The following is a 55891-nucleotide window of genomic DNA, read 5'->3' on the forward strand; positions in this document are numbered from 1 at the left end:
AATACAACCACACCCGACCCCATCAGGCCCTCAACATGCGCCCACCAGTCCCCGAAACTCTAGTCCGAAATGGCCCAGAACATGGGGGCTAGACACTCCCACACGCTTTGATTGAACACAATACGCAAGAATCTGCTTTAGAGTAGCCGCGCAACAGTGCCATTCATTTGAGAAGACCACTGTCGGCTTATTCATTGAACTTTGCAAAGCCTGCTTTTGTTGCGTATGGCCGAAACTTGGGTTGGCTGTGGTATGACGGACCTGGTCCTCCAGTTCGTGAATGAGCACCTTCGATAGCCCGGTTTCTGCGGTTTATGCCAGGAACGACTGCCTCCAACCCAACTACCTATTTTGGACCAAATAAATCAGTTCCAGAAAAGACCGTAGGCTTCCGAGTTCAATTGACCGACTCCGCGAAAACTGCATGACCCATAGTCAGACTACCTTTTGACGGCTGTTCTTAAAACTGGGTTCGACTTATGGTTGGGTTTTGCGCAAAACTATGGGCAAGTAATGCAAAGTTATGCGCAAAATTCAATATTATGGGCGCACCTACAAAAATTCAGAAGTCCAGATTTTCGACGCTCAGAGCATTTTTCTGTATAAATTCACGGCGCGGTTCCACGACATCGCCCATCAATTTAGTAAACAGGTCATCAGCTTCGAGCATATCATTCACCCGTACCTGCAACAGCGTTCGTGCATCCGGGTCCAACGTGGTTTCCCACAGCTGATCTGGGTTCATCTCGCCCAGTCCCTTATAGCGCTGCAGGGACAGGCCCTTTTCACCCTCTTCCAGAATGGCACGCAACAGATCCAGCGGACCGTGGATGGCCTGCGACCGGTCGCGGCGGATCAGGGTTGCGGATGTGTTATAGATCTCCTGCAGGCTTTGGGTAAAGCTGCCGGTCTTGCGCGCCTCGCCCGAGCGCAGCATCGGGCCGTCCAGCGTACGCACCTCTTCAACGCCGCGCAGAATACGAGCCAGGCGGATGCCGTGATCCTGCGTGATCCGACCCTGCCAGCCACGTTCGTATTCCAATGCGATCAGGTCAAGACGGGCTGCGACCTTGTCGGCCACGCCTTGCAGATCGGCATCAACCGCACCGGGGACAAAGGCACCGGCCACGGCGGCCTGTTCCAGAATGTGGCGCGGATAGTGCGTCGGGAATGCATCCAGAACGCGTTTCAGCTGGCGCGCTTCGTCAACCACGCGCGCCAAGTCCTGGCCGGACAATTCCTCGCCCGAACCCAGTTTCAGCACCGCACCCTCGACGCCCTGATTGATCAGGTAGTCATCCAATGCCGCCTGATCTTTCAGATACACCTCGGACTTACCGCGCGCGACCTTATAAAGCGGCGGCTGCGCGATATACAGGTATCCGCCCTCGATCAGCTCTGGCATCTGCCGGAAGAAGAAGGTCAACAACAGCGTCCGGATATGTGCACCATCCACATCCGCATCCGTCATGATAACGATCTTGTGGTAGCGCAGCTTTTCGATATTGAACTCATCGCGGCCAATGCCCGTGCCCAGCGCCATTACCAGATTACCGATTTCCTGGCTCGACAGCATCCGGTCGAACCGTGCACGCTCCACGTTCAGGATTTTCCCACGCAGCGGCAACACGGCCTGTGTCAAACGATCCCGCCCCGTCTGAGCCGAGCCGCCAGCCGAGTCCCCCTCGACCAGGAAAACTTCGGTCTTTGACGGGTCCTTCTCGGAACAATCCTTCAGCTTGCCGGCCAGATAGTTCACATCCATCGCCGTTTTGCGGCGGGTCAGTTCACGGGCTTTTCGTGCGGCTTCACGGGCCAGAGCAGCCTCGATGATTTTGCCCACGATGATTTTGGCTTCATTTGGGTTTTCCTCAAACCATTCAGCCAGCTTCTCGTTCACCATCCCTTCGACCGCCGGGCGGACCTCGGAACTGACCAGCTTGTCTTTGGTCTGTGAGGAAAACTTTGGATCCGGTACTTTGACCGACAACACGCAGGTCAGGCCCTCGCGCGCGTCATCGCCCGTAAAGCTGACCTTTTCCCTTTTCGCAATGCCGCTAGATTGGGCATAGTTGTTGATCGTGCGGGTCAGCGCACCCCGGAAACCCGCAATATGAGTACCGCCATCGCGCTGAGGGATGTTGTTAGTAAAGGGAAGAACCGACTCGTGATAGCTGTCATTCCACCACATCGCGATTTCGACACCGATATCGTCCCGCTCACCCTTGATATAGATCGGCTCGGGCATGGCAGACGACTTTGATCGATCGAGGTATTTGACGAATTCCTTCACGCCGCCCTCATAAAACAGCTCAGTTTCCAGCCGTTCTGCGGGGCGTTCGTCGACCAGGATGATCCGCACACCCGAATTCAGGAAGGCAAGCTCGCGCAGGCGCTTTTCCAGCGTCTCGAACGAGTATTCGAGGTTCGAGAACGTATCGGTCGAGGCCAGAAAGCGCACCTCGGTCCCCGTACGGTCGCCACATTCGCCGACCACTTTCAGATGCTCGACGGTTTCGCCCCCTTCGAACCGGGCGACATGTTCTTTTCCGTTGCGCCAGACGCGCAGTTCCAACCAGTTGGACAACGCATTCACAACCGAAACGCCCACGCCGTGCAGACCACCAGACACTTTGTACGAGTTGCTGTCGAACTTACCGCCCGCATGCAGCTGGGTCATGATGACCTCGGCGGCGGACACGCCTTCTTCGTGATGGATATCCACCGGAATTCCGCGACCGTTGTCGCTGACTGAGACGCTGGAATCGGCGTGAATTTTCACTGTCACATGGTCGGCATGACCGGCCAGAGCTTCGTCAATTCCGTTATCGACAACCTCATACACCATATGGTGCAGACCCGAGCCGTCATCGGTGTCGCCGATATACATGCCTGGGCGCTTTCGAACTGCCTCTAAGCCTTTGAGAACCTTGATTGAATCCGCGCCGTATTCTTGCGGTGCCTGTGCGTCTTCGGACATGCCGTTAGTACCTATATTATTTTGGTAACTTATACGTTCTCTGGTGGGGAATGTCACGCGATCCCCCAATATTTTGTGCCAGAGTTTGGATTTTCAGCCGATCAAAGCTGATCGAGGTCTGCGGCGATATCTGCGGCGATTTCCTTGGCGTTGACGTCGCTGCGTTCAGCGGACAATCGCAGGCCCAATAGGTCGGATTGATAGCGCGCCGCAAGCCGCTCTGGATCGTGGTCAGGACCGATCTCTCGGGCCTGTTGCGCCTGTCTAAACAGCGTTGCAAAACATTGCTTCATCTCAGCCATATGCCGGCTGGCTTTCTGCGCTAGCTGGTGATCCCTTGCCTGCAATTCGGCAAAGGTCTTGGCGAGCATACAGGCCTGCACCGGCGTTTGGCTGGAATCGATCACAATCTGCGGCTGCGTCTTTAACGCGGCCAGCGGCCCGATGTCTTCTGCCAGCGCTGTCAGCCGCGCTACACCGTCCTGCGTGTAACGTTCCAGCGCCATCGCATAAAGCGCGTCTTTTGACCCAAAGGCCGCATAGAAACTGCCTGGCTTCAACTTCAGCTCGCGCTCCAGATCCTTCAACGACGTCCCGGCCCAGCCATGGCGCCAGAATATGTCGCGGGCCTGCGCGATCAGCGCGTCTCGGTCATAGGCAGGTTTGCGGGGCATCGACATCACCAATTCTTGAACGGTCACTCAAATATATACTTGAGTGATCGCTCAAGAAATACTATTTCCGACTCAGACATCAAAAAATGGAGCATCCACATGGCCGATTTCCCATCCCACGACCTGACCACCGCCCCCGAAGGGTCCAAACCTCTGTTGGAAAAATCTCAGGCCGCGTTTGGCCGCTTGCCCGGCCTGCATAAGGTGATGGCCGAAAGCCCACAGCATCTGGAAGGCTACCAGGTTCTACATGGCCTCTTCATGCAGACCGATTTCGACAATGACGAAAAAACCGTCGTCTGGCAGACCATCAATGTCGAGAACGAGTGCCACTATTGCGTGCCCGCCCATACCGGCATCGCCAAGATGATGAAGGTGTCGGATGACATCACCGAAGCGCTGCGCAACGAAACCGCGCTGCCCAATGCCAAGCTCGAGGCGCTGCGGACATTTACGCTGCAGATGATGCAGACCCGTGGCAATCCCACCGAGGCGCAGCTGCAAGCCTTCTTTGACGCTGGTTATTCGCACCGCGCCGTGTTGGATGTGGTGCTGGGCCTGGCGCAGAAAACCATGTCGAATTACGTCAACCACATGGCACAAACCCCAGTTGACGAAGTAATGCGCGGCTTCTTGTGGGAACGTAAGGTCAGCGAACCGGCCTAATCGACGACCGAGCCCTCATCGCCTTCGGTGACAACCAGGGTCTGGGCCCGGTCCCCTAATTCCGAAAACAGCTCAGGCCCTGTGCCCGTCATCCAGGCCTGAGCGCCCAGCGCGCAAATCTCATCATAGAGCGCGGCGCGGCGCCCGGCATCCAGGTGGGCCGCGACCTCATCCAGCAACACAATCGGCGGTGCCCCGATCATCCCGGCCAAAGCGCGCGCGTTGGACAGGATCAGCGAGACCAGCAGCGCCTTTTGCTCACCGGTCGAGCAATCCTTGGCCGGAACGCCCTTGGCGGCAAAGACGCCGTACAGGTCAGACCGGTGTGGCCCGACCAGTGTGCGCCCCGCCGCCAGATCTCGAAAGCGGCTTTCATTCAGCGCCTCACGCAGATCATCCGCCGTTTCCGGCATCGCACCTTCGGTTTGAACCAGCTCAAGATCAGCCGATGGAAAACCCGTTTCGGCCTGATCCTGTGCTGTGCGCAGATGATCCAGAGCGGCCATGCGCGCCACATGGATGCGATGCCCGGTTTCGGCCATCTGCCCCTCGAGCGCGGCGTACCAATGGGCATCGCGCACCTGTTCTTTCAGCAGCCGGTTGCGTTCGCGCATGGATTTTTCATAAATCAGTGAGGCTTCGGCGTGGGCAGGATCAAAGCTGAGCGCGATGCGATCCAGAAACCGCCGCCGCCCCTCGGCGCCTTCAATCCACAGCCGGTCCATCGACGGGATCAGCCAGACGACCCGCGCCAGCTTGCCCAGATCGATCTGACTGGCGGATTTGCCATCTATCCGAACCTGCCGCGCTGCGCCAGCTTCGGACCAAGTCTCGATCTCATAGCTCTGGCCCTGCGCTTGCAGCAGACCGGACAGCTTCCAGCCCAGCGCCTCGGGCCGACGCGTCATCTCGGCTGCACTGGCCCGCCGCATGCCGCGGCCGGGTGAAAACATCGAAACAGCTTCAAGGATATTGGTCTTACCCGCGCCGTTAGGTCCGTGAATGGCAACCGGACGGCCATCCAGCGACAAACGCGCCAGTTTGTGAGAGCGAAAATGCGAGACCGTCAGTTCGGTCAGGGCCAAGGTCATGACCCCTCTCTTTCCTCAGCGATCAGCCCCCAAAGCCGATCAGACACGCATCGGCATGACCACATAGACCGCGCTCAGGTCATTGCCTTCGCGCATCAGGGTCGGATCACCAGCGGAGTTGAACAGGAACACCGCGTTTTCGCGATCTACCTGAGAAGCAATTTCCAGCAGGTATTTTGCGTTGAAACCGATCTCGAGCCGTTCATCTGAATATGCGACGGCCAATTCTTCCTCGGCTGCACCGCTGTCCGGTGCATTGACCGAAAGAACCAACTTATCCGTGTCCAGCTGTAGCTTGACCGCGCGCGAACGTTCCGACGAGACCGTCGCAACCCGGTCGACGGCCTGCGCAAACTCAGCCGCATCCACTTCCAGTTGCCGCGTGTTGCCCTGCGGGATGACCCGTGTGTAGTCGGGGAATGTGCCGTCGATCACCTTCGAGGTCAGCGTGATATCCGGCGTTGCAAAGCGCACCTTGGTTTCGCTGACGGAAACGGCGATATCCATCTCGTCATCGTCCAACAGCTTGCGCAACTCACCCACTGTTTTGCGCGGCACGATCACGCCGGGCATGTCCGCAGCCCCATCCGGAAGGTCTGCGTCAATGCGCGCCAGACGGTGACCATCGGTGGCCACACAGCGCAGCACCTTGCCGCCTTCGGAGCCATCTGAAACATGCATATAGACGCCATTCAGATAGTACCGCGTCTCTTCGGTTGAGATGGCGAATTTCGATTTGTCGAACAAACGGCGCAGCAATGCTGCCGAAGCCGTAAAGTTCGACTGGTATTCTGATGAGGCCATAACCGGGAAATCTTCTTTCGGCAGAGTCGCCAGAGAGAAGTTCGATCGCCCGGCTTCAACCGTCAGGCGACCCGCCGCACTGTCGGCGGTCAGGGTGACCAACGCGCCATCGGGCAGTTTGCGCACAATTTCGTGCAGGGTTGTGGCGGCAACCGTGGTGGCGCCGGCCTTTTCCACCTGCGCAGGGGCCTTGTCGACCACTTCGATATCCAGATCGGTGGCGCGGAACATGGCCTGATCGCCTTCGGCCTCGATTAGAACATTAGCAAGTATAGGGATCGTGTTGCGTCGTTCGACGACTGATTGGGCCTGGGAAACGGCCTTGAGAAGGGTGCCGCGTTCGATGCTGATCTTCATACCCTTAATTCCTCTGACTTGCGTGCCGAAAATGGGCGGGACTGGCACGTTAGCGCCTCCGCCCTGAGGCACAAGGATTTTTTATGGATTTCTGAGTCGGTTTGCCCGCAGGGTCAAGAGGCGCGTGACCCTGCGGTCACAGTTCATAGCCAACCGTGGACTATTGCGCACAAAAAAACGCCCCGGCCATCAGGATCCGGGGCGCCTGTTTAATGCCTAGAAGATACTCAGGCTTCCAGCGCGCGACGCAGCATTTCCACGTCTTCGGCGATTTGGCCATCGGTTGTCTTCAGTTCTTCGATGCGTTTGACGCCATGCATGACCGTGGTGTGATCGCGTCCGCCAAACCGACGGCCAATCTCGGGCAAAGAGCGGCTGGTCAGCTGTTTGCACAGATACATCGCCACCTGACGCGGGCGCGCATAGGAGCGCAACCGCTTGGGGCCTATAATGTCGCTAAGGCGGATATTGTAATATTCTGACACTTTGCGCTGAATCTCTTCGACGGTAATCTTGCGTTCTGACGCGCGCAGCACGTCCGCCAGGCAATCCTGCGTCAGCTCCATGTCGATCTCGCGCCCGACAAGCGAGGCAAAGGCAAACAGCCGGGTCAAGGCCCCTTCCAAAACACGCACATTGGTCGAGATGCGATGGGCCAGGAATTCCAGCACCCCATCTACGATAGTCACGTCAGGATAGGTGCGGCTGTATTGCTGAACCTTGGTTTGCAAGATGCCCAGACGCAGTTCGTAATCAGTGGGATGCAGATCGACGACCAGACCACATTGCAGGCGTGATTTCACACGGTCCTCCAGGTCCTTGATCTCGCCCGGGGCGCGGTCGGCTGAGATGATGATCTGTTTGTTCTGGTCTACCAGCGCGTTGAACGTGTGAAAGAACTCTTCCTGAGTCGAATCCTTTCCAGCGATAAACTGGACGTCATCAACCATCAGCACATCGACCGAACGGAACAGGTGTTTGAAGTCCATCATCCGGCGTTCCCGCAGCGCCTGCACAAAGCGGTACATGAACTGTTCCGCCGACAGGTACAGAACATTCAATTCGGGATGTTTAGTCTTTAGTTCCCAGGCGATGGCATGCATCAGGTGGGTTTTACCCAAGCCGACACCGCCATACAGAACCAGCGGGTTAAAAGTCACGGGGCCACCTTCGGACACACGACGCGCGGCGGCATGGGCCAGCTCGTTGGGCTTGCCGACCACAAAGCTGTCAAACGTGAAACGAGAATCCAACGGCGCCGCCTGCAGGGATTCCAACGCATCATTCGCGGTCGCGGATAAAGTCTGCGTTTGCGCTTCCTGAACGCGGGCAGGCGCAGTTGCCACGTCGTTCGAAGGACGTACCGGAGAGTTCGCTGCCACTCGGAACGCAAGGCGCTGTACAGATTCTCCGGCGGTGTTCATCTCATACAGGATAAGATCCGCAAAATTCTGGCTCACATAATTGCCCATAAAGTTCGTCGGAACCGAGAACACCGCTACACCGTCCTGCAGCTCTTGGAATTCAAGAGGCTCGATCCAGGTGGTATAGTTGTTCTTTCCGATCGCCTTGAGCAGTTTGTTACGCAGTAGTCCCCATTTCTCTTGTGTCATTAAGCGCCTCACGCATCCCATTCTTTATTGGCCTGTCGGCCTTATTACTAAGCCCCGGTCGCCCGGATCACGATGTCACTCGCAAAAGGATACCCTGTGCCAAACCGCAGAAGTTTGGCGGGTTTGTCCCTGAAAGCCAGCACAATCCAAACTCGTGACATCCAGCACCTGAATATCCCGAAAAGCGGCCTGCGCTTCGCAATCTTATCTTTAGACAGGGCTCGGATCCTCGGTTACCCCAAGACCCTCAGCAGATCAGCAAACCGGTTTATCCGGATGCCAACATTCGTTCCTCGACCGCTCTGATGCCCGTCAGTACAATCGCAGGAACAGCCTGTCCCCCCAAGCGAGTGAATCGCTGTATCAGTGGTAACAAGAGGCCGACGTCTGCGGCAACGAAACTCTGATATTGACTCGGGTCTTTGTGCGAAAGAATCTCTCGGCAACGTGAAGACGCGGTATTCTGGCAACAGCAAAAGGGCGCCGCGATATGCGACGCCCTTCGGAATAGTTCAGCCATGCTTACGTGACCCTAGGTCACATAAAGACTCAGCCCAGCGCTTTGACGCGGGCCGACAGACGGGACATTTTGCGGGAGGCTGTGTTCTTGTGGAAGACGCCTTTGGTGACGCCGCGCATCAGTTCGGGCTGAGCTGCGCGCAGAGCGGCAGTTGCTGCGTCCTTGTCACCGGATGCGATTGCTTCTTCTACTTTGCGCAGATAGGTGCGGATACGCGAACGACGCGCTTTGTTAACGGCGAAACGCTTTTCGTTCTGACGAGCGCGTTTTTTTGCCTGGGGCGAATTTGCCATGTGTCTCTGACCTTTGTTCGGTACGGTTATGTAGAATGCGCGCCGCGGATATCCGCACCGGATCAGAAATCACGAGTGTGAGTCGGGCCAAGCGGGCCGCACGCGCATGTATAGCGGCGGTGCATAGCCAAGTTTTCAGGCTTTGCCAAGCCGATTCTTCACTGCTGAACCGCGGGCAAGAAAAAGGCGGGCTCAGCCCGCCTGTTCGATACATATTTCGTGGCCGGTTTACTTGTCCCGGAACTGAGCCGAGCGTTTTTCCAGAAAGGCTGCCATGCCTTCTTTCTGGTCCTCGGTGGCGAACATCGAATGGAACACCCGGCGCTCGAACAACATACCTTCGCTCAACGGCACTTCATAGCTGCGGTTGACCGCCTCTTTTGCCGCCATGGTCGACAGTTGCGATTTCTCGGCAATTTTCTGGGCCACGCCAATGGCTTCTTCGATCAACTTCTTGGCCGGTACAATCCGGCTGACAAGACCAGAACGTTCAGCCTCTTCCGCGTCCATGAAGCGACCGGTCAGATTCATGTCCATCGATTTTGACTTGCCGACGAACCGGGTCAGACGTTGGCTGCCGCCCAGCCCAGCAATAACGCCCAGATTGATTTCAGGCTGGCCAAATTTGGCAGTATCGGCGGCAATGATGAAATCGCACAGCATCGCCAATTCACAGCCACCGCCCAGCGCATAACCCGCAACTGCTGCAATGATAGGTTTGCGGATGGCCGAGATACGATCGTTGGCCTCGGCAAACAGGTTGACAGTGAAGACGTCAACAAAGCTCATCTCGGACATTTCCTTGATGTCCGCACCTGCGGCAAAGGCCTTGTCCGAGCCTGTGATGACGACGCAGCGTACCTTGTCGTTTCCATCCGCCTCTTCCAACGCGGTGCACAATTCACCCAGCAACTGAGTGTTCAGCGCATTCATCGCATCGGGGCGGTTGAGTTTGATGAGGGCGACGTGGTCTTCGATTTCGACGATGATCGTCTCAAAAGCCATGAGTTAGAGCTTCCGGTTGTTCCGTTCAGGTACGATTCCTTACCACGCGAAAAACTTGGATCAAGCTATCTTTGGCATTGCACACAATAGAAGGATGAGCGACCGGACTGGGTGATTCTCTTGATTTCTGCCCCGCAACCCCCTGTCCGGCAGGGCGCACCCTCGCGCCCGTAGACATCAAAGCTGTGCTGAAAATATCCAAGTTCTCCATCGGCTTGCCGGAAATCCCGCAGCGACGATCCACCTGCCTCGATCGCCTCCTGCAGCACTTGACGGATGATCGGAACCAACGCGGCAATGCGGGTAGAAGAAATCTGTCCCGCTTTGCGACGTGGCGACACTCGACCCCGATACAGCGCTTCGCAGACGTAGATATTGCCCAGTCCTGCAACGATTCCCTGATCCAACAGCGCTGATTTGACCGGTGTGTTCTTGCCTTTGAACGCTTCGATCAGATGCTGTTCATGAAAATCATTGCCCAAAGGCTCCGGTCCCAGGACCGATAACAGCTTATGATGCTCGGCGGTTGCCGTAGGTAGCAGGTCCATCGCACCAAACCGACGTGGGTCATTGAAGGTGATCCGAGCACCATTGGCCATGTGGAACACTACATGGTCATGTTTCTCGGGCATGGGATGGGTATGCGCAAATTGGCCCAGCGGATCACCCGAGACCGTTATCCGCCCGGACATGCCCAGATGAATCAGTAACGTTTCGCCACTGCTAAGATCAGCTAGAATGTACTTGGACCGCCGCCGCAACCGATCGACCCGCTGGCCGGTCAGCCGTTCGGCCATCCGGTCAGGAAACGGCCAGCGCAAATCGGGGCGATTTACATCCGCCTGTTCGATCACGATACCTTCCATCGCCGGGGACAGGCCGCGTCTTACTGTCTCGACCTCGGGCAATTCGGGCATTTCCTGGCTCCTATTCCAAAGGGCCGCATTGTGCCCGGTTCTTATCGCCCTATAACAGAGGCGAAATTCGACAAACGGCAAGGCAAATGTCCGACAACAGCGACAAGACCACTCATTTCGGGTTCGAAACCGTGCGCGAGGCCGACAAGGCCGGGCGCGTGCAGGGCGTGTTCAACTCGGTCGCCTCAAAATACGATGTGATGAACGATGTCATGTCGATGGGCATTCACCGGATCTGGAAAGACGCAATGATGGACTGGTTGGCCCCGCGCCCAGGTCAGCGCCTGCTGGATGTGGCGGGCGGTACCGGCGATATCTCGTTCCGGTTCCTGAAACGCGCAGGCCGTGGCCATGCCACCGTTTTGGACCTGACCGAGCCGATGCTGATCGAAGGCCGACAGCGGGCCGAGGCGGATCAGATGTCGGACAGTCTGAATTGGGTGGTGGGCGATGCGATGGCCCTGCCGTTCGAGGATAACACCTTTGACGTCTACACGATCTCCTTCGGCATCCGAAACGTGACCCGTCCGCAAGAGGCATTGAACGAGGCCTACCGCGTTTTGAAACCCGGTGGCCGCTTGATGGTTTTGGAGTTCAGTCAGTTGCCCAATGACGGGCTGCAGAAACTCTATGACCTCTACAGTTTCAATGTCATCCCGCGCATGGGGAAGCTGATCGCCAATGATTATGACAGCTATCAGTATCTGGTCGAATCGATCCGTAATTTCCCGGATCAGGATACTTTCCTGAACATGGTCCGCACCGCCGGGTTCGACAACGCGAAATACCGTAACCTGACCATGGGCATTGCCGCGCTGCATTCCGGCTGGAAAATCTGATGCGCGGCCCTCACAATATCATCCGCTTGATCCGGACCGGCGCGACGCTGGAACGGACAGGTGCCATGAATGTCGTCCTGGACGCGTTCGAAGCACCACGTGCCTTGCGCGTTCTGGCCCACACCCTGGGCAAACCCTTTCAATGGCTGGGTTACAAAGGCGATCCGTCGATGCCCCCAGCCACCCGTGCCCTCACCGCCCTGGGACCTGCCTATATAAAATTCGGTCAGGTTCTGTCCACGCGGCCCGACGTGGTTGGAGACGAACTGGCAGAACAGCTACGCGTGCTGCAGGACAAACTGCCCCCGTTCTCCAAGGCCGAGGCCATGGCCGAGGTCGAGAAAGAGCTTGGTCAACCCGTCGTCGAGATATTCGATGAGTTCAGCGAGCCGATTGCGGCCGCCTCAATCGCTCAGGTCCACAAGGCCAAGCTGCGCAGCACTGGCGAGGATGTGGCCGTCAAAGTTCTGCGCCCCGGCATCGAACGCGCCTTCCGCAAAGATGTCGACGCATTCTATTTCGCCGCCCGCATCGTGCAACTCTTCGCCCCCAGCGCGCGCCGCCTGCGCCCGATGGAAGTGATCGAACATTTCGACGGCGTTGTCCGGGGTGAGCTGGACCTGCGTCTGGAAAGCTCAGCCGCCTCGGAATATGCCGCTAACACCAAGGACGATGCCGGATTCTGGTTGCCCCCCGTGGTCTGGTCCCTGTCGGCGCGTCGGGTAATGACTCTCAGCTGGGCAGATGGCATCCCGCTGGGCGACAATGGCGCACTGGATGCAGCCGGTCATGACCGCCGCGATCTGGCCGAACGCGTGCTGCGCCTGTTCCTGCTGCATGCTCTGCGCGACGGCTATTTCCACGCTGACATGCACCAGGGTAACCTGAAGGTCGCGGCAAATAGCGATATCATTGCCTATGACTATGGCATCATGGGCCATATCGACGAATACACGCGCCGGGTCTATGCCGAGATTCTCTTTGGCTTTATCCGCCGCGACTACAAACGCGTGGCCGAGGTTCATTTCGAGGCCGGATATGTCCCCGCCAACCAGGATGTCGACGAATTTGCCCGTGCCCTGCGCGCGGTTGGAGAGCCGATCTTTGGTATGAACGCCACCCATATCTCAATGGGACGGTTGCTCAGCTATCTGTTCGAAGTCACTGAACGCTTCGGCATGGAAACCCGTACCGAGCTGATCCTGCTTCAGCGTACAATGGTCGTGGTCGAAGGCGTCGCGCGCTCACTCGACCCGCAAATGAACATCTGGGCAGTCGCCCGGCCCGTGGTCGAAGACTACATCAAACAATCCATCGGCCCCCGCGCCGCACTTCGCGATCTTGGCAAAACAGCAATGGTTCTGGCCCGGTTTGGTCCGCGGCTTCCAGCACTGGTCGAAAACGCATTGATTTCCCAAACCCAAAAGGATGAGCCGACCCGTTCGCGCCTATGGTCCGTTGCCTTGCCCGCCACCATTGGTGCCGCTACCGGCGCGGCCCTCGTCTTATTGCTGACAAGCTTCAGCTAAACCCAATCCCGCCCGCTTCATCTGGCCAAAAATACCTTCGGGGGGAATTGCGCCACAGGTGCTATGGGGGGCAGACAGCCCCCCTGCTTGGTTCGGTTTCAGAGCAGCTCAAAGGCAATGGCAATGCCCTGACCGCCACCGATGCACATGGTGACCAAACCCTTGGACCCGCCCGTGCGCTCCAGCTCATACAGGGCTTTCAGCGTTATAATCGCACCGGTTGCACCCACCGGATGGCCCAGCGCAATCGCCCCGCCATTCGGGTTTACCTTGGCGGCATCCAAGCCCAGCTCTTTGTTCACGGCCAACGCTTGCGCGGCAAAGGCTTCGTTGCTTTCGATCACATCGAAATCACCCAGCGTCAGGCCCGTCCGCGCCATCAGGTTCTGCACCGCAGGAACCGGACCAATGCCCATCACCTCGGGGCGTACCCCTGCGTGGCCATAGCCCAGAATGCGTGCCTTGGGTTTCAAGCCGGCCTTTTCGGCCGCCTCCGCCGTGGCCAGTACCACCGCCGCCGCACCATCGTTGATGCCCGACGCGTTGCCTGCCGTCACCCGGCCATCCTTGCGGAAGGCAGGACGCAGCCCGGCCAGCGCCTCGGCGGATGTCTGTTTGGGATGTTCGTCGACCATGAAATCGACCATGTCGCGCTTGACCTTGACCTGAACCGGCGTGATCTGGCTTTGGAAATACCCCGCCTCCAGCGCCGCCGCCGCACGGGTTTGGCTGGCCATCGCGAATTCATCCATCTGCTCACGGGTGATCTGGTGCTCATCAGCAACGTTTTCGGCCGTAATGCCCATATGGCCAGTGCCAAACGGGCAGTTCAACGCGCCCAGCATCATATCCATCGAGGTGACATCGCCCATCTTCGCTCCCCAGCGCGCCTGTGGCACGATATACGGACTCCGCGACATGCTTTCGGCGCCACCAGCTACAGCGAATTCGGCGTCGCCCAGCATCAGGGACTGTACCGCCGACACAATCGCCTGCGCACCGGACCCGCACAGACGGTTTACGTTCATCGCGGGCGTTTCAACGGGGATACCGGCCTGCTTGGCCGCGGCGCGCGACAGGTACATGTCGCGTGGTTCGGTATTAATGACATGACCAAACACCACATTGCCGATTTGCTCGGGCGCAACTCCAGATCGCTCCATCGCCGCTTCAGTCACAACGGTCGCCAGATCAATCGGCGCAGTTGAAGCCAAGGCGCCACCAAATGTGCCAATCGCGGTGCGCGCACCATCAAGAATGACGATATCTTTCATGTCTCTTCTCCTCGTGGATTTGCGGGCACTATGCATCCAGCCATTGGAACTGTCCCATAGGACGTACCGTCACAAGCGGAATTGACATGAGGCCACCAAACGCGCATGAGATTCCGTCATGACGGAAAATTCAGACGATATCCTGACGCGCCTGCCCGCCCGCCTGAAAGAGGCCCGCCGCGCCAAAGGCCTGTCGCTGGAAGCTGTGGCCAATCTCAGCGGCGTGTCCCGATCCATGGTCAGCCAGATCGAACGCGGTGAAAGCAGCCCGACGATCTCGACCCTGTGGAACCTGACCCGCGCCCTGCAGGTGGACTTCGCTGGCCTGCTGGAAGAGGCCAATAACGCCAATCAGATCGAAACCCTGCGCAGCGACGAAGTGCCCAGCATCGACAATATGGGCCAGAATTGCCGCATCCGCATCCTCTCCCCGCCCGAAGAGGCCGGTGGCCACGAGGTCTACGATATCCGCTTTGACAGTGATGGCGCGCTGAACAGCCAACCACACGCCCGCGGCGCGCATGAACAGTTGACGGTACTTGAAGGTGCGGTGCGCGTCACCTCGGGCAGTGCCGTCAGCGAACTGAACCAGGGCGACACCGCGCGATACGCGGCCGACGTTCTGCACTCAATTACTGCCAAGAAGCCAGCAAGGGTGTTCCTGATCGTCAAAAACGCCTGACACCGGCGCATTTCCGCCTTTACGGAAATTTTTCCTTCATACTGTAATTCCCCTATTTGGGAATTTCATCCGTTATGTTAGACATGCGACTCAGTTGAACGGAGATCGCCATGTCAGATGCATTCCTGTCCCATGTCACCGACACCCTCGTGCAGATCGAAGCGGAGGGTCTGTACAAGCGTGAACGAATGATCACCTCGCCCCAGGGCGGCGAGATTACTGTGGGCGACAGGCAGGTCATCAATCTGTGCGCCAACAATTATCTGGGTCTGGCCGATCATCCGGCACTGATCGCCGCCGCCAAAGACGCGATGGAACCCAAAGGGTTCGGCATGGCCTCGGTCCGGTTTATTTGTGGCACACAGGACATTCACCGTGAGCTGGAACAGAAGCTGGCACAATTCCTGAATAAGGACGATGCGATCCTGTTTGCAGCCTGTTTTGATGCCAATGGAGGGCTGTTTGAGCCTTTGTTAGGGCCTGAAGATGCCATAATCTCGGACGGTCTGAACCATGCCTCAATCATCGACGGGGTACGGTTGTGCAAGGCCAAACGTTATCGTTATCTGAACAACGACATGAACGATCTGGAGGCCTGGCTGAAGCAGGCACGCGAGGACGGCGCGCGTCACATCATGATCGCGACAGACGGTGTGTTTTCGATGGATGGCTATCTGGCTAACTTGCCGAAAATCCGCGAACTGGCGGACAAATATGACGCCATTGTCATGGTCGATGACTGCCATGCCACCGGATTCATGGGTCCGAACGGGGCCGGTACACCGGATCATTTCGGTGTCGCTGTGGATATTCTGACGGGAACCTTGGGCAAGGCACTTGGGGGGGCAATCGGCGGTTATATCGCCGGGCCGCAGCCGGTGATCGACCTGCTGCGGCAGCGGGCGCGGCCCTATCTGTTCTCAAATTCGCTGCCGCCTTCAATCGTTGCTGCCGGGATCGAAGCCATCCGTCTGGTCGAAGAGGGCGACATGCTGCGCGCGCAACTGTTCGGCAACGCCAAGTATTGGCGCGCGGGATTGGAAAAGTTGGGTTTTGACCTTCTACCCGGCGAACACCCGATCATCCCGGTAATGCTGGGCGAAGCACAACTGGCGCAGGACATGGCCGCAAAGCTGTTTGACGAAGGCGTTTATGTTTCGGGTTTTTTCTTCCCCGTCGTCCCGCGCGGTAAGGCACGGATCAGAACGCAGATGAATGCGACGCTGACAAAGGATGAGCTGGACCGTGCGCTGGCCGCCTTTGGCAAGGTCGGCAAAGAGCTGGGGATTATCTGATGCGACCCAATACGATGAAAGCGCTGGAAAAATCCAAGCCCGAGGAGGGGCTGTGGATGGTGCAGGCCCCGGTGCCCGAGATCGGCCCTGATGAAGTGCTGATCCGCATCAACAAGACCGGCATCTGCGGCACCGATATCCACATCTGGAACTGGGACGACTGGGCCGCCGCCACGGTGCCCACCCCGATGATCACCGGCCATGAATTTGCCGGTGAAATCGTTGAGATCGGGCGCAACGTGACCGGGCTTGAGATCGGCCAGCGCTGCTCCGGCGAGGGGCACCTGATCACAACCGACAGCCGCCAAAGCCGCGCTGGCAAGTTCCATCTGGATCCCGGCACGCGCGGAATCGGCGTCAATGAACAGGGTGCCTTTGCGCAATACCTGAAACTACCTGCCTTCAACGTGGTACCCCTGCCCGATGACGTTCCCGACGAAATCGGAGCCATTCTCGACCCGTTGGGGAATGCTGTGCACACTGCACTCAGCTTTGATCTGCTGGGTGAGGATGTGCTGATCACCGGTGCAGGCCCCATCGGCATCATGGCCGCCGCCGTGGCCCGCCATGCAGGCGCGCGGCATGTGGTGATCACCGATATCAATCCGGACCGCTTGACGCTGGCTGCGCATGTTGTGCCAACATTGCGCCCTGTCGATGTGACCAAGGAAGATTTGCAGGACGTGATCGCCGAACTGGGCATGCAGCAAGGTTTTGACGTCGGGCTTGAGATGTCAGGTTCACAAATTGCACTGGACCAGATGGTCGAGGCACTGGTGATGGGCGGCAAGATCGCTCTGCTGGGCATCCCACCTGGAAAATCCCCCGTGGACTGGTCCCGCATCGTATTCAAGGCCATCACAATCAAAGGTGTCTATGGGCGCGAGATGTTCGAGACCTGGTATAAGATGATTGCCATGTTACAGAACGGCTTGGATGTCAGCCGAGTGATCACGCACCGTTTCAAGGTTGATGAATTCGCCAAGGGCTTTGGCGAGATGAAATCAGGTCGATCCGGCAAGGTTGTTCTGGATTGGACCTAACCCTCTGGCGTTAAACGGCTTCACCCCCTAAACAGGAGGGAACTCAGGTGTTTGGAGGCGCAGATGAGCGACAAGGACAACCGGTATCTTGAACGCGGGATCGAGGACACTCTGGTCACGGATTTCGCCGAAACCCACCGCAAGAGCTATGGCGACTTCCTGCAGCTCAAAACCCTACTGAATCTGCAAAAGACGTTTCAGGATCCCGCGCAACCAGATGAGATGCTGTTCATCATCATCCATCAGGTCAGCGAGCTGTGGCTGAAGCTGATGCATCACCAGCTGGTCGAAGTGCGCCGCTTTCTGCAAGAGGACGAATTTGGCCCGGCAATGAAGAATCTCGACCGGGTCAAAGCAATCCAGCGGCAGTTGATTTCCGCGTGGGAAACGCTTCTGACCATGACCCCCGCCGATTACATGACCTTTCGGCAAGCACTTGGCAGCTCCTCGGGATTTCAAAGCTATGGCTATCGTCAGATTGAATTCATTCTGGGCAACAAAGATGCCTCGACCCTGAAGGTTCACCAGCATGATCCCGAAGTCATGGAATTATTGGATGCCGCACTGACCAAGCCTTCGCTTTACGACGAAGTGCTGCACATGCTGGCCCGGCAAGGGTTTGACGTGCCTGATGACCTGCTGAACCGTGACTTTGCACAACCATATTCCGGCGACCCGCGCGTGGTGAAAATCTGGGCTCAGGTGTTTCACAATACCGATCAGTATTGGGACCTCTATGCGCTGGCCGAAAAGCTGATGGACGTTGAATCTCTGTTCCAGCGCTGGCGGTTTGACCATGTCACAGCGGTCGAGAGAGTTATTGGCAACCAGCCAGGTACAGGCGGGTCCAGCGGTGTGTCGTTCCTGCGCAAAGCGCTGGACTTGCGGTTCTTTCACGATCTCTACGATGTGCGCACCGAATTGATGTATAGCGGGCAGGAGTAGGCGATGCTGTATCGTGGTTTCACTCAGACTGAGCTGGAGCAGGAGTATTCTCCCAGTTCGATGGTTGGCGGCGATCTGACACCCTATCTTGAAAGCTACGCCGCGCTGAGTGCGCAGAACCGCGCCCGGATGGAATGCCGGGAAAACCTGCCCTTCGGCGAAACATCTGAACAGGTACTGGACTTCTTTCCTGCGTCGACGGCCAACGCTCCGCTGCATGTCTTTATTCACGGAGGTTACTGGCAGGCGCTCAGTCAGCGTGAGTCGGCGATGATGGCCCCTACACTGGTGGAAAACGGGCAAGCCTTTGCAACGCTGAACTATACGCTCGCACCTGAGGCCCGACTGGATCAGATGATCAAAGAGTGCCGCGATGCCCTGCTTTGGCTGGGATCACAGGCGACGGCCCTTGGGTTCGATCCGGCGCAGATCACCTTGTCGGGGCACAGCGCCGGGGCACATCTGGCGGCCATGATGATGGCGACTTCAGCCGATGCGCTAGCCCGCGCCGGCTTGCGGGTACGAGAGGTGATTCTGATTAGCGGCGTCTATGATCTTGAACCGATCAGCCTGACGCCGGTGAATGACCCGCTGCAACTGACCCCGGTCGAAATACACGATCTCTCACCCATTCTGCACCTGCCCGCCCCCGGTCCGCGTTACCATGTAACCGTCGCCGAGCGCGACACACCCGAATTCATTCGTCAAAGCCGGGACTATGCGGAATTGCTGCGTAAAGGCGGGCATTCTGTCAGTTTTGATCTGCAGAAAGGGATGCAGCATTTCGACATCATCATGCACGCAAGCACGTTCCTGCCGGCTCCTCGGTAGTCATAGGTGTTGGGCGAAAGAATATTCTGACCTTTGCGTCATGCACTGAGCCAGTCGCCATATCCCTGCATTTGTGGCGGTACCGCAAGTGTCCGGTTTGAGCCCAGAGTGACAGATGCTGCGCTAGCTAGGAATGGCAGCGGTGCGCTAATGTCGACTCTGCAAAGTTGAACGAACGGAGTACACGGAACTTTTATCGCGCTCTCATCCGTTCTGGTGCAGAATTCTCCAAACCGGTCGATGATCGAATTCGCAGATGGTGAAAAAAATCACGCTTTGACTGTCATCTGAAGCATTAGTCACTGGCTCAAAAGAGCCGAAAGCTGCTTCGCTCCCTTCTGAAGTATGCCCAGAAACGACATCAGACTGTTGACGTCATGACGTTGTGTCGGCGCGTGAACCGAAAGCGTGCCTACCAATCGGCCTTGTCCATCCTGAACGGGTACTGCTAGGGCAGTCATTCCGGTCATGAATTCCTCGTCATCGGTGGAATAACTATTCTCAGAGATACGTCGGATCTCAGATCGCAATGCCTTGGGATCGGTCAGCGAGCGTTCGGTTTGTGGTTGTAGATGTCCTGCCGAAAGAAACCCATCCAGCTTTCTTTGCCGTAGTGTGGACAGGTACATCTTGCCGCTGGCCGTGCAATGGAAGGGCACCTGTGTCCCGACCGGCAGTTGAATTCGCAGGGGCCACTTCGTTTCCACCCGGTCGAGATAGATCATGCCCTCGCGGTCTGGAATGGCGAGATTACATGTCTCGCCAACAGTTTCAGCCACACTGCGCAAGATCGCCAGTCGCGCAGTGCGCAAATGCTCGGACGACATGGTGTTGACCGATAGCAGTCGCAGCCGGTGTCCCGGGCCATATGATCTGCCATCGAGATCCCGCTGCAGAAACCCTTCGGCTTCTGCGGTTTGCAGCAGACGGTGAATTGTTGGCTTGGCCAGACCTAATGCCTCAATCAGATCCGATGGTTTTACGGAAACGCCACGCCGCGCCACCTCCTCGAGGATCAGCAAGAGGCGGAGGTTGGTTGGTATTTGAGTTTCTTTTTCTTGTGTTTCCGTCTCGGCCATCCTGCAACAGTCTAGCTATTTGGCAGCAGTATCAAGGCCAGATCGGGCACAAGCGACACTAAAATCCAAACAGAAAGAAGCGCCACCAGATAGGGTACCGTATACCGAAGCAACCGGAAATAAGGTACTCCTGTTACTCCTGAAGCCACATAGAGGTTCAGCCCATAAGGTGGTGTGATGAATCCAATGGACGCCCCCACAAGGAAGATCACCGAGAAATGGATTGGATCAATCCCAACCGAGGCCGCGATTGGCGCAAGAATTGGGGCGAGAATTATGGTTACAGGTAGGCTTTCCAGAACCATACCCGAGAAGAAAACAATCACCATCGACGTGAACAGAACCGCATAGTATCCACCCATTGAAGTCACGAAATCCCCGATTGTCTGCTGCGCGCCGAGCAATGACAAGATCTGTTGCATCACCACTGATATCGCGATCAGAGGCGCGAGGATGCCGGTGATCTGGGCCGAGCGGATGACGATCGAGGGGATCTCGGGGATCGTAAAGCCTTCGACCACGAACATTTCGGCGTAACTCTTCTCGGTTGGCGATATGTCGTTTCTGGCCCCCATAATCCGGTTGATCGGATAGCTGACCAAACCAGCGATCACACAGAAGCCAACCGTCACGCCCGCGGCTTCTGTCGGGGAAAACTTGCCTGTGTAGATGCCCCACAGCACCAGCCCAATGGCGAAAAATCCAAGCCAGGCGCCAAATGCCGTTTTCAGTATCCGGTTGAGCTGCAAAGGGATCAGATGGCCCCACCCGTTCATGCGGCAAATGATCCAGCACGCGAATTGCATACCAAAGACCATGAGCGCGCCCGGAAGAATGCCCGCCACGAACAACTCGGAAATAGGAAGGTTCATCAAGAAGCCATAGACGATGAAGATAATGGAAGGCGGGATAATGATCCCTACAGTACCCCCTGCCGCAGCGGTCGCCGCGCTGAACCGTTCGTCATAGCCACCTTTGACCATCTCGGGGTGCAGCATCGAACCAATTGTGGCTGTCGTCGCCGAGTTTGATCCCGAAATCGCCGCGAATAACCCGCAGGCACCAAGCGATGCCATCGCCAACCCACCACGTATCCAGCCCAGACAGGCATAGGCGAAATCGCTGAGCCTTCGGGCAATACCAGACTTGTTGATCAGGTCTCCGGTCAGGATAAAGAGCGGCATCGCGAGCAGGGCAAAGCCTTTGTTGAACACGTTCAACAGTTCGGCCCCCATATTGTCCAGCGTCAAGCCAAGGACGAATGAGCAGCCGATCACCCAATAGCCGATGACCAAAAACACCGGCACGCCCAGCATGAACAGAAAGGTAACCCCAAGTGAGATCAGTGTAACCAAAGTTCCGTCTGTCATCAGTCTGCTCCGATCACGGCCTGCTTGATCAGCGGCTCACCTGTTTTCCAGTTTTGCAGATCGTCGGCGAGGTTCTGAAACACACGCCCGATCATCAAAAAGAACGAAAGAGGCGCGGCCAGCAAAAACCACCACTGCATGATATTGTCCGTGCCGAGAACGATCTGAAAATTTGACGCCGATAACGCAACCAGTCGCGTGGTCGTCACGATGACGATCACGGCAAAGATGAACCACAACACCGCATCAAGGATCAAACAGGCCAACTGCCCGCCTCGGGGCATTGCGGTGCGGAACTCATTGAAACTCAGATGCGTCCGCAGGCGAACATTGTACGTGGCCCCGAACCACGCCATCACCATAAACAACAAGGGAGGGATAGTGGTGGACCACGGTTCTTGATCGTTGAACACGAATCGGTCGATCACGCCCCAGAAAATGATCAACGCAATGGCGAGGTAAGAATATACCATCACCGACCGCTCCAGATGGCGCTCGATAAACGGCACTGTCCGATAGATCAGCATGATCACGAATCCGCCCATGGCTGAAACAACCGCGCCCAACACCCATGCGGCGTCCGATTCCAGCGCTGATTGAATCTCGAACGAATCCTGGCTGAGAAAGGCACTGAAGATCGCGCCTGTGTCTGCCCAAAACGACATGTACCCCGTCCTCCCAGTCGGTGTGTATTAGAACCGGCCCGCTTGGGGCCGGTTCGTCTTTTGTATCAGGCTTCGCCTTTCCACCAACGGCGCGGTTCTACGTTTTCCGGCAGGGTGTCTGCCGGAATCTCACGCGCGATGTCGTAGATTTCCTGATAGGTATCGATGCCACCGGCCCATTTGTTCAAACGCTCACGCCACTGCGCCCAAGGTTCGGGGTTGTAGTTCGGGGCGCACATCTCTTCGGCCAGTTTGATCTGATCATCTGGCAGGAATGCCGGACGTACTCCATTTTCGGCGAAGATAGTATCAGGCAGCTGCGGTTCCGAGAAACCGACAGTGTTCAGCAAAGCCGCTTCATTGGCACCTTGAATCAAAGCCTGCGTAAAGTAGGAAGACTCCATCACAGCATCCTGCAGCTCCCCGCCCAGACTGTCGAACACTTTGGCCGACATTGAGGTATGTTCAGTGCCGCAGAAGAATTTCAGGTTGACTGACTGCGACACCACTGGAGCCATGTTGGCATATGCGACGGCCGATGCCCACGTTTCAGCCCCGTCGATTAGACCAGTCTTCAACGCATCCAGAGTTTCTTCCCATGCAACCGGTACCGGATTCAGGTTCAACAGCTGCATCGCAATGCGTCCCAGCTGCGTACCCGTCACACGGTTCTTTGTACCGAACAGCTCTTCCAGTTTGGTGACGGTCGGCTTGTCGGCAAAGGTCGAACCCATTTGCAGGCCGCGCAATTCACAGTGGGTAAACAGGAACTTCAGGCCGTGCCGTTTCTCAAGCGGATCACGCAGAATGCGCTGGCTCGCCGGGCTGTAGAAGAAGTGATACTGCGCTGCCCGGCTGGGGAACATGTAAGCATAGTCCAGCACGTTGAGATACGGCGCGCCTCCAGCCGAGTTCTGGGTCGAGGCCGCGTAAATATCAACAATGCCCTGCTGGGTTTTTTCAACACAGCTCAGCTGGCCGCAGATCTGGTTATCGCCAATGAACTCGATCCGAATTTCACCGTCCGTGCGCTCTTCCAGATCGCGTGCAAACTCGATCGCGCCGGCGCGTTCGATCAGCAGATTGCGGGTGTTAAAGCCCGATGCGCCAAATTTAAGCGTGTGCTTTGGCTCTTTCGAGAAGCGCTTTTCATAGGTTGATTCGGCTGCCTGCGCCAGATTCGCCAGGCTCATCGCGCCACCGAACCCACCTGCCGCCAGCAGTGTCGAACTCATGCCATACCGCCCGGCCACACGAAAAAAATCTCGCCGGGAAATGCCACTTAGTTTCTTACCGATCTCCATTGCCTACCTCCCTGATCGCAATTAATGAGACGTTTTGTATCAAAAAAGGCTAGTATATTTCTCGCATCTTGCATAGAGTTTTTTTCAGTCGCGTCGGGAGGAGACAGTTATGGAAGTCGATTATGCGGTAGTCGGAGCAGGATCTTCGGGCTGTGTCATTGCCAACCGTTTGAGTGCTGATCCCAATACGACCGTCGCATTGCTGGAGGCTGGCGGTCGCGACACCAACCCGTGGATTCACATTCCGGTCGGTTATTTTAAAACAATGCACAACCCGTCGGTTGACTGGTGCTATCGCACTGAACCCGATCCGGGGCTTAATGGACGATCCATAGACTGGCCACGAGGCAAGGTGCTGGGCGGCTCATCCTCGCTGAACGGGCTGCTTTATGTCCGCGGCCAGAAAGAAGACTACGATCGCTGGCGGCAAATGGGCAATGAGGGATGGGGGTGGGACGATGTCTTGCCCCTGTTTAAACGCTGCGAAGATCAAGAACGCGGTGAAGATGAGTTTCACGGCATTGGCGGGCCTTTGTCTGTTTCGAACATGCGCATTCAACGCCCCATTTGCGACGCCTGGGTTGCCGCGGCACAGGCCGCAGGCTACCCGTTCAACCCCGACTACAACGGTGCTGAACAAGAGGGCGTGGGGTATTTCCAACTGACCACCCGCAACGGCCGTCGCTGCAGCGCGGCTGTGGCTTATCTCAAACCCATTCGAAGTCGTCAGAATCTGAACATCATCACCAACGCATTTGTGACGCGCGTGGTTTTGGACGGGAAAAAGGCGACCGGGCTGGTTTACCGGGACAGGTCAGGGGTCGAGCAAACTCTGAAGGTTCGACGCGAGATTATCCTGTCTGGCGGCGCGATCAATTCGCCCCAGATCCTGATGTTGTCGGGGATTGGAGACCCGGACCACCTCAAAGAAAACGGAATCGAACCGCTTCACACCCTGTCTGGCGTCGGTAAGGGCTTGCAGGATCATTTACAGGCGCGCCTGGTGTTCAAGTGCAATGAACCAACACTGAATGATGAAGTCCGCAGCCTGTTCAATCAGGCGCGCATCGCTCTGAAATATGCACTGTTCCGTGCAGGGCCTATGACAATGGCGGCCAGCCTCGCCACCGGCTTTATGAAAACGCGCCCGGATGTAGAGACACCCGATATACAGTTTCATGTCCAACCCTGGTCCGCTGACAGCCCGGGCGAGGGCGTACACCCGTTCTCGGCCTTTACAATGTCGGTCTGCCAGCTGCGCCCAGAAAGCAGGGGGGAGTTGCGCCTGAACGGCCCCGATCCGTCCAAACATGTCAAGATCATACCGAACTACTTGTCCACAGAAACAGATTGCAGGACCATCGTCGATGGCGTGAATATCGCGCGGCGAATTGCCAAGAAAAACCCTTTGGCCTCGAAGATTTCGGAAGAGTTTCGACCAACAGCAGATCTGAATTGCAACGACTATGACGCTACGCTGGATTGGGCTAGGTCGAATTCGACCTCAATCTACCACCCAACCGGCACCTGTGCGATGGGAAGCTCTGAGGCATCTGTTGTCGATCCTAAACTAAGGGTTCACGGACTAGAAAATCTGCGCGTGGCCGATTGTTCGATCATGCCCGAGATCGTCAGTGGCAACACCAACGCACCGGCAATCATGATCGGGGAAAAGGCGAGCGATTTGATAATCGCGGATGCCTGACAGGCCCTCCATCTTGCCTGTGTGCGATGCAGAATGCCCAAAACACTCGCAACCGATGGATCGGTGTGCCAGTCGCGCAAGCTCAAGCTGTTCTGTTGATTATGTCTGATCGCAACTCGCACTTTGCCAACTCTTGTCTCATGACTGACCGTGATCTGGGAGGGCGACTCTTGGTCAACGATCTGTGCTGCATCCAGCTCAGATTTTGACGTCAAACCAATCTCACGAAACATGCATAAGCGGTCGCGGACACTACTTGCTTTTCCAATAGTTCAAATCGGAACGTCCACTTTCCTATTTTTGGCGTACAAGTACTTCACTTGCAGAGAGATATACACAGCACGTGGTCGCGAGCCTGAGCCTGGCTACGGGCACTGCGTCGGTGAACCCTATTGGCCGCTAAGTCCGCATAGCCGACAGCAACCTAGATTTACTTTGCCTCTTGAACCAAGGCTACCCGGTGCGACTTGATGATTAACCTCAGAAAAACTCGCGCGAAAAGTCAAAGGCTCACGTCAGCTCTCCAAAAGAAAAACAGCGGCCCGTTGGAGCCGCTGTTTTCCGAATTTCAGTTCTGTCCGGATCAATCCAGTGTCCGGGTGACCTCTTCGCGCTCGAAGATTTCGATGACGTCGCCGGCGCGGATATCGTCGTAGTTCTCGAATGCCATACCGCATTCCTGACCCGACTGAACCTCGGCCACTTCGTCCTTGAAGCGCTTCAGCGTTTTCAGCGTGCCTTCGTGGATCACGACGTTGTCGCGCAGCAGGCGGACACCTGCGGAACGACGCGCCACGCCTTCTGTAACCAGACAGCCAGCAACCTTGCCAACGCCCGTAACCTTGAAGACTTCGCGGATCTCGGCATAACCGATGAACTTTTCGCGGATCTCGGCGCTCAGCAGACCGGAAGCGGCGGCTTTCACGTCGTCGACCAGATCGTAGATCACCGAGTAGTAGCGGATTTCCACGCCCTTTTGGTTCGCGGTATTCCGGGCTGAAGCATTGGCACGCACGTTGAAGCCCAGGATCGGGGCTCCGGACGCTTCCGCCAAGCCGACATCCGTTTCGGTGATCGCGCCGACGCCTGAATGCAGCACCCGCACGCGTACTTCGTCGTTGCCGATCTTCTCCATCGCCTGAACGATGGCTTCGGCAGAACCCTGCACGTCCGCTTTCATCAGAATTGGCAGTTCGGTGACGTTTTCGTCTTCCTTGGCCTTTTGCATCAGCTGTTCAAGGGTGGTTGCGGCACCGGCGGCGGCGCGTTTGTCCTTGGCGGCCTGTTCACGGTAGGCGGCGATTTCACGCGCCTGCGCTTCAGTCTCGGTCACGTTCAGAACGTCCCCGGCCTCGGGCGTGCCATTCAGACCCAGTACCTCAACCGGAACCGAGGGTCCTGCCTCTTTGACGCGTTCGCCCTTGTCGTTGATCAGCGCACGGACTTTACCGTATTGCTCACCCACAACAAAGATATCGCCCTGACGCAATGTACCGGTCTGAACCAGAACGGTGGCAACAGGTCCGCGACCCACATCCAGCTGAGCCTCGATCACAGCGCCTTGGGCGGCGCGGTTCGGGTTGGCTTTCAGCTCAAGAATTTCGGATTGCAGCGCGATGGCTTCCAGAAGCTCGTCCAGACCCTGACCGGTGATGGCAGACACTTCGACGTCCTGAACCTCACCCGACATTTTCTCAACGATGACTTCGTGCTGCAGCAGATCGGTGCGAACCTTGTCCGGGTTCGCATCCGGCTTGTCGACCTTGTTGATCGCAACGATCATCGGGACACCCGCCGCTTTGGCGTGGTTGATCGCCTCGATCGTCTGCGGCATCACCGCGTCATCCGCAGCAACAACCAGAACCACGATATCCGTGACCTGTGCCCCGCGCGAACGCATCGAGGTAAAGGCCGCGTGGCCCGGTGTATCCAGGAAAGACAGCGTTGTGCCGCCATCGGTTTTCACCTGATAAGCGCCAATATGCTGGGTAATACCCCCGGCCTCACCCGCCACAACGCGAGCGTCGCGGATCGCGTCCAGCAACGAGGTCTTACCGTGGTCAACGTGACCCATGATGGTAATAACCGGCGGACGCGACTGCAGATCGCCTTCGCTGTCTTCGATCTCTTTGATGACATCCTCGACGTCAGAGGCCGAGACGCGCGTGACCTTGTGGCCAAATTCTTCGATGATCAGTTCCGCAGTATCAGCGTCAATGGTCTGGTTCTGCGTGACCATCATGCCCATGTTCATCAGCGATTTGACAACGTCCGCGACACGCTCGGCCATACGGTTGGCCAGCTCGGACACGACAATCGCCTCGGGCAGCTGTACGTCGCGGATAACCTTTTCCCGCTCGACCGCGCCGCCCATGGCTTTCTGACGCGCGCGCTCTTGCTTACGCTTCATGGCTGCCATCGAACGCTGACGATTACCTTCACCACCGGTCGCCTGACCCAGAGTCAGCTTGCCTGAACGGCGGTTATCGTCACGGCCCTTGGTGCGCGTGCCGCGTTGTTCACGCTCGCGATCCTGCTTGCGTGGCGTTGCTGCGGGCGCAGGCTTGCTGGCCGGGCTGCGGGCGGCTTTTGGCTCTTCTGGAGTCGGGGTCGCCGCGACACGCTTAGCGGCATCTTCAGCCTCTTTGCGCTTGCGTTCTTCCTCTTCGGCCTTGGCGCGCGCGCGTTCTTCGGCCTCGCGCTGTTCGCGCTCTTTGGCCTCTAGTTCCGCACGGCGACGGGCACGCTCTTCCTCGCGCGCTATTTCAGCGGCCTGACGCTCGGCGGCCTCTTCGACCTCACGCGCCTTGGCAGCCTGCAGCGCCTTCATCCGGCGCGCCATTTCCACGTCGGAAATCCCGGCTGGACGACGCGACGGATCACCTGATGGCGTAGCTCCACCACCGGTTTTGGCCGCACCCGGCTTGGGGACCACCACGCGCTTGCGTTTGGTTTCCACCACGACATTCTTGGTACGTCCGTGGCTGAAACTTTGTTTCACATTTCCGGGGCGCGCCCCGCCACGAAGACCCAATGTCTTTTTGCCGTCACTATCGCTCATAAAGCTTCTTACCCTTCCGCGCGGCCCTTGCCGCCGTCATCCGTTTCGCGCAAGCCATGCAGGCGCTGCGCTTCCTCTACAACACGTTTGGCGAGTCCGCCAGAGGCCAAGGCCGCATGAATCACGGTTTGGCGCCCAAATGCCGCCCCAAGTTCGTCTGCGGTCAACCAGCCGATGTACTTCCCAAAGTGCGGCGTGCTGAGTTTCGACTTGCCGCGCCCCGATCCATCGGACGCCTGAAGCAATATCTGGGCCTCTTCCCGGTCCAGCATTGCCTTGACCTTTTCATAGCCAGCAACCGCATCACCGGACTTGCGCGCGAGGCTCAAAAGCTCGATCACGCGCCGCGCAATCTGCTTTTCAACCTCATCGGCCAGATCCTTTGACACAGTGACCTGCGCCTTGAACCCCCGCGCGAACAATTTCTTGCCGATGGCTTTATCCAACGCGCTACGGTCGGCCGAGACATAAACACCGCGCCCCGGCAGTTTTGCCGCGACATCAGGAAAGACCTGACCGTCTGGCCCGACCACAAAGCGGATCAGCCCATATCTAGGCTGAACCTCGCCAGTGGCAATGCACTTGCGTTCGGGTCCGTCAGACCGATCCTTATGGACGCCACCGCGACCCATGTGCGCCACCCGAAGCCTGCGATCAGGCCTCGGCTTCCTCGTCGGCCGCTACGCCGTCTTCTTCAGCCTGCTCCAACTCAGCAGGATCGACCCAGCCCAGCATGATCCGAGCTGTCATGACCAGATCCTGCGCCTCTTCCAGCGTTATGCCAAAAGGCTCCAGAACGCCGTCATCCTTGATACGCTCACCATCAACTGTGGTCCAACCACCAGCCAGTTCCCAGTCAGCGCAGGTGGCAAAATCTTCCAACGTTTTCACGTCGTCCTTGGCCAGCGCTTCTACCATCTGGGGTGTCAGACCTTCGAATTCAATAAGGCTGTCCTCGACACCCAGCTCACGCGCTGCATCCAGCGCCGCTTTGGCCTGTGCTTCCAGGTGCTCACGCGCACGAGTCTGCAGTTCCTGCGCGGTGCCTTCGTCGACGCCGTCAATGACCAACAGCTCGTCAAGCTCGACATAGGCGACTTCTTCCAGGTTGGTGAAGCCTTCCGATACCAGCAACTGAGCAAAGAATTCGTCTAGATCCAGGCTTTCCATAAACAGGCCGGTGCGGGCTTCGAACTCTTTCTGACGACGCGCCGATTCTTCGGCCTCGGTCATGATGTCGATGTCCAGGTTGGTCAGCTGGCTGGCCAGACGTACGTTCTGACCACGGCGACCGATGGCGAGGCTCAGCTGTTCCTCGGGAACCACAACTTCGATCTTGCCGGCTTCTTCGTCCAGAACCACCTTGGACACCTCGGCGGGCTGCAGCGCGTTCACCAGGAAGGTGGGCTGATCTTCATTCCATGGAATGATGTCGATCTTTTCGCCCTGCAGCTCATTCACGACGGCCTGCACACGGCTGCCGCGCATACCAACGCAGGCACCGACAGGGTCGATCGAGCCGTCATAGGAAATGACAGCGATCTTGGCGCGCGATCCGGGATCACGAGCAACAGCTTTGACCTCGATGATGCCGTCATAGATTTCCGGCACTTCCATCTTGAACAGTTCAGCCATGAATTCAGGCGCGGTGCGCGACAGGAAGATCTGGTGGCCACGAACCTCGCGGCGAACTTCCTTGATATAGGCGCGCACACGGTCATTGGGGCGATAGCTTTCGCGGCCAATCTTGTCGTTGCGGCGCAGAACAGCCTCGGCACCGCCCAGATCGACGATGACATTGCCAAACTCTTCGCGCTTGACCGCACCGTTGATGATGGTACCTGCGCGATCCTTGAAGTCTTCGTACTGGCGATCGCGCTCGGCTTCGCGAACCTTTTGCAGAATCACTTGCTTGGCGGATTGCGCCGCGATCCGGCCCATTTCGACCGGAGGCACTTCTTCGACATAGACGCTACCGACTTCCGGCGCTTCCATGTATTGCTTGGCCTGCTCGACGGTCATCTCGGCCTGATAGTTCTCAAGCTCCTCATCTTCAACCACAGTGCGGACGCGGGTAAAAGTCGCCTTGCCGGTCTTGCGGTCGATGCTGACGCGGATATCCATCTCGGCGCCGTAGCGGCTTTTGGCGGCACGGGCGAGCGATTCTTCCATCGCTTCGACAACCAGACCGGGGTCGATCATCTTTTCGCGGGCCACGGCCTCGGCGGTCTGCAGCAGCTCCAGCTGGTTGGCTGAGGTGATTGCCATCAGTTCGTCTCCTCTTCGGACCCTTCGGTCTCAATCTCGTCGAAAGCGTTTTCGTTCAGGGCACCGGCGTCCTTGCGCTGGCGCAGCATCTCTTTGATCAGATCATCGGTCAGGACCAGCTTGGCATCGCTTAGCCAGTCAAACTGCAAGCCGATGGTGATTGTCTCATCTCCCTCGGAGATATTGATCAAAACCTCATCGCCTTCGATCCCGGCCAGCTCACCTTTGAAGCGGCGACGGCCGTCGATCAGTTCGGCGGTTTCAATCTTTGCCTCATAGCCCTCGAACATCTCAAAATCCTTGAGACGTGTCAGAGGCCGGTCGATGCCGGGGCTGGACACTTCCAGCGCATAGGCGTCAAGGATCGGATCTTCGACATCCAGTGTGGCACTGACTGCGTTCGATATCTCGGCGCAATCATCCACTTCGATGCCACCATCGGGCTTGTCGGCCATGATCTGCAAGGTGGTCTGCTTGCCGCTCATCAGGCGGATACGGACCAGCTCATACCCCAGATCTTCGATCACTGGGGTGATGATCTCGGCCAGTCTCCGATCAATGGCAGCTTTGGCTATCAGTTCGTTTGTCATCAGCTACTCTACCCTGTCAGTCGGGCACAAAAAAACGGGCGCGCGGCCCGTCGAAATTCCCGGTGGAGCCCCAGACCAGAAGTCTGACACGCCGCTGTTGCAACTGCATATACGCAGGGTTTCCCGAGTCTGCAACCCCCGGCAGGAACCCTGACCGGAATTTACGCCAACCACCACCGTTCAGCGATGCGTCCGTCGTCCAGCGCGCGCGCGCCGCCGATCTGCTGGGGCATACCAACATGAGCAGCAGCAGCCAGCGCAATATCCGATTCGCTGGGGTGAAGGCGCAGACCGCGCAGTCCATTCAAGCCTTCGGATGATGGCAGGGCAGCAATATCCACATAGCCATCCCGCAATGCTTCGGCCCGGACGCAGGCATCAGGAATGACGATAATCTCAAAAGCATCCGCCCAGCCGGCCTGAGTGCTCTTATAATGGTCAACAACTTTGCGGCCCAGAAAGTGGCGATCATCCTCAGCCCGTTCGACACGGTAGCATCCGGTGCCATTGGCGATCTGCAGCGGTTTGACGCTCTGACCAGCCCGCGGGATGACAAATTGACTTTCGGCCAGCAGGAAAGGCAGACCGGGATTAGGTTTGGCCAGTTCAAGATGCAGCCGGTTAGGGGCCAGCGCTTCGGCGCGCCCGACTTCGGCCAAAACCGCCATCACATCAGCGATATCCAATGCTACGCCGTCGTGGAACACCGCATCATCGCGCAGATCAAACGTCCAGATCCGGGCATCCGTATCGGTCTGCCATGCTGTTGCCAGCTCACCTCGCAAGGTACCGTCCGGTGCGATTTCGGTCAGCGTGTCAAACACCGCCCCCCGTGCAACCTGTTCAAGACTGTCGTCACGCGGCACCGCAAGCCGCAGGGTTCCGCCCGGCTTGGGCATATTCGCCAGTGAGGCGCCTGTTGCCGCCAACAGCGCCGCAGCGGCACCTGATGCAAACAACGCGCGGCGGTCAATGCGGGTCATGCTACCCCCTCGGCCACGCGGTTCATAATGCGGACCAGTTCGGCACTGATGCCGGGTTCAGACAGGGCATGGCCTGCCTGACGGACCATCTTCAATTCGACATTCGGCCAGCGCTCGGCCAGGTTCCAGGCAGAATGCGGTGGGCAGATCATGTCATAGCGGCCCTGAACGATATGGCCGGGAATATGAGCGATCCGATCCATCTGCTCCAGAATCTGCCCGTCCTGATCAAGGAAAGCCCGATTGATGAAATAGTGATTCTCAAGCCGGGCAAAGGCGCGCGCATACTCACCCGGGCTTTCTCCGGTGGATCCGTTCGAATGGATTGACGCCAGCGCATTTTCCCAGGCGGACCAGGCCCGTCCGTACAGAACCTCAGTCGCCCGATCCCCTGAGAACAGACGTTTGTTATAGGCCCCAATCGTGTCGGAAAGCTCAGTCTCGGAGAGCAGAGCGGTGAACTTGGACCATTGCTCGGGCCAGAACTTGCCCGCGCCACCACCATAGAACCAGTCCAGCTCGGCCTGCGTTGCCAGAAACACGCCGCGCAATATCAGCCTATTCACCCGGTCGGGATGCGCCTGCGCATAGATCAACGCCAGGGTTGCGCCCCAGCTTCCACCGAAAACGGCCCAGTCACTGATGTTCAACAGGGTGCGCAGCCGTTCGATATCGGCCACCAGATGCCAGGTTGTGTTGTCTGTGACCGACGCGTGCGGGCGCGAGCGTCCACAGCCTCTCTGATCAAACAGAATCACCCGAAAGACGTCCGGATCGAAATAGCGCCGCATTGCGGGGCTGCATCCGCCACCTGGGCCTCCGTGCAACACGACCACCGGCAGGCCATCCGGATTGCCGCATTGTTCCATATAGATAAGGTGACCATCGCCCACATCGACCATGCGCTGATCGAACGGGTCGATCGGCGGGTAAAGATATTGCACTGCGCGCTTTTGGTCCGGGTACTTGTCCATTATGGCCCTATATAGTCCTTAAACGTAAAAGAGCATACGGAGACAGGAATGCAAGCGCATCCGAACACGGTAGACCCGTCCGAGATCGCAAAATTCGAGGCGATGGCCGCCGAATGGTGGGACCCGCATGGGAAATTCAAGCCCCTGCATATGCTGAACCCCTGTCGTCTGGATTATATCACACAGCAAATCGCAGGCGAATTTGACCGTGATCTGAAAGCCCCGCGCCCGTTCGAGGGCCTGCGCCTGCTGGATATCGGATGTGGAGGAGGCTTGCTGAGCGAACCCATGGCTCGCCTTGGCGCCGAGGTCGTGGGCGCCGATGCCGCCGAGGGCAACCTGCCCGTCGCCCGCATCCATGCCGAGCAATCAGGGCTTGGGATCGACTATCGCCACACCACTGCCGAGGCGATGGCCGCCGCAGGTGAGCAGTTTGATGTGATTCTGAACATGGAGGTGGTCGAACATGTGGCCGACCCGCTCAGCTTTCTGACAGCCACGCGGGATTTGCTGAAACCAGGTGGGCTTGAGATTTGTTCGACCATCAACCGCAACCCGAAATCCTATGCGATGGCCATCTTTGGTGCCGAGGTGATCATGCGTTGGCTGCCGCGCGGCACGCATGAGTGGAACAAGTTCATCACCCCTGACGAGTTGTTCGACCTGTTGCGTCAAGCCGGGTTGGACCCGGTGGACCGCAAGGGTTTCGTATTCAACCCGATCCTGTGGAGCTGGTCGATCTCGGACCGGGATTTAAGCGTGAATTATGTGACGGCGAGCGTGAAGCCGGGGTGAACCTACTCCCCCTCCAACTGCAATCGCAAATCCCGCAGCACGGGCAGCGTGCTGCGGACCCGCTCCAGCCCCAGCTCTCCGACCACGCGGTTGATCAGCGGCGCAATGGAGGAGATCGCCTGATCCCGAGCACTCCGCCCAGCGGGGCTGATGGCGACCATCTTGCGGCGGGCGTCGTCCCAGTCGGGGCGGATGTGGATATATCCGGCCCATTCCAGCTTGGCCAAGGTATTGGTCATGGCACCTCGGGTCACGTGAAACGTATCGGCTAGCTGTGCCGGGCTGCGTTCGTTGCCGACAAAGACAAGATGGTTCAAAACCGAGAAATGCGAAATTTCCATGCCCCTGGGCAGCACCCGGCTGAGCCGGTTACGCAATAACTGGTCTGCGGTCAGGATCTCGCTGAACAGCGTGACCGCGAGGGCATTGGTATCGTTTGTCATAGTCCAGATTCTGGATCAGGGGCCGTCAAAGGGACGGACATGTGTCAGCGAAGGCACGCGGCTTCGTGCTTCTGTAACAGAACTATCATCCAAATTGAAAAAGTGAATGCCCTGATCGGTCCCTGCGTCGATGACGACCTCTCCCCATGGGGCAACGACCATGCTGTGACCGTAGGTTTTGCGGGTCTTTCCCCTGGTTTTAGGGTGTTCACCGGTCTGCGCCGGGGCCAACACCCAGCATCCGTTTTCAATCGCCCGCGCCCGCAACAGCGACTTCCAATGGGCCTCACCCGTGACCGGTGAAAAAGCGGCTGGAACCGTCAGAATGCGCGCTCCAGCCTGCGCCAGAGATGCGTACAGTTGGGGGAAGCGGATATCATAACATATACTCAGACCCACCTTGCCGAAATCTGTCTCGGCTATGACCGCTCGTGTGCCGGGACGGTAGTTTTTGGACTCGCGAAACGTCTCGGCCTCGGACACCTGCACGTCGAACATGTGGATCTTGTCATACCGCGCCACGATCTGCCCCTGAGGATCAATCATGAAAGACCGATTGGCAAACCGACCACCCGCATCATGTGTTTTGATCGCCAACGAGCCGATCAATAACCAGATCCCCAGGCTCGCGGCCTGCTCGCGCAGCCCCGCTAGTGTCAGGTCATCTTCTTCGTATTGCAGGATTTCCCGCTGCCGTGTGGACGAGGTGGACACGCAATTCGTCACCTCGGGCGTCAGAACGAACCGCGCACCCTGCCCTGCCGCTTCGGACATCAGGGCGCGCACCATTTTCAGGTTTTCAGCCGGATCATCCGACGAGGTGATCTGAAGCAGGACGCTTTTCATCAGGCCGCCAGCAAACCGTCCAGCTTGCCCTGACGTTCCAGCTCATACAGGTCGTCGCATCCACCCACATGCTGCGATCCGATAAAGATCTGGGGTACGGTGCGCTTGCCACCGGCGCGCTGGATCATTTCAGGTTTGCGTTTTGGGTTCCTCAGGACATCGACTTCCTGAAACTCGACGCCCTTCTGATTCAACAGCCGTTTTGCAGCGTGACAGAAGCCACAGAGCGGCGAGGTATATATTTCTACCGATTTCATATTCCGTACCTTTGGGTTTCGCACAATCCTGGGCGAGTTAGGTATCCTTGGCAACGCGCGCTAGGGTCAACACAAAAATATGATTTGCCCCGGATGCACGACAGACACGTGCACATGAGGTCAATGTTGCGCCTGATGTCATGACATCATCGACCAGCAGAATATCGCGCCCCTGCATCTGCCGAAGCCGCCTGGGATGCGCTGCAATCGCATTCTCCAGCGTTTCCATGCGCTGTGCGGCTGTTTTTCCATCCAAAACCGGCGTTCTTGTCCGTCGGACCAAAAGGTCCGGACAGGCCTCCAACCCGGTTTGCCGCCCCAGATGCTGCGCCAACAGGGCGGATTGGTTGTACCTGCGTTTCAGCAACCGGGACCAATGCAGCGGTACCGGCGCGATCAGCATGTTCTCGCGAAACAAATCCCGACCCGCCAGGGCCATCCAGCGCGCCGCAGGGCGTGCAAGCTCGGGCCGGTCCCCGTGTTTCAGAGCCAGAATCAGGGATCGCGCCTTGCCATCATACAAAAGCGCAGACCGCCCATCGCGCCAGGGGCGCGGCGTTTTCATACAGTCATCACATTCGATTCGGTGGCCATCGGCCTCACCCGGCAAGGGCACGCCGCAGCTTTCACATACAGCGCCACCGATAAAGGGCGTTTCACGCCAACAGGAGCCACAGAGGCCGAAATCCGACTCGGTCAAATCACCGCATCCCAGACAGCGCGGGGGATAGATCATCTGGACAGCGGTTTGAATCCGCTGCCACATGCGATAGTTGCGCCCTATGAAACTGCCTGATTCCAACGCACCCTCACTGTTCGACCGCGCAATCCTTGCACGGCGTCGGTCCCGCGCACGGGAAGATGCCTTGTTCTTGCACCGCGCCGCAGTTGACGAGGTTCAGGATCGGCTCGCCTTGGTTAATAAAAGCTTTACGGACCCGGCGATCGTGACCCCTTTTGCGCAAGTCTGGCAGGATGTGTTGCCAATGGCGCGGATCATCCCGGATAACGAGGTGCTGGACTTGACCCCCGGTGCCCATGATCTGGTGATCCATGCCATGGCTCTGCACTGGGCTAATGATCCGGTTGGGCAGTTGATCCAGTGTCACCGCGCGCTGCAACCTGATGGGCTGTTGCTGGTGATCTGTCTGGGCGGTGAAACCCTGCGGGAACTGCGCGCCGCACTTGGGCAGGCCGAGGTTGAGGTCACGGGCGGCCTCAGCCCCCGCATCGCGCCGATGGCCGAGCTGCGCGATCTGGGCGGGTTACTGCAACGCGCCGGACTGGCCCTGCCGGTTGCTGATACCGCGCGATTGACGGCGGAATATCGCGATCTGACCCACCTGATGCATGACCTTCGGGCAATGGGTGAAACCAACAGCCTGCAAAACCGCATGAAACACCCCACAAACCGGCAGGTCTTTGCCCGGGCGCAACACATCTATGCCAACCATTTCAGCACTGATCAGAAACGCCTCAAGGCGACATTCGAACTGGTCTGCCTAACCGGCTGGTCTCCCGATGAAGGCCAGCCAAAACCGCTGCGTCCGGGCTCGGCCCAGATGCGGCTTGCGGATGCTCTGGGCGCAAGCGAAGGCAAACTGTCCGATTGACGAATGCGGAATTCCGGTTATCTCAGCCCGAAGCAAAGACATCTCAGGAAGTGAAACATGTTTGACGCCACACGCCCCGATCATGCCCCGGCGGATCACCCCAAAGTCAAAACGGGCCGCGTCGGCATCCTGCTGGCCAATCTCGGCACGCCCGACGATTACAGCTATTGGCCCATGCGCCGTTATTTGAACGAGTTTCTGTCGGACCAGCGCGTGATCGACTATCCCAAGTGGAAATGGCAGCCAATCCTGCAGGGGATCATCCTGACCAAACGGCCCTTCAGCTCGGGTGAGGCGTACAAGTCGATCTGGAACCACGACAAGGGCGAAAGCCCGCTGATGACGATTACCAAGGACCAGACCGCCAAATTGCGTGACGCGATGCAGGCACGCTATGGCGACAAGGTCATGGTGGAATTCTGCATGCGCTACGGCAACCCATCGACAAAATCAAAAGTCCGGGAAATGGTCGCGGCAGGCTGCGACCGGGTTCTGTTCTTTCCACTGTACCCACAATACGCAGGCGCCACGACCGCCACGGCCAATGACCAGTTTTTCCGCGCTCTGATGGATGAGACGTGGCAACCCGCCAGCCGTACCGTGCCCGCCTATTTTGACGAACCCGCCTATATCGACGCATTGGCGGGCTCGGTTGAAAAGGCCTATGCCGCGATGGTGGACAAACCGGACATACTGGTCTGTTCCTACCACGGCATGCCGGAACGCTACCTGCAACAAGGCGACCCCTATCACTGCCAATGCGCAAAAACGACTCGGTTGCTGAAAGAAAGGTTGGGCTGGTCTGACGACCAGCTTGTATCGACCTTCCAGTCACGATTCGGCCCGGAAGAATGGCTCAAGCCATATACGGTCGACCATGTGGCCGAGTTGGCAAAACAGGGTAAGAAGAAGATCGCCGTTATCGCACCAGCGTTTTCCTCCGATTGCATCGAAACGCTGGAAGAGATCAACGAAGAGATCAAAGAGAGTTTTGAGGACGCGGGCGGCGAAAGCTTTACCTATATCCCATGCCTGAACGATGACGAATCGCACATAGCGGCCCTGGGCAAGGTGATCGAGGATAATTTGAAGGGTTGGCTGGACTAAGCCACCCAGTCGACTAGGCACAAAAAAAGGCGGTGGAAAGCTCCACCGCCTTTTCTTTAGATATCGCTTGTCGAATTAGCTTGCTGCAACAGCTGCGGCAACAACAACCAACAGGATCAGCGGCAGGATGATGCCGTTTGACGAACCCTGAGTTTCTTCAACAACAACAGGTGCTTCAACAACCGGCTCTTCCAGGTTGCCTGCATAAGCGGTCGAAGCAGCAGCAGTCAGTGCAGCGGCGAGAACGAGTTTCTTCATATTAACCTCCAGGATACGCACGGTTCCGTATAGTGAAACCATGCACTCAAGACTTACCTCGTGTTTTTTTCTAATCAGCTATCCAACTGGAATGCAAATGGAAGTTGCGCCACAAGCGGGTACCTGCGCGGAAATGTCGTCAAATTAGCAACACTTGCGTGCCAACCCTGGCCATTGAGAACAGTTCGGCAATATCGTTGTTGAAAAGACCGATGCACCCATTCGAAGATCGGCGCCCAATTTTGCGCGTATCATGGGTTCCGTGAATTCGGTAATATTTCCAGCTTAGATATAAAGCATGTGTTCCCAGAGGGTTATCCGGACCCGGCGGGATATAGTCTGGCCATTCCGGATTTCTTTTCTTCATCGAAGGTGTTGGCGACCAGCTTGGGCCCTCGACCTTGCGGATCACACTGGTCCGGCCGCGGCGCGTCAGCTCTTCGGTCAGGGGAACCGACGACGGGTATAGTTTGTACACCGATTGATCGTCAGACCAGTAATGCAGCGCCCGCGACACTGTATCGACAAGGATAGCGCCGTTTTTCGTGTTGGAAAAATAGGGCTGCCAGTCCAGCGCCCTGAAGCCAGAGATGTTACGGCGCACCGCGGGTTCGTCCTCGGGTGCGGGGCGCAGCGGGTCTCCGGGGGTGTATTGGGCAATCGCAGGCGAGGCGACCAGAGCCGAGACACCCGCGACGAATCCGCGTCGGGTTGTATGAGTAATGCTTTTCTTGACCATGATCGCAGGTCCTTTTCACAGAAAATCTAAAAATCCTGTGCATTTTATTGCCAGAATGCTTCAGTCGCAATTGAAACCGGCAGAATCACGCAGAACAAAGCCATTGTGCGTTTGCCCACAGCCTTCTGTCACGCTATGCCGTATGGCAACACAATAATCAGGTCGATCATGACGCGCATCATTTCATTACTGTTTGCTAGCTTTATTGCACTGGCCGCCTGTACGCCGGGTGGATCCCCAACCTATGGGGCAGATGGGCGCCCCCTGCCAACGGTGTACAAGATCCGTGGCAATCCAGAAAAGCTGCAATTCCGGATGTTGGATTCGGTTAACGCCCTCCGCCAGGCATCGGGCCTTCAGCCGGTACAACTGAATGCTCAGCTCAATGCCGCGGCCGCCACCCATTCCAAGGATATGGCGCGACAGAATCGGCCCTGGCACTTTGGCTCGGACGGATCTTCGCCGTTGGATCGGGCGACGCGCGTCGGCTATTACGGCACCTTCCTCGGCGAGGCGATCTCGGAAACCTATGAGACCGAGACCGAAACGCTGGCCGCCTGGATGCAAGAACCCGGACCGCGAAATGTCATCATGGATGCCAAAGCCACCCAGATGGGCTTTGCCTGGCACCAGGAGAACGGCGGGAAAATCTGGTGGACCCTGGAAATGGGAACCGGCGGTTAAAACGCAAAAGCCCCCGAAAACCGGGGGCTTTTTTTATTGCCTTTGGGGCAGTTAAGCCGCCTGGACCGACTGCGCCTCGGTCAAAATTGCATAGAGCTTGACCGGATCAGGATTGGCGCGCAGCTTTGCGCAAACCGACGTATTGCGCAGCGTTCTGGACACCAGCGCAAGCGCCTTTAGGTGGTCCACACCCGCCTCTTCCGGGGCAAACAACGCAAAAGCGACATCAACCGGCTGGCGGTCTACCGCACCGAAATCAATCGGCTTTTCCAGCATTACGAAAACGCCAGCCACTTCGGCCAGATCACCCAGCCGCGCATGTGGCAGGGCAACTCCATGACCAACGCCTGTTGGGCCAAGGCTCTCCCGCTCGAGCAGGCCATCCACTACAACCTGCGCGTCAAGACCAAGGGCCCCCTCGGCAACATCGCCGATTTCCTGAAACAACCGCTTCTTGCTGGAAGCGGCGGACAATACACGTACCGCCTCGGGCTTCAGTATGCTCGATAGCTCCATGATCACGCTCCATGGCCTTGCCCCTGCTTGCGCAGGGGCTTGCCTTGCTATTCTTGCCTGTTACGGATCAATCCAGCCGATGTTGCCGTCCTCACGGCGATACACGACATTCAATCCGTCCTTGTTTTCATTCCGGAACACCAGCACCGGGGCGCCGGCTAGTTCCATCTGCATTACGGCTTCACCAACACTCAACGATGGGATCTTGGTTTCCATCTCAGCCACGATCATCGGCTGCAGCGATTCAGGTTCATCAGCCGACTCTGATTCGTCAGAGGCGAGGATATAAGAGGAAGCACCAAAGAGTTCAACCGGCTCGGATCGGTCCTTGTGATGGTCCTTGAGGCGGCGCTTATACCGGCGCAACTGCGTTTCCATCTTGTCACAGCAGGCCTCGAATGCTGCGTAGATTTCGATAGCGTGGGCCTTGGCCTGCGCTGTCAGGCCGGTCGAAAGATGCACGGTGGCTTCGCAAACATACTCATGCGCAGAACGGGAAAAGACGACATTGGCGTCGGTCGGGCGCTGGGCATATTTTCCAACAACCTCCCCTAGCTCGGTCTGCACATGGGTCTGCAGTGCCTCGCCGATGTCGATCTGTTTTCCGCTAATTTGGTAACGCATGTGATCTCCTTCACAATTCACACCCATTTTGACGCTGCGTTACGCAGCGCACGTGTTCTTATCGGGTGGGGGATATCGGCATATTCCGCAGTTGCTGAGAAACGTACCCCTTAGCAAAGGTGTACCGCGATCCCGACTGGAACTGAAGAAATGCCATAACCCAATTGAGGCAAGAGACGGCGGCAGAGTCAATCAAAACAGGCGTGTATATACGTGATTTCAGCCATGCGCTGGGCGCAATTCCGCGCAAGCCTATGAAATACGGAAGTTTTCGCCCAAATAGACCCGACGGACATTTTCGTTCTCGACGACTTCATCCGGCGTGCCCGACATCAGCACCTGACCATCATGCAGGATATAGGCACGGTCCACGATTTCCAGTGTTTCGCGCACGTTATGGTCAGTGATCAGCACGCCGATGCCGCGCTTTTTCAGGTCCGCTACCAGATGGCGGATATCGCCGACGCTGATCGGGTCCACGCCTGCAAACGGCTCGTCCAGCAACAGATATTTTGGATCAGCCGCAAGACAACGGGCAATTTCGACACGGCGACGCTCGCCACCCGACAATGCCAATGCCGGGGCGCGGCGCAGATGTTCGATCGAAAAATCGGACAACAGCTCTTCCAGCCGCTCTTTCCTGCGATGGCTGTGCTTCACGGTGATGTCCAGAACGGCGGCAATGTTGTCTTCGACACTCATCCCGCGGAAAATCGACATTTCTTGCGGCAGATATCCGATCCCAAGCCGCGCGCGCCTATACATCGGCAGGGTCGTCACGTTTTGGCCGTCAATGGTCACAGTGCCAGCTTCGGGAAAGACAAGCCCGGCGACCGAATAGAACGTTGTGGTCTTGCCTGATCCGTTCGGACCCAACAAGGCAACCACCTCGGACCGGCCCAACGTCATCGAGACTTCGCGTATCACGGTCTTCTTACGGTATGATTTCCGCAGTTTCTCGATCCTGAGGCCGGAACCGCCTTCGGCCACAGACAAATTCGGACGCTCCATCAGTTGCTATCCGGATTCAGAATGGTTTTGACGCGGCCAGTCATCTTTGCCGTTCCGGTCGTCAGATTGGCATTCATCTGATCGCCGCTGATAACGCTGGGGCCTTGCGTCAAAAGCACATTTCCGCGCATCACGATTTCGCCCGAGTCGATTGTGTATTCGGCCCAGTCGCCTTCGGCTGCATCAGGCGGGCTGACAAGAACCACATCATTTGTCGCCTCCATCCGCTCGATTCCGGACCTGTCGGCGTTGTAGATGACCAAGACCCGCTCGGCGGTCAGGCGCATCTCACCCTGCACGATCAGGACGTTACCGATAAACTCGGCCGTGCCGTCTTCTTGATTGACGTTTAGGGATTCCGAGGTGACCTCGACCGGCTGGCTTGGATCCGCCTTGGCTGACCCGAAGGCGACCTGCGTTTCCTGTGCCGACGCCGAAAAGGCACCGACCATCAGCGCAAAACTAACAACAGCAAATCGCAAATCAATCACGGCTTATCTTTCTGTTTTTTCAGGCTCGTATACCAGCTTAACACCATCTGTAAAAAGAATATGGACCGGCCCATCCTTTTTTTCGGTTCCAAATGTCATGCGTCCCGCGGAAAAATCTCCGATGATGCCGGTGCCATCGACCTGACCCGGAGTGTCGCCGCGGATTTCATCCAGAGAGGTATTCAGAAGATCAGTTCTGACCTGAATTCCGTCTGTCGTCGTTATCAGGACGTCCCCAACAAACGTTGCGGAATTCTTGTCCGGGCGGATCATACCGGAATTTGAATCCATCGTTATGACGCCGCCATTCAACAATCCCAACCGCCCTCTAAATTCGGCAGTCGTGGGCAATGACCCTTCGCGCCCCTGGGTCGCTTGGGCCGCCTGAATTTGAACTTCCTCGCCTTTTCTGGTTGTTCCAAGATAATGGGGTTGGGTCACCACTTGGTCGGCCAGACGTTCATCTATGTCTTTTTGGGTAAACGGAACGGACACGCTGGTTTCGATGCTGCGTGACAGCAGGAAAACCGTCGACAGCAGAACAATCGCCGCCAAAGGCAGCAACACCTTCAGAAATTGCACCATCCGGGAATGTCCGTCCATCGAACGCCCCTCTACCCCAGACCAACGCGCAGGCAATCGTGGATATGTAGCACGCCCAAGGCCTGGCGATCACTGCCCTCCTCGACCACAAACAAAGAGGTGATCTTGCGGTCATTCATGATGGCCACCGCCTCTTCGGCCAGCGCGCCGGGCGGGATGGTTGTTGGGTTCTGCGTCATCACCTGCTCGGCCGTTTTGCCCAGCAAGCCCTCCATATGTCGCCGCAGGTCGCCATCGGTGATGATGCCCACCACCTGACCTTGCGGATCGACAACCCCGGCAACGCCAAAGCCCTTGCGGCTGATCTCGATAAGCGCATCGCTCATGGGTGTTCCGACCGAAACCAGCGGCAACGCATCGCCCTTGTGCATCAGATCCTGCACCGTGCTCAGCTGTGCACCTAGTTTTCCACCGGGATGAAAGGCACGGAAATCTTCGGGTTTGAAGTTGCGATACTTCATCAACGCTATCGCTAGCGCGTCGCCCATGGCCAAAGTCAACGTCGTGGAGATCGAAGGCACCATGCCATAGCCGCAGGCCTCGCCCAGTGACGGGATCAAAAGATGCACGTCTGCCTGTTTCATCAGCGTGCTTTCCGGCTTGCTGGACAGGCCAATCAGTGGAATGCCAAAGCGGCGGGTAAAAGCCAGCAGGTTGGCAAGCTCTGGCGCTTCGCCCGAATTCGAGATGGCCAGAACCACATCGCCTTTTGAAACCATGCCCAGATCGCCATGGCTGGCCTCGGCCGGGTGCACGAAATAGGCCGGTGTACCGGTGCTGGCCAGCGTGGCCGCGATCTTGTGCCCGATATGACCCGACTTGCCGATGCCGCTTATGATGATGCGGCCCGAGGCCTGCAAAATCAGCTGAACCGCTTGGGCAAAATGTTCATCCAGACCGTCGGCCAGTACCTCCAGCGCGCGGGCCTCGTCTGTCACCACCTGACGGGCGGTTCTCAGAAATGCTTCGGTATCAGTCATGAGTGCGCAAAAATATCCGTTTCTGGCCATCCGGCTAGATCGAGTTTCGCACGCATCGGCAAGAAGTCAAAACAGGCCTGCGCCATCTCGGTCCGGCTCTCTCGCGCCAGGCGCTTGTTCAACTCCTCCCGCAGGCGGTGCAGATACAGAACATCCGAGGCGGCATAGTCCAGCTGCGCCTCGCTCAACGTTTCGGTGCCCCAATCGCTCATCTGCTGCTGTTTCGAGATATCGACGCCGATCAACTCGTTGCACAGGTTTTTCAGCCCGTGCCGGTCGGTATAGGTGCGCACCAGACGGCTGGCGATCTTGGTGCAATAGACTGGCGCGGCTAACGCACCAAAGGCGTGATACATCGCGGCAATGTCGAAACGGCCAAAATGGAACAGTTTCAGCACATCCGGGTTTTCCAGCATGGCACACAAGTTCGGTGCCTCGGTCTGGCCCTTTTCGACCTGAACGATATGCGAATTGCCATCGCCGCCCGACATCTGGATCACGCAGAGGCGGTCGCGATGCGGGTTTAGACCCATGGTTTCACAGTCAATGGCCACCACCGGCCCCATATCCAACCCGTCCGGCAGGTCGTTTTTGTACAAATAGTTAGCCACCCGAGTATTCCTTTGCGCGGTATCGCCACCGAGATAGGCGCTTTATTCCCTAAACTCAACGCCATCCCTGTACGCCAGCCGGTTGCCGCTGTCGCAGTTGGTCAAGACCTAAATGAAGGTTTGGGGTGACAGAGCCTTTAGACTGCGGCAGATATCAATCAATGTTGAGCGTTCTTAGAAATCGGACCTATCGCCACCTGTTGGCCGCGCAGATCGTAGCCCTGACGGGCACTGGGCTGGCCACGGTCGCGCTGGGTCTGTTGGCCTTTGAACTGGCAGGGGATGCGGCCGGGCTGGTGTTGGGCACCGCGATGACCATCAAAATGGTGGCCTATGTCACGGTTGCGCCATTGGCGGCCGCGTTTGCCGAGCGGCTGGACCGGCGCAAGATGCTGGTAGTGCTTGACCTGATCCGTGCGGCTGTCGCGCTGTGTCTGCCTTTTGTGACCGAGGTCTGGCAGGTCTATGTCCTGATTTTCGTGCTGCAATCCGCCTCGGCCGGATTTACCCCTGCATTTCAGGCTACAATCCCCGATGTACTGACAGATGAGCGCGAATACACCCGCGCCCTGTCCCTATCGCGGATGGCATATGAACTGGAGAGCCTGCTAAGCCCCGTATTCGCCGCAGCCCTGTTATTGTTGGTCAGCTTCAACAGCCTTTTCTGGGGCACCGCCCTGGGATTTGTCGCTTCGGCGCTGCTAGTGGTGTCGGTGGCTTTGCCATCACCCAAACCAAGCAAACCGCGCGGGATATACGAACGGACAACACGTGGCATACGCATCTATTCGAACACACCCCGGCTGCGGGGCCTTCTTGCCCTGAGTTGGAGCGCGGCGGCACTCAGCTCAATGGTGATCGTCAACACTGTGGTCATCGTGCGATCAGATCTGGGGCTGTCGGAAAGCGCCGTTGCCGCTGCGCTGGCCGGTTTTGGTGGCGGCTCTATGCTTGCCGCTTTTATCCTGCCCCGGATGCTGGACCGGATCGAGGATCGAAAGGTCATGTTGGCCGGCGCCCTTCTGTGCTGCACCACCATGGCCGGGGCCGCCGCGATATTTGCGACAACCCCGCTGTCTTTGGGTCTGTTGATCGTTATGTGGGCCCTAGCTGGCTTTGGCTATTCCACCACGCTGACGCCGTCTGGCCGCCTGCTGACCCGCTCGGCCCATCCCGAAGACCGCCCCGCCGTCTTTGCGGCCCAATTCACGCTGTCTCATTGCTGTTGGCTGGTACTGTATCCTCTGGCAGGCGGGCTGATGACCCTGTTTGGGGCCACAACCGCCCTGAGCTTTATGGCGGCGATGTCCTTTCTTGGTATTATAGGTGCGGTCACCCTTTGGCCGCGTTCTGATCTGCATTCGGTGATCCACGACCATCCTGACCTGCCGCGTGATCACCCGCACATGTCCGGCCCGCCACCGCATGCTCACCCCGTCATAATAGACGACCTGCACCCCCGTATCCCGCGTGAGCCTTGAGCCCTGCTGTCGTTTTGCCCTAAACCGGAAAAACCAGACCCGCACCGGAGCGCCAATGGATCAGCTTGACCGCCGCATCATCTCAGTCCTGCAACATAATGCCCGCGAGTCGACCACAAAAATCGCGGCAAAACTGGGCGTTGCCCGGACAACCGTGCATGAACGCATCAGCCGGATGGAAGAACGCGGCATCATTGCCGGCTATTCCGTGATCCTGAACAGCCCCGAAGATGCCCCCCGCGTCCAGGTTGTCGTTCTGCTCGAGGTCCAACAGAAGGAAACCACCCGTATCATCAAGCGGCTCGAGGCCTATCCCGAGGTTAAACTCTGTCTTTCGATCAACGGTGACTTTGACCTGCTGTTGACCGCTGACGCGCCAAGGATCGAGGATCTGGATATTCTCGTTGATGATCTGGCACGAATCCCCGGTGTTCTGCGCACCAATACGAGCGTTGTTTTTGGCCGGCGGATTGATCGAATCTGATTGACTGATAACCCTCTGTAAACCAAGGCAAGGCTAGCGTGGCCCGGATTGATCACAATCCCGGACCGGCAGAATGCCAAATCGCCTATTCATTGTCATAGCATGTGTTGCGTTGCTTCTGGCAGCGCGTCAGAGCTTTGCGGGCGCGGAGGCCCGGATGTCTCAGACATGTGATCAGGCCGCCCGCCGCGCGGCCCTCGCCCAAGACATACCGCTTGATGTTTTGCGCGCCATAACGCGGGTTGAAACTGGCCGCGCGATCAAAGGCCGACTTGAGCCTTGGCCATGGGCAATCAATGTCGAAGGGCGCGGCCATTGGTTCCGATCTGAGCAGGAGGCTAAAGCTTATGTCGCGGATATTTTCCAAGCCGGAAAACGCAGCTTCGATATCGGGTGCTTTCAAATCAACTATCGCTGGCACGGGCAGGCCTTTCAGTCGATCGATGCCATGTTCGACCCCGAGACTAACGCCAGCTACGCGGCCCGGTTTCTGAAACAGCTATATTCCGAACTTGGGTCGTGGCCGGCAGCGGTGGGGGCCTATCACTCGCGAACCCCGGCTTTGGCCAAGACCTATTCCAGCCGCTACCAGATTGTTCATGCTCAGCTTGACCCGGGCACGGCGGTGCAAACTGCCCGCATGTCGCGTGATCCCTTCACACAACCCGCCGCACCGCTGTTCCCGGTGCAAATCACCCAGTTTCCGACGGGTGCGATGGGCTCCTTGATGCCAGCCGCGGACACCCAAACAGCCTTCATCGCCTTCAACTAGGAGAATTACGTGCCCAGACTTGACGTCCGCTCCCTGTTTTCTCCGACTGTTTTGCTGGCGCTTGCGTTGATGACCGTCATCGTGATGATGATCCTGCCCATGCCGTCCTGGGTTCTGGATGTCGGACTGGCCACGTCCTTCGCCCTGGCGATCCTGATTTTCACGCTGACCCTGTTCATCGAACGGCCGCTGGATTTCTCTTCCTTCCCGACCATCCTTCTGGGGTCTTTGATGCTCCGGCTGTCGTTGAACGTCTCATCGACCAAGCTGATTATCGGTCAGGGGCATACCGGCCCCAATGCCGCCGGCGATGTGATCGAGGGATTCGCAAGCTTCGTCATGGGCGGCAGCATATTCCTGGGCCTTGTCGTGTTCGGCGTCCTATTGATCGTGAACTTTATGGTCATCAACAAAGGCGCGGCCCGCATGGCCGAAGTTGGTGCGCGATTTGCCCTGGATGGGATGCCCGGGAAACAGCTGGCCATCGACAGTGACATGTCCGCTGGCGCCATCGATCATCAAGAGGCCAAGGAACGGCGCGAACGGGAACAACAGGAAACCACCTTTTTCGGCTCGCTCGACGGGGCGTCGAAATTCGTCAAAGGAGACGCGGTTGCCGGGCTTTTGATCACCCTGCTGAATCTGGTGATGGGGCTTGTCATGGGCGTGATCGTTCACGGGATGCCGGTGTCATCGGCGTTCGAAACCTACGCCATCCTGACGGTGGGCGATGGTTTGGTCTCGCAGATACCGGCCGTGATCATCTCGATTGCTTCCGCTTTGCTATTGGCACGTGGCGGCACGCAGGGCGCAACTGACACCGCCATCTTATCGCAACTGGGGCGCCACCCGGCCGCGCTGGGCACTGTTGCCGGTCTGATGGTGCTGTTCGCCCTGGTTCCGGGTCTGCCGTTTCTGCCCTTTATTCTAGGGGCCTGCGTTTTGGGCTACGCCGCCTATGCAGTGCACCGAAAACAGCAAAAGCAAGAGACCCAGGTTCAAACTGCGACGGATGAGGCGGACACAGCGGTGTCGCAGGCGATTGGCGATATTCTCGACCTCGATGATGTTCACCTGGAATTCGCACCGGATCTGGTCAGCATGGTCCTGAACCAGGGCACCGGACTGGATGCACGCATTGCGAATATGCGGACCTATGTCGCCTCGACCTTTGGATTGATCCTGCCCGATATCCGTCTGACCGATCGGGCCGAGCTACCGATGGGGACATATGTCATCAAGGTACATGGGGTGGAACAGGCCCGTGGTGCCCTGAACCCCGATCTGATTCTGGCGCTGGTTCAGGACGGGCACGATCTTTTGCCCGAGGGGAGGGATGTCACCGAACCTGTCTATGGTGCGCCTGCACGTTGGATCCTGCCCAAGGATCAAGAGGCCGCAGCAATGAACGGCGCTACGATTGTCTCGCCTCCGGAAATACTGGCAACACATCTGCTGGAAATCATCAAACAGAACTTCTCGCGTCTGTTGACGCTGAAGGCGCTACGCAGGCTGCTATCAGAAATGGCCCGGCTCAGCGACCCGGTCCGGGCCGAGGCAAACAGGAAACTGCTGGACGAGTTGATCCCCGACAAGGTTCCAATCGACACACTTCACGCAGTCCTGCGCCTGTTGCTGGACGAACGGGTTTCGATCCGCAATCTGGCGCTTATCCTCGAAAGCATCGCCGAGGCGCGCCTGACCACCACGCAACCCGAAGGGATTTGCGAACTGGTGCGACAGCGGCTTGGGTTCCAGCTTGTGGCCGACATGAAACGCGGAGACGGGTCGATCCCGCTGATCCAGCTTGCACCGGAATGGGAAGACACATTTGCCACCTATCAGGTCGATGCACCCAATGCAGGGCTGGATGTCGCCCTGCCGCCGAACCTGTTCAACAAGCTTGCAGACGGCGTGGTGGACAGTGTCTCACATTCTGCTGACCATGGCATCTTTCCCGCCGTCGTGACCTCGACCCGGCGCCGCAGGCTGCTGCGTACGATCATGCATGCGCGCGGCGTGTCCAATCCGGTCCTGTCATTTGAGGAAATCGGGCTCGAGGCGCGGCCCGCACTTGTAGGCACGGTACCCGCATGATCGCCCTCCCACCCGAACTCTTGTCGCACCTGGGCTCTGGGGCCTGGCATTTCTTTGGTGTTTTCCTACGCGTTTCGGCAATGGTATCCTTGATGCCCGCATTCGGGGAACGCAGCATCCCCACCCGTGTCAAACTTGGCACTGCCGTTGCCTTTACGTTGATCGTGGCACCGGCAGTGCCGACAAAGGAATTCGATCCCGAATTCCTGTCCATGGTCCAGCTGATCACCACCGAAACTCTTGTCGGAATGGCGCTCGGGATGGCGCTGCGCATCTTTGTTCTGACCCTGCAGACGGCAGGGTCCATCGCCGCACAGGCAACGTCACTCTCGCAAATTCTGGGCGGGGCAGCGGCTGATCCGGTTCCGGCCATGGGCTATCTGCTGACATTGGCCGGGTTGACCCTTGCCGTATTGCTTGGCCTGCACATCCGCTTGGCAGAGTTCCTGGTCCACAGCTACGATCTGTTTCCCACCGGAACCACACCTGCGGCGCCGGATTTGTCGGAATGGGGCGTGGAACGGGTCTCGTACAGTTTCAGCCTGGCATTCGCACTGGCGATGCCGTTTGTGATTGCCTCGCTGATCTACAACCTTGCGCTTGGTGTCATCAACCGCGCCATGCCACAGCTGATGGTGGCATTTGTCGGCGCCCCGGCCATCACATTTGCGGGGCTGTTTTTGCTGTGCGCTGGCGCGCCTCTAATCCTGTCGGTCTGGTCGGATGCCCTGTTTGACTTCATGCAGAACCCGCTGAGAGATCCGAGATGAGTGCATCGGACAACGACAGCGACAAGTCATACGACCCGACGCCGCAAAAGCTTCTGAAAGCACGGGAAAAGGGTGAGGTCGCCAAATCAAACGACCTGTCTGTTGTCGCGGCTTATGTCGGGCTGCTCATAGGTTTGCTTTTGGCAGGCAAGATTGGTGTTCAACATCTGGGAATATTGTTTGTCGTTCTGATCGACCAATCCGACAAGATCGGAACCATGTTGACGGATGGCCCGGCTGACGGTCTGGTGGGAGGGATGCTTGGCAAGGCTGCAATCTCGATGGCAACCATATTTGTTGTTCCCGCCACTGCGGTTCTGCTGAGCCTGATCGCCCAAAAGGCCCTGGTTTTTGCCCCCAGCAAGCTGCAGCCCAAATTGTCGCGGATCTCGATTCCGTCCAATGCCAAGAACAAATTCGGGCGCGGCGGTCTGTTCGAATTTGCCAAAAGCTTTGCGAAGCTGCTGATTTATTGCGTCTGCCTGTTGATGTTTCTGCGCGTCAACCTGCCCGAGATTTTGACTACCAGCGCCGCGCCACTGCAATCGTCGATCGTCTTGATGATGAACCTTTTATTCCGGTTCCTCTTCATCGTCGTCACCATCGCACTGGCCATCGGAGTCGTCGACTATATGTGGCAATACTCCGAACATATGCGCAAAAACCGGATGTCCCGCAAAGAAATTCAGGACGAGACCAAAGACGCCGAAGGCGACCCGCATGTCAAACAACAGCGCCGCCAGCGCGCGCAGGAAATTGCGGCAAATCAGATGATGGCGGATGTCCCAACTGCGGATGTAGTCATCGTGAACCCGACCCATTATGCGGTGGCTCTTAAATGGCAGCGGACAGCCGGGTCAGCACCGATCTGCGTGGCGAAAGGTGTCGACCATATTGCCGCCGCCATCCGCGCCTCGGCCGCCGAGGCCGGGGTTCCGATCCACTCGGATCCCCCCACCGCGCGGGCCCTTCATGCGACCGTCGAAATCGGGAATGAGATCGCCCCCGAACACTATCGCCCCGTCGCTGCGGCCATTCGCTTTGCCGAAGCCATGCGCAAGCGTGCGAAGGACAGAATTTGATGCGGTTTACCGGACTTGCCGATCTGAAGCGTTTATCCGACGCGGCCTTCCAAAAAGAGCAACAGACCTTGCGCCCATATATCGAAGCAGAGGCCGAGATTTTGCAAAAACTGAGCCGATTGGACGCACAGCTTCAGCAGACCCGTCAAAACAGCGGCCAAGCTGATGGATATCAGGTCACCGGCACTGATGTTCTGTGGCGTGGATGGGAAGAGGCAACCCGACGAAAACTCAATACAGACCTTGCGCGCGTCCGAGCGCAAAAGCTAACCAAGATGCAAGCCTTGCGGAAAGCGTTCGGACGCAAACAGGCCCTAGGACAGCTGCTTGAAGAACAACAAAAGGCCCGCCGAGACATGCTTATGAAAAAGCGATCGCGGCAATAAGCGGGCCGAAACAGGCTTCAAGTATCCTGACGGTTAACACTCATGATCAGGACTTGCAGCACGTCATCACCCAAATCCTTCTTGGCGACCTGCAGCAAAGCCTTTCGGACCAAATCCAGATTGTCGGATTCCGTAAAGTTGCCGTTGAAACCACCGGTATTTGCGTGATCGAAAAGAACCTGCAGAAACCCATCTCTCAACTTTGGCTCAAACTCATAAATCGTTTCAGCAACGCCGGGTTTGGTTTCCAGGCTCAGCGACATTGTGACCAACGCGGCAATCCGGTCGGACTTCACGACCGGGATCACAAACTGTTTCGTCATCTTCAGATATTCATACTTGCTGGCCGTATCCTTTTTGTCCGACTTGGTCTTAGTGGCCTTCTCCTTGGCTTTCTTGGGTTCGGCGGCAGCGGATTTATCCATGTCACCATCTTTGGTTTTTCCAGAAGGAGACATGGCAATTCCCGCACCAATTCCACCGCCCAGGCCAACAAGCAGAAACAATATAGGAAGTAGCTTTTTCATTGTTATACGACCTCAGAACGGCAAAACTGTATCGAGGACCTGCTGGCCGTAACGGGGCTGCTGCACATCCATGATCTGACCGCGGCCACCATAAGACACGCGCGCCGAAGCAATCTTGTCATAGGTGATTTCATTTTTCCGCGAGATATCCTGTGGCCTCACATATCCCGTGACCAATAGCTCTCGGAGTTCGAAATTCACGCGCAGCTCCTGCGAGCCCGATATGGCCAACACACCATTCGGCAAGGCGTCGATGACGGTCGCGGCGACTCTGAGTGTCAGCTTTTCCTTACGCTTGACCGAGCCCTTGCCCTTACTAACCGATGATGAGTCGATCCCAACAGCTTCGTCCAGCGTCGCCCCGTCGGGCAGCCGTTCCAGCGCCCGCTGCGGCAGGCCGAACAGGTCGGGAACCTCAAGATTTTCTGACCCGCTGCGTGAGCGATTTGTGTCGTTGGATATCTCGGCTTTCTCGTCCAACTCGATGACAACCGTCAGAATATCGCCTTTTTTGATAGCGCGCTGATCTCCCAAAAGCGATTGTTGGCCACCGCTCCATAGCGAGGACCGATCAACATTGCGCTGTGGCTGCGTGTGCAACGGCAAACCCGGCCACAGCATGGCAACATGTTCAGCAGACTCGTCCGCGGGTGTGAAACTTGGCGGTTTTCCCAAATGATCCAGTCGACCACAGGCGGTCAGAGCCAGACATGCCATCATCAACAGTTTTAGTTTTCCGAACATCATTTTACCTCGATTTGACCGTTAGGCCGGATAAAGCCAACAACAGTTGTACGTGACGACAGATTCATGACCCGAATTCGGTCGCCGACAGCCCCGCGCCCTAGGGCACGGCCTTCGGCCTTGATCGAAAGGGGACGACGGTCAAAGACCAGAACCACCAGATCATTGCGGTCCACCAGCGCGGGCGGCCCGACATCTGCTGCGCGAACCGGGCGTCCGGGGTAAAGCGCGACGCGTGCTTCCTGACCGATCAAATCATCAGGGTTTGTAACCGCTCCGAGGACAACCTGATCTTTGATCTCAAGATCGGCGGCCGAGATCACCTCTTTGACGCGTATGGTCCGGATCGGCACCACGATCTCAGCCAAGGCACAAAGCGGGCTGATCGTCACCAGTGCTATGAATAGGGCGCGCATCACCGCACCTGTGTTGTTGCGCCCATCATCTGATCGACGGCCGAGATGACCTTGGCGTTCATCTCATACCCTCGCTGGGCTTCGATCAGTTCGGTGACTTCGCGCACGGCATCTACCGAGCTGTCCTCGAGATATCCCTGACGCAATGTGCCCATCCCGCCCTCGCCTGGAGTGCCGATGACAGGCGCGCCCGAGGCTTCGGTTTCTTTGAACAGGTTGCTGCCGATCGCCTCCAGCCCCTTGGCATTGGAAAAACTGGCCAGGGTGAATTCACCGAGCAACTGTCCTTCGGCGGTATCATCGAAATAGGCGTAGACCTCACCCGATGCATTGATCGAGATCGACCTTGCATCGTCTGGGATTGTGATCTCTGGCGCGACAGCGAAGCCATCTGAAGTGACGATCAACCCTTCGGCCGAGCGTTTCAGGCTGCCGTCACGGGTAAAGCCAGACTGACCGCTCGGCAACGTCACCTCAAGATAGCCGCGCCCTTCGATTGCGACATCCAAATCGCTGCCAGTGGCCGCCAATGCACCCTGTGCCAGCTGCACGGTGACCGCGGCGGGGCGCACCCCCAGACCCAGTTGGATACCAGTGGGCAAGACGGTGCCGTCATTGGCATTCACCGTCCCCGCGCGCGCCATTTGTTGATAGTGCAGGTCTGCAAACTCGGCGCGGCGAGCGTTGTAGCCTGTGGTATTCATATTCGCCAAATTGTTCGAGATCGTCTCGACCCGCATCTGCTGAGCGGTCATGCCTGTCGCTGCGATTTTCAGTGCCCGCATATCAATTCCTCCGTTATCAAATCAGCGCATCAGCGCCTTAAGCGCCCCACGCACACGTTCGTCTTCGGTTTCAAGAAAGCTCTGCCCCAACTCATAGGCGCGCTGGATTTCGATCATCCGGGTGACCTGTTCGATCGCGTTCACGTTCGATCCTTCGAGGAATCGGTGCACAATGACCGGCTCATCCACGGGTTCAATCGCTGCATCTGACCGAAATTGCGTGCTGCCTTCGCGCACCAGGCTCGTGGGATCAGCAACGCGGTAGACGCCGATCTGTCCCAGAACCTGCCCTTCGATACTGAGCGTGCCGTCGCTGCCGACATCAATCGACGCGGCATCCGGCGGAATGAAAACAGGGGCGCCGTTGCTGTCCAGAACCCGGTACCCATCCATGGTAACCAGATCACCCTCGGCACTGGGTGAAAACGCACCCGCCCGTGTCAGCCGGTTGCCGCTGGGGGTTTCGATCATGAAAAACCCGTCGCCTTCGATGGCGAAATCAAATTGCCCGCCGGTTTCGGTCAGAACGCCTTGTTGCAACGAGGTATTGCGCGCCTCTGCCCGCGCCATGGACAAGGACGGATTGCCCGGCGAGACTTTCACGAACTCGGAAAACACCAAGCCCTGCTGGCGGTACCCCGTGGTATTGGCGTTGGCGATATTGTTCGCCACCAGCCGCATTTCATTCATCAGCCCCGATTGGCGGGACAAGGTGGTATATGAGGTATCCATCAGCGGCCTCCGGCGATCAGTGGGATGAGGGTTGAGGTGAAGAACGTCACCAGCGTCTGGGTCATGAACCCCATCGAAATCCAGAAAACGATCACAATGGCGATCAGCTTAGGCACAAAGGTCAGCGTCATTTCCTGAACCGAGGTCAGCGCCTGGAACAGACCCACAACCAGACCCGAGACCAGTGCCACCGCCAGGATCGGGACGGATGTGATCACCGCGACCCAAAGCGCCTGGCGGACAATGTCATAATAGAGACCTTCGCTGAGCATCTATCAGACCGGCATCCGCAGGATTTCCTGATAGGCCTCGACCACTTTGTTGCGCACGATGACGGCGGTTTCGACGGCCAGTTCGGTCTGCGCCAACGCCTGAACCAGCGCGTGCGGATCGGCTTGGCCGGTCATCGCCGCGCCGGACATCTGCTCGGACTGTTTCAATGTTGCGGCAAAGTCCTGAAAGGTTGAGCGCAACCCCTGTGCCATTCCGGCAAGGTCGGGGTCGGGCTGCGTAGCGGGCCGCGCTACGGCATAGCTCTGCGCGGCGGTCAGGGATCGGATATCCATTCTGGTGTCCTTTATTTTCTGAGAAGTTCCATAAGGCTCGACGACATTTGTCGTGTCTGGTCGAACATCTTGAGATTGGCTTCGTAGCTGCGCTGCGCTTCACGCGCGTCAGCG

60 protein-coding genes (1 of these 60 cut by a window edge) are annotated in these 55891 nt (G+C 57.5%); 20 read left to right on the forward strand and 40 right to left on the reverse strand.

Annotated elements, in window-relative coordinates; genetic code table 11:
• Positions 1-562: 562 nt before the first annotated feature.
• Together gyrB and FN806_RS14050 are read right to left on the reverse strand one after the other, a co-directional pair.
• On the reverse strand, positions 563-2980 hold the full coding sequence (gene gyrB, locus FN806_RS14045; RefSeq protein WP_142638216.1) for a DNA topoisomerase (ATP-hydrolyzing) subunit B: 2418 nt from the start codon (positions 2978-2980) through the stop codon (positions 563-565).
• Positions 2981-3081: 101 nt separating this feature from the next.
• Positions 3082-3654 carry a TetR/AcrR family transcriptional regulator gene (locus FN806_RS14050; RefSeq protein ID WP_142638454.1) on the reverse strand — a complete coding sequence of 191 codons (573 nt, stop codon included), beginning with the start codon at positions 3652-3654 and terminating at the stop codon, positions 3082-3084.
• Between the two features lie 99 nt (positions 3655-3753).
• Between FN806_RS14050 and FN806_RS14055 the strand changes: the two genes are divergently transcribed.
• Positions 3754-4320: a carboxymuconolactone decarboxylase family protein gene (locus tag FN806_RS14055; protein WP_142638218.1), complete on the forward strand. Its 567-nt coding sequence runs from the start codon at positions 3754-3756 to the stop codon at positions 4318-4320.
• Here FN806_RS14055 and recF read toward each other — a convergent pair.
• From recF to mutM, 6 genes are all read right to left on the reverse strand, one after another.
• Entirely contained in the window at positions 4317-5411 is a 1095-nt protein-coding gene (gene recF, locus FN806_RS14060; RefSeq protein ID WP_142638220.1) for a DNA replication/repair protein RecF, read from the reverse strand. The two genes, FN806_RS14055 and recF, sit on opposite strands and share 4 nt — an antisense overlap.
• A 39-nt stretch (positions 5412-5450) precedes the next feature.
• The gene (dnaN, locus tag FN806_RS14065) at positions 5451-6572 is read right to left on the reverse strand and encodes a DNA polymerase III subunit beta (protein WP_142638222.1); all 1122 of its coding nucleotides are present in this window, start codon (positions 6570-6572) and stop codon (positions 5451-5453) included.
• A gap of 227 nt (positions 6573-6799) precedes the next feature.
• The gene (gene dnaA, locus FN806_RS14070; protein WP_142638224.1) at positions 6800-8185 is read right to left on the reverse strand and encodes a chromosomal replication initiator protein DnaA; all 1386 of its coding nucleotides are present in this window, start codon (positions 8183-8185) and stop codon (positions 6800-6802) included.
• Positions 8186-8734: 549 nt separating this feature from the next.
• Positions 8735-8998 (reverse strand): 30S ribosomal protein S20, encoded by a 264-nt coding sequence (gene rpsT, locus FN806_RS14075; RefSeq protein WP_142638226.1) that lies wholly within the window; start codon positions 8996-8998, stop codon positions 8735-8737.
• 228 nt (positions 8999-9226) lie between these two features.
• Entirely contained in the window at positions 9227-10003 is a 777-nt protein-coding gene (locus FN806_RS14080) for an enoyl-CoA hydratase (protein ID WP_142638228.1), read from the reverse strand.
• Between the two features lie 65 nt (positions 10004-10068).
• A complete protein-coding gene (gene mutM, locus FN806_RS14085) occupies positions 10069-10920 on the reverse strand; it encodes a bifunctional DNA-formamidopyrimidine glycosylase/DNA-(apurinic or apyrimidinic site) lyase (protein ID WP_142638230.1) in 852 nt (283 codons plus the stop codon).
• Positions 10921-11006: 86 nt separating this feature from the next.
• Here mutM and ubiE point away from each other — a divergent pair, with 86 nt between their 5' ends.
• Both ubiE and ubiB read left to right on the forward strand, forming a co-directional pair.
• A complete protein-coding gene (gene ubiE, locus FN806_RS14090; protein WP_142638232.1) occupies positions 11007-11759 on the forward strand; it encodes a bifunctional demethylmenaquinone methyltransferase/2-methoxy-6-polyprenyl-1,4-benzoquinol methylase UbiE in 753 nt (250 codons plus the stop codon).
• Complete coding sequence (ubiB, locus tag FN806_RS14095; RefSeq protein WP_142638234.1) at positions 11759-13288, forward strand: 2-polyprenylphenol 6-hydroxylase; 1530 nt, start codon at positions 11759-11761, stop codon at positions 13286-13288. Before ubiE ends, ubiB begins: the two co-directional genes overlap by 1 nt.
• 98 nt (positions 13289-13386) lie before the next feature.
• On the opposite strand, the gene FN806_RS14100 is transcribed toward ubiB, so the two are convergent.
• On the reverse strand, positions 13387-14562 hold the full coding sequence (locus FN806_RS14100) for an acetyl-CoA C-acyltransferase family protein (protein ID WP_142638236.1): 1176 nt from the start codon (positions 14560-14562) through the stop codon (positions 13387-13389).
• Between the two features lie 118 nt (positions 14563-14680).
• Here FN806_RS14100 and FN806_RS14105 point away from each other — a divergent pair, with 118 nt between their 5' ends.
• The 5 genes from FN806_RS14105 (at position 14681) to FN806_RS14125 (ending at position 19358) form a co-directional block, all read left to right on the forward strand.
• Positions 14681-15244 (forward strand): helix-turn-helix domain-containing protein, encoded by a 564-nt coding sequence (locus FN806_RS14105; RefSeq protein WP_142638238.1) that lies wholly within the window; start codon positions 14681-14683, stop codon positions 15242-15244.
• A gap of 110 nt (positions 15245-15354) precedes the next feature.
• Positions 15355-16539: a glycine C-acetyltransferase gene (locus FN806_RS14110; protein WP_142638240.1), complete on the forward strand. Its 1185-nt coding sequence runs from the start codon at positions 15355-15357 to the stop codon at positions 16537-16539.
• A gap of 14 nt (positions 16540-16553) precedes the next feature.
• The gene (gene tdh / locus FN806_RS14115; protein WP_142638456.1) at positions 16554-17582 is read left to right on the forward strand and encodes an L-threonine 3-dehydrogenase; all 1029 of its coding nucleotides are present in this window, start codon (positions 16554-16556) and stop codon (positions 17580-17582) included.
• A 63-nt stretch (positions 17583-17645) separates the two neighbouring features.
• Positions 17646-18527, forward strand: a complete 882-nt coding sequence (locus FN806_RS14120; protein ID WP_142638241.1) for a tryptophan 2,3-dioxygenase — start codon at positions 17646-17648, stop codon at positions 18525-18527.
• 3 nt (positions 18528-18530) lie between these two features.
• Entirely contained in the window at positions 18531-19358 is an 828-nt protein-coding gene (locus FN806_RS14125; protein WP_142638243.1) for an alpha/beta hydrolase, read from the forward strand.
• Positions 19359-19657: 299 nt separating this feature from the next.
• Here FN806_RS14125 and FN806_RS14130 read toward each other — a convergent pair whose 3' ends face one another.
• The 4 genes from FN806_RS14130 to FN806_RS14145 form a co-directional block, all read right to left on the reverse strand.
• Complete coding sequence (locus FN806_RS14130) at positions 19658-20437, reverse strand: IclR family transcriptional regulator (protein WP_142638245.1); 780 nt, start codon at positions 20435-20437, stop codon at positions 19658-19660.
• Positions 20438-20448: 11 nt separating this feature from the next.
• On the reverse strand, positions 20449-21807 hold the full coding sequence (locus FN806_RS14135; protein ID WP_142638247.1) for a TRAP transporter large permease: 1359 nt from the start codon (positions 21805-21807) through the stop codon (positions 20449-20451).
• On the reverse strand, positions 21807-22472 hold the full coding sequence (locus tag FN806_RS14140) for a TRAP transporter small permease (protein WP_142638249.1): 666 nt from the start codon (positions 22470-22472) through the stop codon (positions 21807-21809). Before FN806_RS14140 ends, FN806_RS14135 begins: the two co-directional genes overlap by 1 nt.
• Positions 22473-22537: 65 nt before the next feature.
• The gene (locus tag FN806_RS14145) at positions 22538-23776 is read right to left on the reverse strand and encodes a TRAP transporter substrate-binding protein (RefSeq protein ID WP_142638251.1); all 1239 of its coding nucleotides are present in this window, start codon (positions 23774-23776) and stop codon (positions 22538-22540) included.
• A 109-nt stretch (positions 23777-23885) separates the two neighbouring features.
• Here FN806_RS14145 and FN806_RS14150 point away from each other — a divergent pair, with 109 nt between their 5' ends.
• Positions 23886-25481 carry a GMC family oxidoreductase gene (locus tag FN806_RS14150; RefSeq protein WP_142638253.1) on the forward strand — a complete coding sequence of 532 codons (1596 nt, stop codon included), beginning with the start codon at positions 23886-23888 and terminating at the stop codon, positions 25479-25481.
• A gap of 583 nt (positions 25482-26064) precedes the next feature.
• Here FN806_RS14150 and infB read toward each other — a convergent pair.
• The 6 genes from infB to pip form a co-directional block, all read right to left on the reverse strand.
• Complete coding sequence (gene infB / locus FN806_RS14155) at positions 26065-28542, reverse strand: translation initiation factor IF-2 (RefSeq protein ID WP_142638255.1); 2478 nt, start codon at positions 28540-28542, stop codon at positions 26065-26067.
• An 8-nt stretch (positions 28543-28550) separates the two neighbouring features.
• Entirely contained in the window at positions 28551-29174 is a 624-nt protein-coding gene (locus FN806_RS14160; protein WP_142638257.1) for an RNA-binding protein, read from the reverse strand.
• Between the two features lie 22 nt (positions 29175-29196).
• Complete coding sequence (nusA, locus tag FN806_RS14165) at positions 29197-30810, reverse strand: transcription termination factor NusA (RefSeq protein ID WP_142638259.1); 1614 nt, start codon at positions 30808-30810, stop codon at positions 29197-29199.
• Positions 30810-31400, reverse strand: a complete 591-nt coding sequence (gene rimP / locus FN806_RS14170) for a ribosome maturation factor RimP (RefSeq protein ID WP_142638261.1) — start codon at positions 31398-31400, stop codon at positions 30810-30812. The genes nusA and rimP overlap by 1 nt, the downstream gene beginning before the upstream one ends.
• A 161-nt stretch (positions 31401-31561) precedes the next feature.
• Entirely contained in the window at positions 31562-32383 is an 822-nt protein-coding gene (locus tag FN806_RS14175; RefSeq protein WP_142638263.1) for an ABC transporter substrate-binding protein, read from the reverse strand.
• Positions 32380-33357, reverse strand: coding sequence for a prolyl aminopeptidase (pip, locus tag FN806_RS14180; protein WP_142638265.1), 978 nt, complete (start codon positions 33355-33357; stop codon positions 32380-32382). Before pip ends, FN806_RS14175 begins: the two co-directional genes overlap by 4 nt.
• 48 nt (positions 33358-33405) lie before the next feature.
• On the opposite strand from pip, the gene ubiG reads away from it, so the two are divergent.
• The gene (ubiG, locus tag FN806_RS14185) at positions 33406-34152 is read left to right on the forward strand and encodes a bifunctional 2-polyprenyl-6-hydroxyphenol methylase/3-demethylubiquinol 3-O-methyltransferase UbiG (RefSeq protein WP_142638267.1); all 747 of its coding nucleotides are present in this window, start codon (positions 33406-33408) and stop codon (positions 34150-34152) included.
• A 2-nt stretch (positions 34153-34154) separates the two neighbouring features.
• On the opposite strand, the gene FN806_RS14190 is transcribed toward ubiG, so the two are convergent.
• The 4 genes from FN806_RS14190 to FN806_RS14205 are packed head-to-tail and all read right to left on the reverse strand — an operon-like array spanning position 34155 to position 36464.
• The gene (locus FN806_RS14190) at positions 34155-34595 is read right to left on the reverse strand and encodes a MarR family winged helix-turn-helix transcriptional regulator (RefSeq protein ID WP_142638269.1); all 441 of its coding nucleotides are present in this window, start codon (positions 34593-34595) and stop codon (positions 34155-34157) included.
• A 15-nt stretch (positions 34596-34610) separates the two neighbouring features.
• Complete coding sequence (locus FN806_RS14195; RefSeq protein WP_142638271.1) at positions 34611-35441, reverse strand: carbon-nitrogen hydrolase family protein; 831 nt, start codon at positions 35439-35441, stop codon at positions 34611-34613.
• Positions 35441-35698, reverse strand: coding sequence for a glutaredoxin 3 (grxC, locus tag FN806_RS14200; protein ID WP_142638273.1), 258 nt, complete (start codon positions 35696-35698; stop codon positions 35441-35443). The genes FN806_RS14195 and grxC overlap by 1 nt, the downstream gene beginning before the upstream one ends.
• Before the next feature lie 37 nt (positions 35699-35735).
• Positions 35736-36464 carry a ComF family protein gene (locus FN806_RS14205; RefSeq protein WP_142638275.1) on the reverse strand — a complete coding sequence of 243 codons (729 nt, stop codon included), beginning with the start codon at positions 36462-36464 and terminating at the stop codon, positions 35736-35738.
• A 16-nt stretch (positions 36465-36480) separates the two neighbouring features.
• Between FN806_RS14205 and FN806_RS14210 the strand changes: the two genes are divergently transcribed.
• Both FN806_RS14210 and hemH read left to right on the forward strand, forming a co-directional pair.
• Positions 36481-37311, forward strand: coding sequence for a methyltransferase domain-containing protein (locus tag FN806_RS14210; RefSeq protein ID WP_142638277.1), 831 nt, complete (start codon positions 36481-36483; stop codon positions 37309-37311).
• A gap of 57 nt (positions 37312-37368) precedes the next feature.
• Positions 37369-38418 (forward strand): ferrochelatase, encoded by a 1050-nt coding sequence (hemH, locus tag FN806_RS14215; protein ID WP_142638279.1) that lies wholly within the window; start codon positions 37369-37371, stop codon positions 38416-38418.
• A gap of 75 nt (positions 38419-38493) precedes the next feature.
• On the opposite strand, the gene FN806_RS14220 is transcribed toward hemH, so the two are convergent.
• Together FN806_RS14220 and FN806_RS14225 are read right to left on the reverse strand one after the other, a co-directional pair.
• The gene (locus tag FN806_RS14220; RefSeq protein WP_142638281.1) at positions 38494-38676 is read right to left on the reverse strand and encodes a hypothetical protein; all 183 of its coding nucleotides are present in this window, start codon (positions 38674-38676) and stop codon (positions 38494-38496) included.
• 139 nt (positions 38677-38815) lie between these two features.
• Complete coding sequence (locus tag FN806_RS14225; RefSeq protein ID WP_142638283.1) at positions 38816-39415, reverse strand: L,D-transpeptidase; 600 nt, start codon at positions 39413-39415, stop codon at positions 38816-38818.
• Between the two features lie 168 nt (positions 39416-39583).
• On the opposite strand from FN806_RS14225, the gene dalA reads away from it, so the two are divergent.
• Entirely contained in the window at positions 39584-40099 is a 516-nt protein-coding gene (gene dalA / locus FN806_RS14230; RefSeq protein WP_142638285.1) for a divisome-associated lipoprotein DalA, read from the forward strand.
• Between the two features lie 51 nt (positions 40100-40150).
• Here dalA and FN806_RS14235 read toward each other — a convergent pair whose 3' ends face one another.
• From FN806_RS14235 to FN806_RS14265, 7 genes are all read right to left on the reverse strand, one after another.
• Complete coding sequence (locus FN806_RS14235) at positions 40151-40615, reverse strand: PTS sugar transporter subunit IIA (RefSeq protein ID WP_142638287.1); 465 nt, start codon at positions 40613-40615, stop codon at positions 40151-40153.
• A 60-nt stretch (positions 40616-40675) separates the two neighbouring features.
• On the reverse strand, positions 40676-41239 hold the full coding sequence (hpf, locus tag FN806_RS14240) for a ribosome hibernation-promoting factor, HPF/YfiA family (RefSeq protein WP_142638289.1): 564 nt from the start codon (positions 41237-41239) through the stop codon (positions 40676-40678).
• A 252-nt stretch (positions 41240-41491) separates the two neighbouring features.
• The gene (lptB, locus tag FN806_RS14245) at positions 41492-42250 is read right to left on the reverse strand and encodes an LPS export ABC transporter ATP-binding protein (protein WP_142638291.1); all 759 of its coding nucleotides are present in this window, start codon (positions 42248-42250) and stop codon (positions 41492-41494) included.
• Positions 42250-42702 (reverse strand): LptA/OstA family protein, encoded by a 453-nt coding sequence (locus FN806_RS14250; protein WP_142638458.1) that lies wholly within the window; start codon positions 42700-42702, stop codon positions 42250-42252. Before FN806_RS14250 ends, lptB begins: the two co-directional genes overlap by 1 nt.
• A 42-nt stretch (positions 42703-42744) precedes the next feature.
• Positions 42745-43344 carry an LPS export ABC transporter periplasmic protein LptC gene (locus FN806_RS14255; protein WP_142638293.1) on the reverse strand — a complete coding sequence of 200 codons (600 nt, stop codon included), beginning with the start codon at positions 43342-43344 and terminating at the stop codon, positions 42745-42747.
• Positions 43345-43355: 11 nt separating this feature from the next.
• Entirely contained in the window at positions 43356-44324 is a 969-nt protein-coding gene (locus tag FN806_RS14260; protein ID WP_142638295.1) for a KpsF/GutQ family sugar-phosphate isomerase, read from the reverse strand.
• Positions 44321-44935, reverse strand: coding sequence for a ribonuclease D (locus FN806_RS14265; protein WP_142638297.1), 615 nt, complete (start codon positions 44933-44935; stop codon positions 44321-44323). The genes FN806_RS14260 and FN806_RS14265 overlap by 4 nt, the downstream gene beginning before the upstream one ends.
• Positions 44936-45096: 161 nt before the next feature.
• Here FN806_RS14265 and FN806_RS14270 point away from each other — a divergent pair, with 161 nt between their 5' ends.
• The 7 genes from FN806_RS14270 to FN806_RS14300 all read left to right on the forward strand — a co-directional run bounded on the left by FN806_RS14270 (position 45097) and on the right by FN806_RS14300 (position 52007).
• On the forward strand, positions 45097-46416 hold the full coding sequence (locus FN806_RS14270; protein WP_142638299.1) for an MFS transporter: 1320 nt from the start codon (positions 45097-45099) through the stop codon (positions 46414-46416).
• 55 nt (positions 46417-46471) lie between these two features.
• Positions 46472-46900, forward strand: a complete 429-nt coding sequence (locus tag FN806_RS14275) for an Lrp/AsnC family transcriptional regulator (protein ID WP_142638301.1) — start codon at positions 46472-46474, stop codon at positions 46898-46900.
• A 73-nt stretch (positions 46901-46973) separates the two neighbouring features.
• Entirely contained in the window at positions 46974-47672 is a 699-nt protein-coding gene (locus tag FN806_RS14280; RefSeq protein WP_142638303.1) for a lytic transglycosylase domain-containing protein, read from the forward strand.
• Positions 47673-47741: 69 nt separating this feature from the next.
• The gene (flhA, locus tag FN806_RS14285) at positions 47742-49769 is read left to right on the forward strand and encodes a flagellar biosynthesis protein FlhA (protein WP_425472011.1); all 2028 of its coding nucleotides are present in this window, start codon (positions 47742-47744) and stop codon (positions 49767-49769) included.
• Complete coding sequence (locus FN806_RS14290; protein ID WP_142638307.1) at positions 49766-50539, forward strand: flagellar biosynthetic protein FliR; 774 nt, start codon at positions 49766-49768, stop codon at positions 50537-50539. Before flhA ends, FN806_RS14290 begins: the two co-directional genes overlap by 4 nt.
• Positions 50536-51621, forward strand: a complete 1086-nt coding sequence (gene flhB / locus FN806_RS14295; RefSeq protein ID WP_142638309.1) for a flagellar type III secretion system protein FlhB — start codon at positions 50536-50538, stop codon at positions 51619-51621. Before FN806_RS14290 ends, flhB begins: the two co-directional genes overlap by 4 nt.
• A complete protein-coding gene (locus FN806_RS14300) occupies positions 51621-52007 on the forward strand; it encodes a hypothetical protein (protein WP_142638311.1) in 387 nt (128 codons plus the stop codon). The genes flhB and FN806_RS14300 overlap by 1 nt, the downstream gene beginning before the upstream one ends.
• A gap of 17 nt (positions 52008-52024) precedes the next feature.
• On the opposite strand, the gene FN806_RS14305 is transcribed toward FN806_RS14300, so the two are convergent.
• The 8 genes in view from FN806_RS14305 to flgC are tightly spaced (at most 21 nt apart) and all read right to left on the reverse strand, a layout consistent with a single transcriptional unit that may run on beyond the window.
• Positions 52025-52534 (reverse strand): flagellar basal body-associated FliL family protein, encoded by a 510-nt coding sequence (locus FN806_RS14305; protein ID WP_142638313.1) that lies wholly within the window; start codon positions 52532-52534, stop codon positions 52025-52027.
• Positions 52535-52546: 12 nt separating this feature from the next.
• Positions 52547-53278: a flagellar basal body L-ring protein FlgH gene (gene flgH, locus FN806_RS14310; protein ID WP_425472007.1), complete on the reverse strand. Its 732-nt coding sequence runs from the start codon at positions 53276-53278 to the stop codon at positions 52547-52549.
• Entirely contained in the window at positions 53278-53694 is a 417-nt protein-coding gene (flgA, locus tag FN806_RS14315) for a flagellar basal body P-ring formation chaperone FlgA (RefSeq protein WP_142638317.1), read from the reverse strand. Before flgA ends, flgH begins: the two co-directional genes overlap by 1 nt.
• A complete protein-coding gene (gene flgG, locus FN806_RS14320; RefSeq protein ID WP_142638319.1) occupies positions 53694-54479 on the reverse strand; it encodes a flagellar basal-body rod protein FlgG in 786 nt (261 codons plus the stop codon). Before flgG ends, flgA begins: the two co-directional genes overlap by 1 nt.
• 21 nt (positions 54480-54500) lie before the next feature.
• Positions 54501-55211: a flagellar hook-basal body complex protein gene (locus FN806_RS14325; RefSeq protein WP_185956710.1), complete on the reverse strand. Its 711-nt coding sequence runs from the start codon at positions 55209-55211 to the stop codon at positions 54501-54503.
• Positions 55211-55483, reverse strand: a complete 273-nt coding sequence (locus tag FN806_RS14330) for a flagellar biosynthetic protein FliQ (protein ID WP_142638323.1) — start codon at positions 55481-55483, stop codon at positions 55211-55213. Before FN806_RS14330 ends, FN806_RS14325 begins: the two co-directional genes overlap by 1 nt.
• Positions 55484-55486: 3 nt before the next feature.
• Complete coding sequence (gene fliE, locus FN806_RS14335; protein WP_142638325.1) at positions 55487-55777, reverse strand: flagellar hook-basal body complex protein FliE; 291 nt, start codon at positions 55775-55777, stop codon at positions 55487-55489.
• An 11-nt stretch (positions 55778-55788) separates the two neighbouring features.
• Positions 55789-55891 carry the 3' portion of a flagellar basal body rod protein FlgC gene (gene flgC / locus FN806_RS14340; protein ID WP_142638327.1) on the reverse strand. 284 nt of this gene lie beyond the right edge of the window, so 103 of the gene's 387 nt are visible here — the last part of the coding sequence; the start codon falls outside the window, past its right edge; its stop codon occupies positions 55789-55791.

Origin of the sequence: Ruegeria faecimaris (assembly GCF_900182615.1) — a bacterium.
In the GTDB taxonomy this organism is placed as follows: domain Bacteria; phylum Pseudomonadota; class Alphaproteobacteria; order Rhodobacterales; family Rhodobacteraceae; genus Ruegeria; species Ruegeria faecimaris.

What these genes read in the sequence shown, in the direction of transcription:
- FN806_RS14050 (WP_142638454.1), bottom strand. Translation starts at nt 3,654, where the DNA reads ATGCCCCGCAAACCTGCCTATGACCGAGACGCGCTGATCGCGCAGGCC.
- FN806_RS14080 (WP_142638228.1), bottom strand. Translation starts at nt 10,003, where the DNA reads ATGGCTTTTGAGACGATCATCGTCGAAATCGAAGACCACGTCGCCCTC.
- recF (WP_142638220.1), bottom strand. Translation starts at nt 5,411, where the DNA reads ATGACCTTGGCCCTGACCGAACTGACGGTCTCGCATTTTCGCTCTCAC.
- FN806_RS14140 (WP_142638249.1), bottom strand. Translation starts at nt 22,472, where the DNA reads ATGTCGTTTTGGGCAGACACAGGCGCGATCTTCAGTGCCTTTCTCAGC.
- FN806_RS14250 (WP_142638458.1), bottom strand. Translation starts at nt 42,702, where the DNA reads ATGGTCGGTGCCTTTTCGGCGTCGGCACAGGAAACGCAGGTCGCCTTC.
- flgG (WP_142638319.1), bottom strand. Translation starts at nt 54,479, where the DNA reads ATGCGGGCACTGAAAATCGCAGCGACAGGCATGACCGCTCAGCAGATG.
- FN806_RS14210 (WP_142638277.1), top strand. Translation starts at nt 36,481, where the DNA reads ATGAAACTGCCTGATTCCAACGCACCCTCACTGTTCGACCGCGCAATC.
- FN806_RS14125 (WP_142638243.1), top strand. Translation starts at nt 18,531, where the DNA reads ATGCTGTATCGTGGTTTCACTCAGACTGAGCTGGAGCAGGAGTATTCT.
- FN806_RS14145 (WP_142638251.1), bottom strand. Translation starts at nt 23,776, where the DNA reads ATGGAGATCGGTAAGAAACTAAGTGGCATTTCCCGGCGAGATTTTTTT.
- FN806_RS14260 (WP_142638295.1), bottom strand. Translation starts at nt 44,324, where the DNA reads ATGACTGATACCGAAGCATTTCTGAGAACCGCCCGTCAGGTGGTGACA.
- gyrB (WP_142638216.1), bottom strand. Translation starts at nt 2,980, where the DNA reads ATGTCCGAAGACGCACAGGCACCGCAAGAATACGGCGCGGATTCAATC.
- ubiB (WP_142638234.1), top strand. Translation starts at nt 11,759, where the DNA reads ATGCGCGGCCCTCACAATATCATCCGCTTGATCCGGACCGGCGCGACG.
- ubiE (WP_142638232.1), top strand. Translation starts at nt 11,007, where the DNA reads ATGTCCGACAACAGCGACAAGACCACTCATTTCGGGTTCGAAACCGTG.
- flgH (WP_425472007.1), bottom strand. Translation starts at nt 53,278, where the DNA reads ATGTTCGGAAAACTAAAACTGTTGATGATGGCATGTCTGGCTCTGACC.
- FN806_RS14300 (WP_142638311.1), top strand. Translation starts at nt 51,621, where the DNA reads ATGCGGTTTACCGGACTTGCCGATCTGAAGCGTTTATCCGACGCGGCC.
- lptB (WP_142638291.1), bottom strand. Translation starts at nt 42,250, where the DNA reads ATGGAGCGTCCGAATTTGTCTGTGGCCGAAGGCGGTTCCGGCCTCAGG.
- dalA (WP_142638285.1), top strand. Translation starts at nt 39,584, where the DNA reads ATGACGCGCATCATTTCATTACTGTTTGCTAGCTTTATTGCACTGGCC.
- FN806_RS14275 (WP_142638301.1), top strand. Translation starts at nt 46,472, where the DNA reads ATGGATCAGCTTGACCGCCGCATCATCTCAGTCCTGCAACATAATGCC.
- FN806_RS14160 (WP_142638257.1), bottom strand. Translation starts at nt 29,174, where the DNA reads ATGGGTCGCGGTGGCGTCCATAAGGATCGGTCTGACGGACCCGAACGC.
- flgA (WP_142638317.1), bottom strand. Translation starts at nt 53,694, where the DNA reads ATGCGCGCCCTATTCATAGCACTGGTGACGATCAGCCCGCTTTGTGCC.
- grxC (WP_142638273.1), bottom strand. Translation starts at nt 35,698, where the DNA reads ATGAAATCGGTAGAAATATATACCTCGCCGCTCTGTGGCTTCTGTCAC.
- tdh (WP_142638456.1), top strand. Translation starts at nt 16,554, where the DNA reads ATGAAAGCGCTGGAAAAATCCAAGCCCGAGGAGGGGCTGTGGATGGTG.
- FN806_RS14255 (WP_142638293.1), bottom strand. Translation starts at nt 43,344, where the DNA reads ATGGACGGACATTCCCGGATGGTGCAATTTCTGAAGGTGTTGCTGCCT.
- FN806_RS14120 (WP_142638241.1), top strand. Translation starts at nt 17,646, where the DNA reads ATGAGCGACAAGGACAACCGGTATCTTGAACGCGGGATCGAGGACACT.
- FN806_RS14290 (WP_142638307.1), top strand. Translation starts at nt 49,766, where the DNA reads ATGATCGCCCTCCCACCCGAACTCTTGTCGCACCTGGGCTCTGGGGCC.
- dnaN (WP_142638222.1), bottom strand. Translation starts at nt 6,572, where the DNA reads ATGAAGATCAGCATCGAACGCGGCACCCTTCTCAAGGCCGTTTCCCAG.
- FN806_RS14205 (WP_142638275.1), bottom strand. Translation starts at nt 36,464, where the DNA reads ATGTGGCAGCGGATTCAAACCGCTGTCCAGATGATCTATCCCCCGCGC.
- FN806_RS14330 (WP_142638323.1), bottom strand. Translation starts at nt 55,483, where the DNA reads ATGCTCAGCGAAGGTCTCTATTATGACATTGTCCGCCAGGCGCTTTGG.
- rpsT (WP_142638226.1), bottom strand. Translation starts at nt 8,998, where the DNA reads ATGGCAAATTCGCCCCAGGCAAAAAAACGCGCTCGTCAGAACGAAAAG.
- FN806_RS14055 (WP_142638218.1), top strand. Translation starts at nt 3,754, where the DNA reads ATGGCCGATTTCCCATCCCACGACCTGACCACCGCCCCCGAAGGGTCC.
- FN806_RS14175 (WP_142638263.1), bottom strand. Translation starts at nt 32,383, where the DNA reads ATGACCCGCATTGACCGCCGCGCGTTGTTTGCATCAGGTGCCGCTGCG.
- FN806_RS14325 (WP_185956710.1), bottom strand. Translation starts at nt 55,211, where the DNA reads ATGGATACCTCATATACCACCTTGTCCCGCCAATCGGGGCTGATGAAT.
- ubiG (WP_142638267.1), top strand. Translation starts at nt 33,406, where the DNA reads ATGCAAGCGCATCCGAACACGGTAGACCCGTCCGAGATCGCAAAATTC.
- pip (WP_142638265.1), bottom strand. Translation starts at nt 33,357, where the DNA reads ATGGACAAGTACCCGGACCAAAAGCGCGCAGTGCAATATCTTTACCCG.
- FN806_RS14280 (WP_142638303.1), top strand. Translation starts at nt 46,974, where the DNA reads ATGCCAAATCGCCTATTCATTGTCATAGCATGTGTTGCGTTGCTTCTG.
- FN806_RS14220 (WP_142638281.1), bottom strand. Translation starts at nt 38,676, where the DNA reads ATGAAGAAACTCGTTCTCGCCGCTGCACTGACTGCTGCTGCTTCGACC.
- FN806_RS14270 (WP_142638299.1), top strand. Translation starts at nt 45,097, where the DNA reads ATGTTGAGCGTTCTTAGAAATCGGACCTATCGCCACCTGTTGGCCGCG.
- FN806_RS14130 (WP_142638245.1), bottom strand. Translation starts at nt 20,437, where the DNA reads ATGGCCGAGACGGAAACACAAGAAAAAGAAACTCAAATACCAACCAAC.
- FN806_RS14225 (WP_142638283.1), bottom strand. Translation starts at nt 39,415, where the DNA reads ATGGTCAAGAAAAGCATTACTCATACAACCCGACGCGGATTCGTCGCG.
- mutM (WP_142638230.1), bottom strand. Translation starts at nt 10,920, where the DNA reads ATGCCCGAATTGCCCGAGGTCGAGACAGTAAGACGCGGCCTGTCCCCG.
- infB (WP_142638255.1), bottom strand. Translation starts at nt 28,542, where the DNA reads ATGAGCGATAGTGACGGCAAAAAGACATTGGGTCTTCGTGGCGGGGCG.
- fliE (WP_142638325.1), bottom strand. Translation starts at nt 55,777, where the DNA reads ATGGATATCCGATCCCTGACCGCCGCGCAGAGCTATGCCGTAGCGCGG.
- hemH (WP_142638279.1), top strand. Translation starts at nt 37,369, where the DNA reads ATGTTTGACGCCACACGCCCCGATCATGCCCCGGCGGATCACCCCAAA.
- flhB (WP_142638309.1), top strand. Translation starts at nt 50,536, where the DNA reads ATGAGTGCATCGGACAACGACAGCGACAAGTCATACGACCCGACGCCG.
- nusA (WP_142638259.1), bottom strand. Translation starts at nt 30,810, where the DNA reads ATGGCAATCACCTCAGCCAACCAGCTGGAGCTGCTGCAGACCGCCGAG.
- flhA (WP_425472011.1), top strand. Translation starts at nt 47,742, where the DNA reads ATGACCGTCATCGTGATGATGATCCTGCCCATGCCGTCCTGGGTTCTG.
- FN806_RS14110 (WP_142638240.1), top strand. Translation starts at nt 15,355, where the DNA reads ATGTCAGATGCATTCCTGTCCCATGTCACCGACACCCTCGTGCAGATC.
- FN806_RS14100 (WP_142638236.1), bottom strand. Translation starts at nt 14,562, where the DNA reads ATGAAAGATATCGTCATTCTTGATGGTGCGCGCACCGCGATTGGCACA.
- dnaA (WP_142638224.1), bottom strand. Translation starts at nt 8,185, where the DNA reads ATGACACAAGAGAAATGGGGACTACTGCGTAACAAACTGCTCAAGGCG.
- FN806_RS14135 (WP_142638247.1), bottom strand. Translation starts at nt 21,807, where the DNA reads ATGACAGACGGAACTTTGGTTACACTGATCTCACTTGGGGTTACCTTT.
- FN806_RS14150 (WP_142638253.1), top strand. Translation starts at nt 23,886, where the DNA reads ATGGAAGTCGATTATGCGGTAGTCGGAGCAGGATCTTCGGGCTGTGTC.
- rimP (WP_142638261.1), bottom strand. Translation starts at nt 31,400, where the DNA reads ATGACAAACGAACTGATAGCCAAAGCTGCCATTGATCGGAGACTGGCC.
- hpf (WP_142638289.1), bottom strand. Translation starts at nt 41,239, where the DNA reads ATGCGTTACCAAATTAGCGGAAAACAGATCGACATCGGCGAGGCACTG.
- FN806_RS14305 (WP_142638313.1), bottom strand. Translation starts at nt 52,534, where the DNA reads ATGAAAAAGCTACTTCCTATATTGTTTCTGCTTGTTGGCCTGGGCGGT.
- FN806_RS14235 (WP_142638287.1), bottom strand. Translation starts at nt 40,615, where the DNA reads ATGGAGCTATCGAGCATACTGAAGCCCGAGGCGGTACGTGTATTGTCC.
- FN806_RS14190 (WP_142638269.1), bottom strand. Translation starts at nt 34,595, where the DNA reads ATGACAAACGATACCAATGCCCTCGCGGTCACGCTGTTCAGCGAGATC.
- FN806_RS14105 (WP_142638238.1), top strand. Translation starts at nt 14,681, where the DNA reads ATGACGGAAAATTCAGACGATATCCTGACGCGCCTGCCCGCCCGCCTG.
- FN806_RS14195 (WP_142638271.1), bottom strand. Translation starts at nt 35,441, where the DNA reads ATGAAAAGCGTCCTGCTTCAGATCACCTCGTCGGATGATCCGGCTGAA.